Source organism: Isoptericola variabilis (assembly GCF_050311655.1).
In the GTDB taxonomy this organism is placed as follows: domain Bacteria; phylum Actinomycetota; class Actinomycetes; order Actinomycetales; family Cellulomonadaceae; genus Isoptericola; species Isoptericola variabilis.
This window is the reverse complement of sequence record NZ_JBNOZM010000007.1, coordinates 195,225-251,251: the sequence shown is the minus strand read 5'-3', so window position 1 is coordinate 251,251 and position 56,027 is coordinate 195,225. Positions and strand designations below refer to the sequence as shown.

Below are 56,027 nucleotides of genomic sequence, written 5' to 3'. Positions count from 1 at the left end.
GCCAGCAGCTCCTCCCGGTCCGCCTCGCTCAGCGCGCCGCGGGCGGAGCGCAGCCCGCTCACGGCGGCGGCGGCGGAGCTCAGGGGGCGGCGCAGGTCGTGGCTCAGCGCGGACAGCAGGGCGCTGCGCACGCGGTCGGACTCGGCGAGCTGGTCCACCTCGCTCGCCACCTCGGCCAGGTCGCTGCGCTCCAGCGCGGCCTGCAGCTGGACCGCGATGACGTTGAGGAGGCGGCGCTCGGAGGCCGCGAGGTCGCCGCCGGACAGCTCGAGGACGGCGCGGTCGCCGACGTCGATCGTCGTGCGCGGGCCCGCCGGGTCGTCCTCGCCGTCCGCGGCGAGCACCACCCCGCCGGCGACCAGGCGCGCCCCGGAGAGGCCGAACGCCTCCCGCGCCCGGGCCACCAGCGCCTGCACGGCGTCCTGCCCGCGCAGCACGCTGCCGGCGACCGTCGCCAGCACCTCCGACTCCGCGGCGGCCCGGTGGGCGGCGCGCGTCGTGCGGGCGGCGCGGTCCACGACGACGCTCACCAGCACGGCCGTGACGACGTACAGGACGAGGGCGACCACGTGCAGCGGCTCGCCCACGGTGATGGTGTGGATGGGCTCCACGAAGAAGAAGTCGAGCGTAACTCCGGACAGGATCGCGGCGTAGACGGCGGGCCCCGCCCCGCCGACCAGCGCCACCACGACGACGAGCAGCTGGTACGACAGCACGTCGGAGACGATCGACTCCTCGCTGCGGACCGACACGAGCGCCCACGTGAGCAGGGGCCCGCCCAGTATCGCGAGCAGGAAGCCGGCCACGCGGCGCTTCGCCGACAGCGCGCCGCCCATGCGGGGCAGGCGGGCGCGCCCGCCCGCGGCGGCGTGGTTGACGATGTGGACGTCGATGTTGCCGGCCTCGCGCGTCACGGTCGCGCCGATCCCGGGCCCGCTGAGCGCGGCGGCGAGGCGGCCGCGGCGGGAGACGCCGATGACGAGCTGCGTCGCGTTGACGCCGCGCGCGAACTCCACGAGCGCCGTCGGGACGTCGTCGCCCACCACCTGGTGGTAGGTGCCGCCGAGCTCCTCGACGAGCATCCGCTGCCGCGCGAGCGCGCCGGGGGTCGCGCCGCGCAGGCCGTCCTGGCTGGTGACGTGCACGGCGAGGAGGTCGCCGCCCGCCGACCGCGCCGCGATGCGCGCCCCGCGCCGCAGCAGCGTCTCGCCCTCGGGGCCGCCCGTGAGCGTCACGACGACCCGCTCGCGCGCCTCCCACGTGGAGTCGATGCCGTGCTCCGTGCGGTAGTGCTGCAGCGCCGCGTCGACCTCGTCGGCCAGCCACAGCAGGGCGAGCTCGCGCAGCGCGGTGAGGTTGCCGAGCCGGAAGTAGTTCGACAGCGCCGCGTCCACGCGTTCGGCCGGGTAGACGACGCCGGAGGACAGCCGGTCGCGCAGCGCCTGCGGCGCGAGGTCCACGACCTCGATCTGGTCGGCGGCGCGCAGCACGGCGTCGGGGATGGTCTCCTGCTGCACCACCCCGGTGATCTTCTGCACGACGTCGTTGAGCGACTCGATGTGCTGGATGTTGACGGTCGAGAGGACGTCGATGCCGGCGTCGAGCAGGGCGTCGACGTCCTCCCACCGCTTCGCGTGCCGCAGGCCGGGCGCGTTGGTGTGCGCGAGCTCGTCGACCAGCGCGACGTCGGGCCGCCGCGCGAGGACGGCGTCGAGGTCCAGGTCGGTGAGCTCGACGCCGCGGTGGACGACGGCCGCGCGGGGCACGACCTCCAGCCCCCGCGCCATCGTGGCCGTCGCGGCGCGCCCGTGCGTCTCCACGAGCGCGACCACGACGTCCCTGCCGTCGTCGCGCAGCCGCTTGCCCTCCTCGAGCATGGCGTAGGTCTTCCCCACACCCGGCGCCGCGCCGAGGAGGACGCGCAACCTGCCGCGACCCATGCTCACCTCCCGAGCTCGGCCGTGCTCTCGTCGAGGGCCACGTTGAGCTCCAGGACGTCGACCACGGGCTCCCCGAGGTACCCCAGGGCGCGACCCTCAGTGTGCCTCGCGACGAGGTCCGCGACCTCCCGTTCCGGCAGGCCGCGGGCGGCGGCGACCCGCGCGACCTGCAGGTCGGCGTACTCCGGGCTGATGTGCGGGTCCAGCCCCGACCCTGACGCGGTGACGGCGTCCGCCGGGACGTCGGCGGGGTCGACGCCCTCGAGCGCGGCCACGGCCGCGCGACGCTCCTCGATCGCGGCGACGAGGTCGGGGTTTTCCGGGCCCAGGTTCGAGCCGGACGACGCGGTGCCGTCCCAGCCGTCGCCGGCGGCCGACGGCCGCGGCTGGAAGTACTGCGGCAGGGGCGTGCCGTCGGCGTCGGCGAAGCCCTGGCCGATCAGCGCCGACCCGACGACCTCCCCCTCGCCGTCGTGCACGAGCGAGCCGTCGGCCTGCGCGGGCAGCAGGAGCTGCCCGACGCCGGTGATCGCCGCCGTGTAGCCGACGCCGAGCAGCAGGGTGAGGACGATCATCGCCCGGACCGCGACCCCGAGGGTGCGGCCGGTGCTGCGGGTGGTGGCGTTCATGGGTGTTCCTTCTTCCTGCTCTGCTCAGAAGCCGGGGACGAGGCGCACGACGAGGTCGATGAGCCAGATGCCGACGAACGGCGCGACGATGCCGCCGAGGCCGAAGACCAGGAGGTTGCGCCCGAGGGTCTTCGAGGCGTCCATGGGCCGGTACCGCACGCCGCGCAGGGACAGCGGGATGAGCAGCACGATGATGATCGCGTTGAACACGATGGCCGAGACGACGGCCGACGACGGCGAGCTCAGGCCCATGATGTTGAGGGCCTCCAGGCCCGGGAACACGCCCATGAACATCGCCGGGATGATGGCGAAGTACTTCGCGATGTCGTTGGCGATCGAGAACGTCGTCAGCGCGCCGCGGGTGATGAGCAGCTGCTTGCCGATGCGGACCACGTCGATGAGCTTGGTCGGGTCGGAGTCGAGGTCGACCATGTTGCCGGCCTCCTTCGCGGCCGACGTGCCCGAGTTCATCGCGACGCCCACGTCCGCCTGCGCGAGGGCGGGGGCGTCGTTGGTGCCGTCGCCGGTCATCGCGACGAGGCTGCCGCCCGCCTGCTCGCGCCGGATGAGCTCCAGCTTGTCCTCCGGAGTGGCCTCGGCGAGGTAGTCGTCCACCCCGGCCTCGGCGGCGATGGCCGCGGCGGTGAGCGGGTTGTCGCCGGTCACCATGACGGTGCGGATGCCCATGGAGCGCAGCTCGGCGAACCGGTCCGCGATGCCCTCCTTGACGACGTCCTTGAGGTGCACGACGCCGAGCACACGGCCTGGCTCGCCCGGCGCCCGGACCGCCACGACCAGCGGCGTGCCGCCGGACCGCGCCACCCGCTCGACGGCGTCCTCCACCTCCGCGACGACCGGGGCGGCCGGGGCGCCGCCGTCGCCCAGCCAGGCCATGACCGCGCTGCCGGCGCCCTTGCGGATCTGCGTGCCGTCGGGCTCGTCGAGGCCCGACATGCGGGTCTGCGCCGTGAACGGCACGACCTCGCCGGGTGCGGTGTCGCCCACCTCGGCCCCGACCCGGGCGGCGAGCGCGACGATCGACGCGCCCTCCGGCGTCGGGTCCGCGAGGGAGGACAGGGCGGCGGCGCGCACCAGGTCGCGCGCGTCGACGCCGGACAGCGGCAGGAACTCGCTCGCCTGCCGGTTGCCGTAGGTGATGGTGCCGGTCTTGTCGAGGAGCAGCGTCGTGACGTCGCCGGCGGCCTCGACGGCGCGGCCGGACATCGCGAGCACGTTGCGCTGCACGAGGCGGTCCATCCCGGCGATGCCGATGGCGGACAGCAGCGCGCCGATCGTCGTCGGGATGAGGCACACGAGGAGGGCGACCAGCACCGCCACGCTCACCGGGCTCGCCGCGTACGAGGCGATCGGGTTGAGGGTGAGCGCCACGACCACGAACACGATGGACAGCGACGCGAGCAGGATGCTCAGCGCGATCTCGTTCGGCGTCTTCTGCCGGCTGGCGCCCTCGACGAGCGCGATCATCCGGTCGACGAACGTCTCGCCGGGCTTCGAGGTGATGCGCACGACGATCCGGTCGGACAGCACCCGCGTGCCGCCGGTGACGGCGGACCGGTCGCCGCCGGACTCCCGGATCACGGGCGCGGACTCGCCGGTGATGGCGGACTCGTCCACGGACGCGATGCCGCGCACGATCTCGCCGTCGCCCGGCACCAGGTCGCCGGCGGCGACCACGACGACGTCGCCGAGGGCCAGGTCGGCCGAGGACACGTCCTCGAGCGCGGCGCGGCGGGCCTCGGGGTCGGCCGCGTCGTCGTACCCGACGACGCGGTGCGCGACGGTGGCCGTGCGGGTCTGGCGCAGCGTGTCCGCCTGCGCCTTGCCGCGGCCCTCCGCGACCGACTCGGCGAGGTTCGCGAACACCACGGTGAGCCAGAGGAACAGCGCGATGACGGCGGTGAAGGAGCCCGGCACGACCGTGCCGCCGGACTCGGCGGGCCCGCCGAGGAACGGCTCGACGACGGCGAGCACGGTGGTCAGCGCGGCGCCCACCCACACGACGAACATCACGGGGTTGCGCCACATCTGGCGCGGGTCGAGCTTGCGGAACGCGCCGGGCAGGGCGTCCCGCACCTGGGCCCAGGAGAAGGCCCCGCCCGGGGTGCGGGACGTCGACGGGGACGGGGACGACGGGGTGTCGATCAGGGTGGTCATGGCTTACACGAGCCCTTCCGCCAGGGGACCCAGCGCGAGAACGGGGAAGTAGGTGAGTGCGGTGAGGACGACGACGACCCCGACGAGCAGCCCGACGAACTGCGGGCGGTGCGTGGGCAGGGTCCCCGCCGTTGCCGGGACCTTGTCCTGGCGGGCGAGCGACCCGGCGAGGGCGAGCACGAGCACGATCGGCACGAAGCGCCCGAGCAGGATCGCGACGCCGAGCGCCGTGTTCATCCAGGGGGTGTTCGCCGTGATGCCGGCGAAGGCCGAGCCGTTGTTGTTGGCCGCGGAGGTGAAGGCGTAGAGGACCTCGGACATGCCGTGCACGCCCGGGTTCCAGATCGACGTCGAGACGACGCTCTCGCGGACCGCGGGGATCGCGAAGCTGAGCGCGGTGCCCGCGAGCACCAGGGTGGGCGTCACGAGGATGTACAGGCTCGCGAGCTTGATCTCGCGGGGCCCGATCTTCTTGCCCAGGTACTCGGGCGTGCGGCCCACCAGCAGGCCGGCGACGAACACCGCGATGACGGCCAGCACGAGCATCCCGTAGAGGCCCGACCCGACGCCGCCGGGCGCGACCTCGCCGAGCATCATGTTCAGCATCGGCAGCATGCCGCCGAGCGCCGTGTACGAGTCGTGCATCGAGTTCACGGCGCCGGTCGACGTCGTCGTGCTCGTCGTGGCGAAGAGCGTGGACCCGACGATGCCGAAGCGCGCCTCCTTGCCCTCCATCGCGCCGCCGGCGAGCTGGGGCGCGGTGCCGTTGCCGACGCTCTCGAAGGCCGTGAGCGCCGCGAACGACGCCACGAAGATCACGCCCATCGCCGCGAGGATCGCGTACCCCTGCCGCAGGTCGCCCACCATCCGCCCGAACGTGCGGGGCAGGGAGAAGGGGATGGCCAGCATGAGCAGCACCTCGACGACGTTGGTCCACGCCGTGGGGTTCTCGAACGGGTGGGCCGAGTTCGCGTTGAAGAACCCGCCGCCGTTGGTGCCGAGCAGCTTGATGACCTCCTGCGAGGCCACCGGCCCGCCGGGGATGCTCTGCGTCCCGCCGGCCACGGTCGTGACGTCGGTGAAGCCGTCGACGTTCTGCACGACACCGCCGATCATCAGGACGACCGCGCCGACCACCGAGAGCGGCAGCAGGATGCGCAGGCAGCCCCGGACCAGGTCGACCCAGAAGTTGCCGATCGTGCCCGTGCGGCGGTGCGCGAACCCGCGCACCAGCGCCACGGCCACGGCCATGCCGACCGCCGCGGAGACGAAGTTCTGCACCGCGAGCCCGGCGAGCTGCACCGTGTAGCCGACGGTCTGCTCGGGCGAGTACGACTGCCAGTTCGTGTTCCCGACGAACGACGCGGCCGTGTTGAACGACAGGTCCGGCGCGACGGCGGGCAGCCCCAGCGAGTACGGCAGCCACTGCTGCGTGCGCTGCAGCGCGTAGAGGAGCAGCAGCCCGACGAGCGAGAAGGTCAGGACGCCGCGCAGGTAGGCCTGCCACGTCTGCCCGGACCGCGGGTCGACGCCGAGGACCCGGTACAGGCCCCGCTCGAGCCGCCAGTCGCGGGGCGTGGTGTACACCGTGGCCATGTAGTCCCCGAACGACCGGTGCACGGCCGCGAGGACGAGGGCGACGGTCCCGAGCGCGAGGACCGCCCCGACCCAGCCCATCAGAACTTCTCCGGCTTCACGAGGGCCACCACGAGGTAGACCAGCGCGGCCACGCCGAGCGCGGCGGCGAGGAGCTCGACGACGATCACAGCTTCTCCACCGCCTTCCCGATCCCGGCGACCAGCGCGAACAGGGCGATCACGCCCAGCACGTAGACGACGTCAAGCACCAGCACGTCCCCACTTCGATTCCGACGGCCGGCCTCCGGAAGAGGGGCGGGCCGGGCGCCCTTCCCGGGTGCCGACGTCGATGCAACACCCGCCGGAAGCCCTCCAGGCCCGTCCTCACGGGATCCATACGGCGCCCGGGCGCACCCTGACGGAAGCCATACGGGCGGGCCTCCCGGGCCCGTTGACGCCGGGCCGGTGCCGGGCGGTTGATGGAGGTGTGAGGACGACGACGCAGGGCTCGGCCCTGGTGCTGTGGGCGGCGCTGGTGGTGCCGCTGGCGGCCTGCGCCGTGCTCGCCGGTTTCCGGGACGGCGTGGCCAACACGAACGCCGCGCTCGGGCTCGTGCTCGTGGTCGTCGCGTTCGCCGCGTCCGGTCGCCGGCTGGCGGGTGTCCTCGCCGCGCTGTCGTGCGGCGTGTGGTTCGACTTCTTCCTCACCGTGCCGTACCAGCGGCTCACCATCGATGACCCGGCCGACGTCGAGACGGCGGTGCTGCTCCTCGTCGTCGGGATCGCCGTCACCGAGATCGCCCTGTGGGGCCGGCGCCAGCAGGCGCGGGCCAGCGAGCGTGCCGGCTACCTCGACGGCATCGTCACCGCGGCCCGCGCCGTCGCGGACGGCGCGGGCGGCGGCGACCTGGTCGGCGCCGTCGGGCGCCGGATCGTCGACGTCCTGGGGATCGACGCCTGCCGGTTCGACCCGGGCACCGCCCCGAGCCCTCCGGCCCGGCCGCGCCTGCACGGCGACGGCACCGTGACCCGCGGCGGAAGCCTCGTTGACGTGGCGCGCGACGGGCTGCCTGTGGACGACGTGACCGAGCTGCTCGTCGAGCACGGCGGGGTGGTGCACGGCCGGTACGTGCTCACGTCGTCGACGCGGGTCTGCCGGCCGGACCTCGACCGCCGGCGGGTCGCGGCGACGCTCGCCGGGCAGGTGGGCGCGGCCCTGACCGCCGAGCGCCCGGCCACCTGAGCCGCGCACGAAATTCCGGCGGGGGTCGAGGTGCGGCCGTGCCAGGGTGGCCGCATGGACTCCGTCGACGACGACACCCGAGCCGCGTGGGCCGTCGCCTCGCGCAAGTACACCGACGAGTACGACGAGCACCTGGAGCAGGCCCGCACCGCCCGGCTGCTGCCCGCGGAGGTCGCCGCGATCGGGGAGCTGGTCCGGGGCGCCGACGTCGTGCACCCGATGAGCGGCCACGACCTGGACGACGTCGCCCTGGCGCGGCTGGGCGCACGGTCCGTGCACGGTCTGGACTACAGCCCGGCTCCGGTGGAGAGCGCGCAGCGCCGGGCCGACGAGCTGGGCCTGCCCTGCCGGTACACCCGCGCGACGCTGCCCGACAGCGGGCTCGACGACGCCTGCGCCGACCTCGTCTACACCGGCAAGGGCGCGCTCATCTGGGTCGCGGACCTGCCCGCGTTCCTCGCCGAGGTGCGCCGACTGCTGCGGCCCGGCGGCCGGTTCTACGTCTACGAGGCGCACCCGCTGGTGCCGCTGTGGGCGTGGGACGCCGACGAGATCCGGGTGCGCCCGGACCGCGGGTACTTCGCGGCGTCGCACGTCAACGACACGTTCCCCGGTCACGGCGCGGTGGAGCGGCAGCGCACCCTCGCCGAGACCGTCATGGACTGCCTGCGTGCCGGGTTCGAGATCGAGCACCTCGAGGAGCACCCTGAGCCCTTCTGGCGCCCCGACGGGTTCGACGCCGCCGCCTGGGACGGGCGCGTCCCCAACGCGTTCAGCCTGCTGGCGCGCCTCGCCTGAGCTTCGTCGTGCACGGCGTGCGCCCGCCCCCGCGGAGGGACGGGCGCTCGCCGGGGCGGAGCAGCGGCTCAGGAGGCGGCCGGCTCCTCGTGGTCGGTCGGGGTGTGGACGATGTCGTAGTACACGTCCGTGTTCCCCTCCTCCGGGAACACGCGGTAGGTGAACTCCTCGTCGGTCAGCGTGACGATGTCGGAGTCGCGCTCGAACTGCACCTCGCCGGCGTCGTCCTTCGCGACGATGTGGCGGGTCGTGCCCTCCTCGTCGACCGTCCAGTCGCCCTGCATCTTCGGGCTGTCGTCCAGGTTGTACATCGTGAACGTGCCGTCGGCCTCGAAGTACGCCCAGCCCACGAAGGCGCTGACGTTCTCGTCGTCGAGCGGGACGTCCTCGCCGTCGGCGTCGGTCGCGCCGGTGGTCTCCCACGCGGTCGACGCGAGCACGTCCGACGGCGTCTGCGCGTCCTGCGCCGCCTCCTGGTCCGCGGCCTCCTGCGACGCGGTGGTGCCCGCGCCCGCGGCCGCGTCGGCCTCGCCCGTGCTGCAGGCGGTGAGCGCCCCCAGCGCGATCAGCGCCGAGACGGCGATCGTGGCGGGCTTCGTCGACTTCGTGAGCTTCATGGGGCAGTCCTTCTCTCGTGCCCGGGACGGCGGTGCGTGCCCGGTGCGTCGGTGCGTCGGATCCATCGTGGTTCCGGGCACCGGACGGCCACATCGCCTGCCGGGCTCGCCGGGAGTCAGCCGAACGGATGAGGCGGCGCCACGTCCCGCGCCGCGAGCGCCGTCGGGTCGGGAGCGGCGCTCGCCTCCGCGGGGCGGGGGTGGCGCAGGGCGTAGAGGGTGAACGGGTCGAGCGCGTCCTCGGCGCCGGCATCGCCGTCGGGCACGACCAGGTGCCAGCGCGCCGTGTCGACCGGGCCGCGGGCGAGCCACCCGCCGGCTGCGTCCGCCCCGAAGATCTCCGCGAGCGGCACCGCGTCCCGGGAGCCGAACCGTGCGCGGGCCGCCGCGGTGGCGGCGGCGTCACCCTGCAGGGCCGCGAGCCAGGCGCGCGTTGCGGCGCGCAGCCGCGCCGCGGCGGCCTCCGGGAGGCGCGCGTCGACGAGCAGCCGGGTCGGCGCGGTGCCCTCGTCCGTGTCGACGCGCAGCGACGACGAGCCGCTGTGCACCACGTACCCGGTGGCCACGGCGCGGGCGTGCACGCCGCGCACCGTGTCGTCGCGCCGGGCCCGCCCGCGGCGGACGTGCAGGATCGACCATCCGACCGCGCCGACCGCGACCGCCAGCGCCACGTAGCCGCTCCACGGCATGAGTCCGACCAGGGGGCCCGCGGCCGCCTGGAAGTACCACGGCGTGTCGTCGGGCATCGGATGCCTGTCCAGCTGCACGAGCGCGGCGACGGCGACGCCGCCGAGCCAGAGGCCGCCGAGCGCGACCAGGCCGGCCGCACCCAGGTAGGTGCGCGGCACGGTCACGGTGCGGACGAAGTCGTCCAGGTCGCGCCAGGGCGGGGGCGCCGGGAACGGCGTGCCGGCGGTGGTGTCAGCGGCGCGCCGCCAGACCTCGTGCGGGTCGCCCGGCCAGACGTCGGTCGAAGGGTGGCGCATGGTCCCTCCCGGTCTCGAGGTCAGAGCCGCATTCTGCCCAGAGAATGCCCATGGCTGTCTATAGAAGGCCATGAATTCGTCAAGTCGCCTGGGGTTCGAGGTTCACGGGCCGGCGGAGGTCGGCGTGAACCGCAGCAGCGCCCCCGGCGGTAGCTGTCCCAGCAGCCACAGGTGCGTCGACGCCACGGCCGCGACGACCGGGTAGCCGCCGGTGAGCGGGTGGTCGACGCCGAACAGCACCGGCAGGCCGTCCGGCGGCACCTGCAGCGCGCCGGTCACGCAGCCCTCGCTGGGCAGCTCGCGGCCCTGCGCGCCGGCCGTGCGGGTCAGGGGTGCGCCCTCCAGCCGGAGCCCCACCCGGTCCGAGCGGTCGGTCACCCGCCACTGCTGGTCGAGCAGCGCGGCGACGGCGTCGGTGGTGAACCAGTCGTCGTGCGGGCCGAGCACGACGGGGAGCGTCGTGACCTCGCCCGGCGCGGGCAGCGCCGCGCCGTCCGGCGCCCCGACGTCGTCCACCGCCACCGCCCCGATGTTGTGAGCCCACCCACGACGCAGCCGGGAGGCGGGGGCGAGGGGGGCAGGGCCCAGGTGGGCGAGGGTGTCGGTGGCGCGCGAGCGGAGCACGGGCCGCACGTCGACGCCGCCGCGGACGGCGACGTACGTGCGCCGGCCGCGGGCCGGGGCGCCCAGCGCGAGCTCGTCGCCGGCGCGCAGGCGGAACGCCCGCGCCAGGGGTGCGCGGCGGGCGTCGTCCGGGTCGCCGCCGCGGTGCACGACGGCGCTCGCGTCGGCACCGGCCAGCGCGACGACGGCGTCGGCGCGGGCGCGCAGCCGCAGCCCGCCGCCCACGGCCTCGACGGCGGCCGCCCCGACGGGGTTGCCCACCGCGCGGTTCGCGGCCCGCAGGCTGCGCGGGTCCGCCGCCCCGGACCCGGACACGCCGAGGTGCGCCTGCCCCGGGCGGCCGAGGTCCTGCACCAGCGCCTGCAGCCCGGGCGTGACGACCTCCACCGCCGCGCCCGACATCCCCGTCCCCCCGGTGCCCGGCGTCGTCGGCGCGGCAGTCTCGGTTCGCGGCGGCAGTTCCGACTGCCGCGCCGAACGCGAAGTGCCGCCGCGAGCGGCCTCGGCTCCCCGGGCCGACGCACGCACGGCGGTGAACCGGACGCGGTCGCCGGGGGCCCACGGGGTGGGCGGGTCGCGGTCGGCGTCCCAGGTGACGACGTCGGTCCGACCCACCAGCTGCCAGCCGCCCGGGCTGGAGCGCGGGTAGACGCCGGAGTACGGCCCCGCCAGCGCCACGGAGCCGGCGGGCACGCGGGTGCGCGGCGTCTCCCGCCGCGGCACGACCAGCCCGGCGTCGTCCCCGGTGAGGTACGCGAACCCCGGCGCGAAGCCGACGAACCCCACCACCCACGACGCCCCGGCGTGCCGCCGCACCACCTCCTGAGGGCTGCACCCGAGCAGCCGCGCGACGTCGGCCAGGTCCTCGCCGTCGTACACGGTGGGGAGCTCGACGAGCCGCCCGCCGGCGTCGTCCCCGGTCGGTCCCACGACCATGTCCGCACTGCCCGCCCGCGCGCGCAGCTCGTCCGCGAGGCGGGCCGCCGGCAGCCGCCACGGGTCGAAGGGGACCAACAGCGTGCGCGCGCCGGGCACGGGCTGCCCGACGCCCGCCACGGGGTCGTCGCGCAGCGAGGCGTCCAGCGCGAGCGCGTGCGCGAGGCCGTCGACCTCGACGAGCAGGGCGTCGTCGCGCGCGGGCAGGACGCGCACAGGGAGGGCGCGCACGGGCGGGACCCGCTCCGGCCCGCCCACTCTCAGGCTCCCGGCGTCGCGGGGGCGAACGCGGCGAGGGCGACGCCCGCGTCGTCGAACGCCGCCCGCACCCGGCGGGCCATCGCGACCGCGCCGGGGGTGTCGCCGTGCACGCACACGGAGTCGGCGGGCACTCGCACCACGCTGCCGTCGACGGCCTCGACCACGCCCTCGGTGACGAGCCGCAGCATCCGGCGGGCCACGACGTCCGGGTCGTGCAGGACGGCGCCCGGCTCGCTGCGCGGCACCAGCGTGCCGGCGGGCGTGTAGGCGCGGTCGGCGAACGCCTCCGCCGCGGTGGGCAGGCCCGCGGCCTCGGCGGCGGCGAGCGCGAGCGTGCCGGGCAGACCGAGCAGCACGAGCGACGGGTCGACGGCGGCGACGGCGGCGGCGACGTCGTCCGCCACGCGGCGGTCCACGGCCGCCCGGTTGTACAGCGCGCCGTGCGGCTTCACGTAGGTGACGCGAGTGCCTTCGGCGGCGGCCAGCGCCTGCAGCGCGCCGACCTGGTAGACGACGTCGGCCCGCAGCTCGGCCGACGGGACGTCGATGTCGCGGCGACCGAAGCCCGCCAGGTCGCGGTAGCCGACGTGCGCCCCGACGGCCACGCCGCGGGCGGCGGCCAGGGCCACCGTGCGGCGGATGGAGGCCGGGTCGCCGGCGTGGAAGCCGCACGCCACGTTGGCCGACGACACGACGTCGAGCATCGCCTCGTCGTCGCCGAGCGTCCAGCGGCCGAACCCCTCGCCGAGGTCGCTGTTGAGGTCGACGGTGGTCATGCGCCCAGTCTGCCGCGCGACGTCCCCGGTGGGCGGGGCGTATCAGGGCGCCGTGACGGTTGCTCCGGTCATGGTGCGCGGATGAGCGTCGCGTGAACTCTCGTCGCAGGGGTGGCAGGAGCGTGGCGCGTGACGCACAGTGAAGGGACGGTCCTGTCGCCCGTGTCACACGACGACCCCGAGGTGTGGCAGGATCCGAGCGCCTGAGCAGTGCCGATGGGGGAGGTTCGTCGTCGTGAGGTCTCCGAGGGACACCGGACGGGGCGTGCGTGTCGGCAGGCTGCTCGCGACGGCGACGGCGACGTGCGTGGTCGCCGCGGGGTTCCTCGCGGCCCCCGTCGCCGGGCTCCCCTGGAACGCCGACGCCCTCCAGACCCTCGCCGCCGACCAGCGCACGCCCGACGTCGGCGCCGGCAGCCGCGTGGGCGAGGGCGTCTCCGTCGGCGTCGTGGGTGCGCCGGCGTCGACCGGCCCGACGACGTTGCAGGAGGTGCTGGGCGTCCTCGAGCGTGCGGAGCTCGCCGGCCAGGAGGCGGGCCGGAAGGTGACGCCCGCGGTGGACCAGGCCGCCGCCGAGCTCGGCATGCTGCTCAGCACCTACCTGGCGCAGCAGGCGGCCAGGTCGTCCGACCGTCCGTTCGCAGCCGCCGACGCCGAGGTGCCCTCGCCGGTGCTGCCGGCGCCCGCGACGCCCGAGACGACGACGCCCGACACGACGCCCGACGTCGTGCCCCCGGCGACCGACGGGCCGCCGGCCATGACCGTCGCGCACCAGGTCGCGACCGACCCTGCTCCTGCCGACGAGCCCGCACCCCCGGCCACGGGCGAGCGGCCCGGCGCGGGGCAGCCGGACGCCGAGCAGCCGGACGCCGAGCAGCCGGACCAGGAGCCCGCGGACGAGGCCGGGCACGACGGCGACGAGGTGACGTTCGACGACGTCGTCGTCGCCGCCACGCGTCTGGCCACGCTCCTGGACCCGGCGACGACGACGCTCCAGGCGGGCATCCTGCCCGCGGGGATGGACGGCACCTTCGCCGCGCGCGCCACGCTCACGGCGAGCCTGCGCGAGGTCGTGGACCGGTACGGCACGAGCACGGCGGGCTACGCCAACGGGCGCATCCCGGCGTCCGCGCTGTGCCCGCTCGACTTCGCCCCCGGCCACATGCTGCGCTGCGACGCCGCCGAGCAGCTCTCCGCGCTGAGCAAGGAGTACGAGAAGGAGTTCGGGGTGCCCATCCCGATGACCGACTCGTACCGCTCGCTGGAGCTGCAGATCCGCGTCAAGGCCACCAAGGGGTGGCTCGCGGCGACGCCTGGCACGTCGAACCACGGCTGGGGCCTCGCCGTCGACCTGGGCTACCCGATCTCCACCTTCACGTCCGCCGAGCACGCGTGGATGCGGGTGCACGCGCCGGACTACGGCTGGGACAACCCGTCGTGGGCGCGCTCCACCGGCTCGAAGCCCGAGCCGTGGCACTTCGAGTTCTTCGCCGCCGGCCCGATCCCCGACCGGGCGTGGACGTCCGACGACGTCGCGGGGGGCGGCGGCCCCACGGCCGCGGCCGAGCAGGCCGGCAAGGGTCCCCACGACACGACGAGCGGCTCGAAGGGCGGCTCGAAGGCCACCGGCGGCAAGGACGGCAAGGGGACCAAGGGCGACACGGCGAAGGGCAGGACCTCCGACAAGGGCTCGAAGCCGTCCGGCTCGACGTCCGGCGGCGGGGCGAAGGACCCGGGCACGGGCGGCGGATCGTCCGACCGGCCCGCCACGCCCGCCAAGGTCACCGTGCCGGACGTCTCCGGCCAGACCCTCGCCACGGCGAAGAAGAAGCTCCAGGCGCTCGGGCTGAAGGTCACGACCGTGACGCGCGCGGACGACGACGTCCCCGAGGGCTCGGTCGTGACCACCAATGGCGCGGGCACGAAGGTCCGGGCCGGCTCCACGGTCACGCTCGTCGTCTCGGGCGGCCCCGAGGCCGAGCCGTCGCCGGAGCGGGTGGCGGTGCCGGTCGTGGCCGGCAAGTCCGGCGACGCGGCGAAGCAGGCGCTGCGCGACCGCGGGCTCACCGTGACCGTGGTCGAGAAGCACAGCACGGAGCGGCCGGCGGGCGTCGCCCTGGGGACCGATCCCGACGCCTCGACCGAGGTGGCCGCGGGCTCGTCCGTGACCCTCTACGTCTCGAGCGGCCCCGAGCAGGTGACGGTGCCCGACGTCACCGGCTGGTCGGTGGCCGACGCCCGGGCGGAGCTCGAGGGCCTCGGGTTCGTGGTCGAGACGTCGGGCGACGTCGGGGCGGACGACCTGGTCGTCGAGACGCAGGGCGCCGGCGACAAGGTCGCCAAGGGCTCGACCGTCCGGATCACCGGGGGTGCGGCGGAACCCCTCCCGGACGTCGCCGGGCTGACCGTCGCCGCGGCCCGGGAGGAGCTCGAGTCGCGCGGGTTCGCGGCCGCGACCCCCGACGGCGTCGAGGACGACGCCGAGGCCACGGGGACCCTGGTCGCGGGCGCCGAGGTGGCGGCGGGAAAGCTCGTCCTGCGGGGGAGCAAGGTCACCCTCGTCGTGACGGGTACGGGCGAGTGACGTCGTCCACGCCGCCCGCCGAGACCCCCGGCGAGCGGCGGACGCGCGAGGCGCTGGAGTCGTCCGGCATCGCGTTCGAGATCGTCCGCCACGGCCCGGTGCGCTCGCTCGCGGAGGCCGCCGCCGCGCGCGGCGTCACGCCGTCGCAGGTGATCAAGACGATCGTGGTGCGCCGCGGGGACGGCGACTTCCTGTTCGTGCTGGTGCCGGGCGACCGCACCATCGCGTGGCCGCGGCTGCGGACGCTGCTCGGGGTGTCCCGGCTGTCGATGCCGGACAAGGAGGTGGCGCGCGACGTCACCGGCTACGAGCGCGGCACCATCACGCCGTTCGGCTCGCTCACGCCCTGGCCCGTGGTCGCGGACTCGCGGCTCGTGGACGCGGGACCGGTGTCGATCGGGGGCGGCGGCCACGGCGTCTCCGCGACGGTCGACGGCGGTGACCTCGCTCGCATCCTCGACGCCCGGGTCGCGGACGTCACCGACCTGGACGACCCTGGACCGGCGGGCCCCGCCCGCGCGGCGCCGGCCGGGCCGGCGTCGACCCGCCAGGATTGAACGGACGCTGGACGAATCCGTCTGACGGGGGAACACTCGACGCGGGCCGTTCGCTGTACAGAGAGGACGCAGACGGCGTCCCCAGGCCGCACGGCCCCACGCACGGGAGCATCACGACCACATGGACATCGACAGCAGCAGCGACCCCCTGCCGAGCTCGGGGATCGCGTCCCGGACCACTGACGAGGCGACCGTCCTCACCCTGTGGGGCGAGGTCGACGCGGCGCTGCGCGAGGCGGCGAGCGACGCGATGGCGGCGCTCGCGGCGCGGGGCTCCACGCACCCCGTCGTGCTGGACACCCGGGACGTCACGTTCATCGACTCGTCCGGGGTCGCGTTCATCCTGCAGGTGTACATGCTGGGGCAGGAGACGGGGACGCCCGTGAGCCTCTACCAGCCGTCCGAGGCGGTCGCGGAGGTGCTCGACATGGTCGGCATGGGCGGCCGCATCCCCCTCGCGGAGGCGGAGCCCGCCGGTCGGGCCGGCTGAGCGGGTGACGGGCCCGACCGGCAGCGACGTCGGCGGCGGCAGCGGTGTCGACGGCGCCGCGGTGCGGGCCGCGCGCCTCGCCGCCACCGGCCTGCGCGGGCCGGGCCTGCCCGACGCGAGCGCCGTCGTCGACGCCCTCCTCGCGGTGCAGGGGCAGGAGCTGCAGCCCGCGCTGTGGGGGCTCTCGCGCCGGGTGGCGCCGTCGTCCCGCCCGGGCCGCTCCGCCCTCAACGCGGCGCTCGCCGACGGTGACCTGCTGCGCACCCACGTGCTGCGTCCCACGTGGCACCTCGTGCGCCCGCGCGACGCGCGGTGGCTGCTCGAGCTCACCGCCCCGCGGGTCGAGAGGCTCATGGCGTCCACCGAGCGGTCGTGGGACCTCGGCGACCTGCGCCCGGGTACCGACGCCGTCGCCGCCGCCGTCGCGGACGGGCCGCGCACGCGCGCGGAGATCAAGGCCGAGCTGGTCGCCCGCGGGGCGCTCGACCCCGACGCGCCGGGCCTCGCGTTCACGCAGATGCTCATGCACGCGGAGCTGCGGCGCCTCGTGATCAGCGGCCCGCCGCCGGCGGGCAAGGAGCTGCAGCACCAGTCGTACGCGACGTTCGACGACCGCGTCCCCGCCGGCTACGGGCCGCTGGGCGAGCGGTTCGATCCCGAGGCCGCCGTCGTCGAGCTGTGGCGCCGCTACCTGCCCGGGCGCGGCTTCGCGACCCTCAACGACCTGCGCCTGTGGAGCGACGTCACCGTGCGGGACCTCGAGCCCGCGCTGGCCGCGCTGGTCGACGCGGGCGAGGCCGTCCGGGTGCCGGGAGCGGGCGACCTCGAGGGCCTGACGCTGGTGGCGACGGCGGCCACGGCGGAGGCATGGGCGGACGGCGGCGCAGGGCTCGGGGGCGGCCCGGAGGGCGGTCCCGACCGGCCGGTCGCCGACCTGCTGCAGGCGTACGACGAGCTCCTCATGTCCTACCGCGAGACGCGGCACGTCGTGCTCGACCCTGCGCTCCCGCCCCCCGACCGGGCGGGGGCGTACGTGCACTCGCTGGCGGTGGACGGCGTCGTCGCGGGCCGCTGGCGCTGGCCGGCCGGGCGCACCGCGCTGGACGTGCAGTGGCTGCGCGACCCCACGCCGGCCGAGCGCGCCGCCCTGGACGCCGCCGTCGCGGACCTCGACACGTACCTGCACTGAACCTGGACTGAGCCGCCACGCCGTCCGCGCTGATGGCAGGGTGGTCCCGTGCATCGCAACTGGGCCGGGAACCTCACCTACTCCGCGCGCTCCGTCGTGCGCCCCACGTCGCTGGAGGAGCTCGCCGACGTGCTCACCGCCGGCGGCCGGGTGCGCGCGCTGGGGTCGCGCCACTCGTTCAACGACGTCGCCGACACGGACGGCGTGCACGTCCAGGTGGACGGGCTCGACGACGGGCGTCCGGCCGTGGAGCCGCTCACGGCCGAGGACGGGGCCGAGGGCGAGGTCGTCTCCGTGAACGCGGGCCTGCGCTACGGCGAGGTGGCCCGAGCCCTGCACGCCACCGGCCGCGCGCTGGGCAACCTGGCGTCGCTGCCGCACATCTCCGTGGCGGGCGCGGTCGCCACGGCCACGCACGGCTCCGGCGACACGAACCAGAGCCTCGCGAGCGCCGTCGAGGGCCTGGAGATCATGACGCCGGGCGGCGAGCTGCGGCGCATCACGCGCGCGAGCGACCCGGACGTCTTCCCCGGCACGGTCGTGGCGCTCGGGGCGCTGGGCGTCGTGACGCGGGTCGAGCTCCGCACCGTCCCGGCGTACGTGGTGCGGCAGGACGTCGCGGCGGACGTCCCGTGGGACACGTTCGTCGCGAGCTTCGACGCCATCACCTCCGCGGCCTACTCGGTGAGCGCCTTCACCAGCTGGGACGAGCCGGCGGTACGGCACGTGTGGTTCAAGTCCGTGGCCCGCGCGGACCGGCCCGCGGTCCGCGGGCTGGCCCCCGACTTCCTGCGCTGGTCGGACGTGCCGGTGCACCCGCTGCCGGGCGTCGACCCGTCGGCGTGCACCGAGCAGCTCGGCGTGGACGGCCCGTGGCACGAGCGGCTGAGCCACTTCCGGCTGGAGTTCACGCCGTCGAACGGCGACGAGGTCCAGTCGGAGTACCTGCTGCCGCGCCGCCACGCCGCCGCGGCGATCGAGGCGATGCGCCGCCTCGGCCCGACGGTCGCGCCGCTGCTGCAGACCAGCGAGATCCGCACCGTCGCCGCCGACGACCTGTGGCTCAGCCCCTTCGACGAGCCGTCCGTGGCGTTCCACTTCACGTGGCTGCCGCGCGAGGACGACGTGCGGGCCGTGCTGCCCGCCGTCGAGCAGGCGCTGGTGCCGCTCGGGGCGCGGCCGCACTGGGGCAAGGTCAGCACGCTCGACGCCGCGACGACGACGGCGCTGTTCCCGCGGTTCGACGACTTCCGGCGGCTGGCCGCGCGGTTCGACCCCGACGGGCGCCTGCACGGCGGGCTGGTGGGCCGGCTGCTCGCGGGCTGACGGTCGGCGCGGCGTGCTGCCCGCCACGCCGCGAGGTGGCCGCGGGCCGCGCGGTCGGGCAGCATCGTTGCGTGAGACACGTTTGACGCGACGCCCCTCACCGTGGAGGTTCGACGCCTGTGAGCACTACGACCACTGACACCTCGCCACCCCGGGAGCAGTTCACCGGGCAGGTCGGCTTCATCCTGTCCGCGATCGGCTCCGCCGTCGGGCTGGGCAACATCTGGCGCTTCCCGGGCGTCGCGTACGAGAACGGCGGTGGCGCCTTCCTCGTTCCGTACGTGATCGCCCTGCTGACCGCGGGCATCCCGATCCTCTTCCTCGACTACGCGCTGGGGCACCGCTTCCGCGGCGGCCCGCCCACCGTGTTCCGCCGCGTCAAGAAGTGGCTGGAGACCCTGGGCTGGTTCCAGGTGATGATCTGCTTCGTCATCGCGATCTACTACGCGGCGATCATCGGCTGGGCGCTGAGCTTCTTCGTCTACTCCTTCACGCTGAAGTGGGGCGACGACACCGCCGGCTTCTTCACGGGCGACTACCTGCAGCTGTCCGACGTCGCGAACGGCGGGGCGTGGTTCACGCTCGACTTCGTGCCGGCGGTGCTCATCCCGCTGCTGCTGGTGTGGGTCGCGACGATCGCGGTCCTCGTGGGTGGCGTGGCGAAGGGCATCGAGAAGGCGAACGTCGTCTTCCTGCCGCTGCTGGTGATCGCGTTCGCCGTGCTGGTGGTGCGGGCGGTCTTCCTGGACGGCGCCACCGACGGGCTGAACGCCCTGTTCACGCCCGACTGGAGCGCGCTCGGCGACATGAACGTGTGGATCGCCGCCTACGGGCAGATCTTCTTCTCGCTCTCCGTCGCGTTCGGCATCATGATCACGTACTCGTCGTACCGGAAGCGCAAGGCGAACCTCACGTCGCCGGGGCTGGTCGTGGCGTTCTCCAACTCGGGCTTCGAGATGCTGGCGGGCATCGGCGTGTTCGCCGCCCTCGGCTTCCTCGCGCACGAGCAGGGCGTCGCCGTCGGCGACCTCGAGGGCATCAGCGGGCCGATCCTGTCGTTCGTGACGTTCCCCGCCGTCGTCTCGCAGATGCCGGCCGGCCAGCTGTTCGGGGCGCTGTTCTTCTTCTCGCTGGCGATGGCCGGGTTCACGTCGCTCATCTCGATCCTGCAGGTGGTCGCGGCCGGCTTCCAGGAGAAGTTCGGCCTCACGCGCCGCAAGGCCGTGCTGTGGATCGGCGTCGTCGCGGCCGTGCTGTCCGTCGTCGGCTTCTCGACGACGACGGGCCTCATCGCCCTGGACACGATCGACAACTGGTCCAACAACGTCGGCATCGTGGCGTCCGCGGTGCTCATGTGCGTGTTCCTCGTCTGGCTGCTGCGCACCAGCCCGGAGCTGCGCTACCACCTCAACGCCGTCTCGACCTTCCAGGTGGGCCGCTGGTGGTACGTGTGCGTCGGGGCGATCGTGCCGGCCGTGCTCGCGTACATGCTGGTCTCGCGCATCGTCGACCTCGTGCAGAACGGGTACGAGGGCTACGACGAGACCTACCTGCTCTACGCGGGCTGGGGCACGCTGGTGGTGCTCGTCGTCGGCGCCGTCCTGCTGACGCTGCCGCGCTGGCGGCGCAGCCCGGACGACTTCGTCGCCTGGCCCGCCTACCCGCCGGTCACGGCGTCGACGACGAAGGGGGCGGCCCGATGAACGGCTCCGCGATCCTGCTCATGGTGCTGTCGCTGGCGGTCGTCTGGGGCGGCCTGCTGGTGAGCATCCTCGCCCTGCGCGCGCGCCCCGAGCGGGCCGACTACCCGCCGGGCGGCGGCGACGACCACCGCGAGGACGACGCGATCACCGAGCGCGACACCTGATCCCTCGCGCGCGTCCCTCGACCGGACAGCGAAGCCGGACCCGCCCGACAGGGGCGGGTCCGGCTTCGTCGTCCTCGGGTCAGTCGTCGTCGCGGTTCTCGCGGACCTTCTCCACGCCCTCCTTGAGCAGGAAGAGGGGCAGGATGAACGCCGCCAGCATGCCCGCCAGCCACACGATGACGGGCCCGATGATCCACCCGGCGACGCCGCCGACGTCGATCCCGTCCGTGAAGATCACCGCGACCAGGAGCGCGACGAACGTGGACAGCAGGCCGACGCCGCCGACCAGGGCGGGCGCGTTGTTGCGGGCCACCTTGGTGAGGAACGGCGAGATGATCGCCTGCACGAGCGCGAAGATCACGATGGTGAGCACGAAGCCCAGCGGCTCGGACCAGGAGATGGAGAACGTCTCGAGGTCGAAGGCCGCGAACACCCACGCGGCGACGAGCACGCCCACCGCCGCAGCCAGCAGGAAGACGGCCGTCCGGAGCAGGAACCTGATCATCCTCGGAGCATAGGGAGACGCTGGCCACACGGCACCTCGGGGGTTTGCCGGAAGGTATACCGAACGTGTAAGAGAGGGGGAGAACTTCAGAGAGGTGATTGATGCAGCTGTTGCCGTCCGACACGGAAAAGCTCCTCCTCAGCGTCGCGGGCATGGTGGCCCGCGACCGCCGGGAGCGAGGGGTCCTCCTGAACCACCCGGAGGCCGTGTCGTTGTTGTCCTGCTGGGTGATCGAACGCGCCCGGGAGGGCGCCCGGGTCGCCGACCTGATGAACGACGGCCGCACCGTGCTCGGCCGCCACGAGGTGATGGACGGGGTCCCCGAGATGATCCCCAACCTCCAGGTCGAGGCCACCTTCCCCGACGGGCGCAAGCTCGTGACGATCACGGAGCCGATCCAGTGATCCCCGGCGAGATCCGCACCCGTCCCGAGCCGCTCGAGCTGAACGCGGGCCGCGAGCGCCAGAGCGTCGTGATCCTCAACGGCGGCGACCGCCCCATCCAGATCGGCTCCCACCTGCACCTGCCCGACGCCAACCCGGCGCTGCGCTTCGACCGCGAGGCCACCCGCGGGTTCCGCCTCGACGTGCCCGCGGGCACGTCGGTGCGGCTGGAGCCCGGCGTGAGCCGCACCGTGCACCTCGTCGCCCTCGGCGGCCGGCGCTTCGTGCCCGGCCTGCAGATCCGCGACCTGTCGCGCGAGCCGGAGTCGGTGGAGCGCGAGCCGCGGCCCGTGGTGCCGTTCGGCACGCCCGGCGTGGACGTCCCGGAGCCGCAGAACGCGTCGGCCACGCCCATGCGCGTCGGCGAGGTCGAGGCGCACGACGGCGACCCGGCCGACGTCGAGCCGACCGACCCCGGCTCGAGCCCGCCCACCCACCCGACGAACCCGGCGGGCGGCGCGACCAGCGAGGAGGACCGGTGACCCAGATCGACCGGCGCGCGTACGCGCAGCTGTACGGCCCGACGACGGGCGACCAGGTGCGCCTCGCGGACACGGACCTGTGGATCGAGGTCGAGCAGGACCTCACCGCGGGCGGCGACGAGGCGACGTTCGGCGGCGGCAAGACCATCCGCGAGTCGATGGGCCAGGGCACCACCCTGCGCTCGGAGGGCGCTCCGGACCTCGTGATCACCAACGTCGTGGTCCTCGACCACTGGGGCATCGTGCGGGCCGACGTCGGCGTGCGCGACGGCCGCATCGTGGCGATCGGCAAGGCCGGCAACCCCGACGTCATGGACGGCGTGCATCCGGACCTGCGGATCGGGCCGAGCACGGACGTCGTCGCGGGCGAGGGCAAGATCCTCACCGCGGGCGCCGTGGACACCCACGTGCACTTCCTCAGCGAGATCGAGATGCGCGAGGCGCTCGTCACCGGCACGACGACGGTGGTGGGCGGCGGCACGGGCCCGACCGAGGGGTCCAAGGCCACCACGGTGACGCCGGGCGCCCGCTCGCTCGCGATGATGCACCGGGCCCTCGACGACCTGCCCCTCAACGTGCTGCTGTTCGGCAAGGGCAGCACGGTGTCGCAGGACGCGCTGGCCGAGGAGGCGCTCGCGGGCGCCGGCGGCTACAAGGTGCACGAGGACTGGGGCGCCACCCCGGCGGCGATCGACGCGGCGCTGCGCGCTGCGGACGAGTTCGGGCTCCAGGTGGCCCTGCACGCCGACAGCCTCAACGAGACCGGGTACGTGCAGCACACCCTGGAGGCGATCGGCGGCCGCGGCATCCACGTCTTCCACGCCGAGGGCGCGGGCGGCGGGCACGCGCCCGACATCATCGTCACGGCGGGGGAGCGCAACATCCTGCCGGCGTCGACGAACCCGACGCTGCCGTTCACCGTCAACACCGTGGACGAGCACCTCGACATGCTCCTGGTGGTGCACCACCTCAACCCGCGCGTGCCCGAGGACCTGGCGTTCGCGGAGTCGCGGATCCGCGCGTCGACGATGGCGGCCGAGGACATCCTGCAGGACATGGGTGCCCTGTCGATCACGTCGACGGACGCGCAGGCCATGGGCCGCATCGGCGAGCTGATCTGCCGCACCTGGCAGGTGGCGCACGTGATGAAGAACCGCTTCGGCACGCTGGGCTCCAGCCTGCCTGCGGACAACGAGCGCGCCCGCCGGTACGTCGCGAAGTACACGATCTGCCCGGCCGTCGCGCACGGCATCGACCACGAGGTCGGCTCCGTCGAGGCGGGCAAGCTGGCCGACCTGGTGCTGTGGGACCCGGCGTTCTTCGGCATCCGCCCGGCCGCCGTCATCAAGGGCGGCGCGATCGTCGCCGCGCCGCTGGGCGACCCGAACGGCGCCGTCCCGGCGCCGCAGCCGGTGTTCATGCGGCCGGCACTCGCGGCCCAGGCGTCGTCGGCGCCCGGGCTCGCGGTGACGTTCGTGGCGCAGGCGGCGCTCGACGACGGGCTGGAGGAGCGGCTGGGGCTGCGGCGCCGGCTGGAGGCGATCCGGCCCACCCGCGACGTCACCAAGCTCGACATGCCGAACAACACGGCGCTGCCCCGCATCGACGTCGACCCGGAGACGTTCGCCATCAGCATCGACGGGGAGCCCGTGCGGGCCCAGCCCGTGGACGTGGTACCGCTGGCGCAGCGGTACTCGATGTTCTAGATGACGGCCGGACAGGCCGGCCTCGGCGCGCTGCTGCTCGCCGACGGCCGGCTCCCGGTGGGCGGCCTCGTGTACTCGGCGGGCCTCGAGCCCGGCCTGGCGGACGGGATGACGCAGGCGGACGTGCCCCGGTACCTGCGCGCCCGGCTGCGCACGGTCGGGCTCGTGGACGCCGCCGCGGCGGTGCTCGCGCACCGCGCCGCCATGCCGGACGCCGGGTTCGGGCTGGACGACGTCCAGGAGGCGCTCGCGGCCCGGACCCCGAGCGCTCCCCTGCGCGACGTGCAGGGGGTGCTCGGGCGCGGCCTGGCGCGGCTCGGCGCGCGGTTGCGGCCGGACCACCCGGCCACGGTCGCGCTGCGCGCGCTGGGCCGGGCGCCGCTGCGGCCAGTCGCGCTCGGGTGCGTGGCCGCCGCCCTCGGCGTCGACGAGGAGGCGACCGCCCGCGCGAGCCTCTACGACGACGCGCAGGCCGTGGCGTCCGCGGCGCTCAAGCTCTCCCCGGGCGACCCGGCGGACGCGGCGGCCTGGGTGCTCGCCGCCGAGCCGGACGTCGCGGCCCTGGTGCGCGCGGCCCTCGCCGCCGGGCACCCCGACGACCTTCCCGCGACCACCGCCCCCCAGGCGGAGGGCTGGTCGCTCACCCATCAGCACAGAACCAGGAGAATCTTCGTTGCCTGAGAACCACACCCACACCCACGAGGACGTCCCCACGCGGGCGCTGCGCCTCGGCGTCGCCGGCCCGGTCGGCGTCGGCAAGTCCACGATCCTCGCCACGCTGTGCCGCGAGCTCGCGGACGAGCTGAGCATGGCCGTCGTCACCAACGACATCTACACGGACGAGGACGCGCGCTACCTGCGGTCGGCGGGCGTGCTGCCCGTCGAGCGGATCCACGCCGTCGAGACCGGCGCCTGCCCGCACACCGCCATCCGCGACGACGTCACGCCCAACCTGCTCGCGGTCGAGGACCTCGAGGAGCGCTTCGCGCCGCTCGACCTCGTCGTCGTCGAGAGCGGCGGCGACAACCTCACCGCCACGTTCAGCCCGGCGCTCGTGGACGCGCAGATCTTCGTGCTCGACGTCGCGGGCGGGGGCGACGTGGCGCGCAAGGGCGGCCCCGGCATCGAGCGGGCGGACCTGCTGGTCGTCAACAAGACCGACCTCGCGCCCTACGTCGGCGTGGACGCCGAGCAGATGGTCGCCGACGCGAGCGCGGCCCGCGACGGCCGCCCCGTGCTCGCGCTCAGCCAGCGCGACCCGGAGTCCGTGACGCGCCTGGGCGACTGGGCCCGCGAGGTGCTGCGCAGCTTCCGCGCCGGGCAGCACGTGGCGCAGGACCCGGGTCCGATGGCGCCGCACACCCACGCCGACGGCACCACGCACGCGCACGCGTGAGCACGTCGACCAGCACCGGCCGTGACGCGGCGGGCGGATCGACGGGCGGCGCGACGGGCACGGCCCGGGTCACCGTCGAGCTCGTCGACGGGCGCGCCCGCCTGGTCGAGCTCGTCGGCAGCGTGCACCTGCGCCCGCGGCCGGTGCTGGTCGACGGCCCGCTCGCCCGCGTGGCGCTGGTCGGCACGTTCGCCCTGCTGCTCGCGGGGGACGACGTGCGGGTGGAGCTGCGCGTGGGGGCGGGCGTCGTGCTCGAGCTCATCGAGCCGTCCGGCGTCGTCGCGTACGACGTGCGGGGCGGCGACGGCGCGTCCTGGGCCGTGCACGCCACGGTCGCCGAGGGCGGCGCGCTCGTGTGGAAGGGCGCGCCGTTCGTCGTGACGGCGGGCGCCGACGTCGAACGCCGCACCGCCGTCGAGCTCGCCGCCGGCGCACGGGCGCTGATCAGCGAGACGCTGGTGCTCGGCCGCGCGGACGAGCCCGGCGGCGGCCCCCTGCGGTCGGGGTTCCGGGCGCGGCTCGCCGGCCGGCCGCTGCTCGTCGAGGACCTCGACCTGCGCGACCCGTGGCTCACCGCCTCGCCCGGCGTCGTCGGCGCGCACCGCGTCGTCGCCTCCGTCATGCTGCTGGGCGCATCACCCGACGCCGCCGACGGCCCGGGGGAGACGCCCCTCGCCGGGCCGGGTGCGCTGGGCCGCGTGCTGGCCCCGCACGCGCACGAGGCCGACGCGGTCGTCGACGCGACGTGGGCGCGGTGGCGGCCGTTCGTCGCGGCCTGACGTCGGGTTACAGCGCGAGCAGCGCGACGCCCGCGACGACGACGACCGACCCGACGATCTTCACCGCCGGCCGCGGCTCCTTGAACAGCCACCAGGCGAGCAGCGTGCCCACGACGATGCTCGACTCGCGGGCCGGCGCCACCAGCGCGATCGGCGACGTCTGCATCGCGACCAGCACGAGGATGTACCCCAGCGGGGACAGCACGGCCACCAGCGCGATCTCCCGCACGTGCCGCCGGCTCATGCGGACCGCCTCCGCGCGGCGGCCGCGGTCGCGCAGGATCGGCGTCAGCGTGACCGACTGCCACACGGCGTTGCAGGCGAAGTACGCCACCGGGTCGAGGGCGAGCGTCGTGACGGCGTGCCCGTCCCACAGCGTGTACGCGGCGATGGCGGCGCCGGTCGCGAGGCCCCAGCGCACGCCCGCGACGCCGCGCGACGGGTCGACGCCGGACGCGCCCGAGCTGGCGGCCACCGCCACGCCCGCGATCACCACCAGGCCGCCCACCACGTTGACGGCGTCCACGTGCTCGCCGAGCACGACCAGCGCCACGAGCATGGTGAGCAGCGGCCCGGTGCCGCGCGCCGTCGGGTAGACGATCCCCAGGTCCGCCCGCGCGTACCCGGTGTTGAGGGCGATGCCGTACAGGTTGTGCAGCACGCCGGAGACGGCGCCCGCGAGCAGCAGCGGGCCCAGGTCCGGCCAGCCGTCGCGCGCGAGGATCACCAGCCCCACCGGCACCCACAGCACCGCCGACGCCGTGGCGTAGAGCCAGACGAAGACGCGCGAGTCGCCGGTCACGCGCTTGGCCGCGACGTTCCAGATCGCGTGCAGCACCGCCGCCGTCAGCACGAGCGCGATGGAGGCGGGGGTCACCGGGCGACCGTACCCGCCCCGGTGCGGCGGCGACGTAGCGATGGGTCGCCGTCAGCGAGCGGGACGACGACCGATCGCTACGTCAGCGGGGGAGCTGCACCCGCTCGTCCGCGAGCGCGTCGACCAGCGGGTGGTCGTGGGAGACCAGGAGCACGCCGGTGCCGGCGGCGGCGAGCTCGCGCAGCACCTGCGCGACGGCGGCGGTGGTGGCGGCGTCGAGCATGGCGGTGGGCTCGTCGGCCACGAGGTATCGGGGCGCGGCGAGCAGCGCGCGCGCCAGGCAGGCGCGCTGGAGCTGGCCGTCGGAGACCTGCGCGGGCAGGCGGCCCAGCAGGTCCGGCGTCAGGCCGACCCGGAGCGCGGCGTCGGCGACCCGCGTCCGCCCGTCCCGGGTGCCGCGCGCCCGGCGCGGCAGCGGCTCCGCGACGATCGCGCCGAGCGGCCTGCGCGGGCTGGTCGCCGCGCGCGGCGACTGGTGCAGCAGCCCGACGACGCCGGTCATGCGGCCGCGCCGCGTCGGCACGGGGGTGCCGTCGACGAGGACCGTTCCCTCCTGCGCCGGCTGCAGGCCGACGAGGATGCGGCCCAGGGACGACTTGCCGGCCCCCGACGGCCCGGTGAGCCCGACGATCTCGCCGGGGGCGACGGCGAGGCGCACGCGGTCCAGCACGACACCGCCGGCCGGGCGCGGGGCGCCGACCGGGTACCAGCAGCTCACGCCGTCAGCGACCAGCGCCATCGGGCACCTCCTGGGCGACGCCGTGCGCGGTGCGGCCGGCGCCCCCGAGCCGGTCGGCGAACGACGTCGCGGGGTCGAGGTCGGTCAGCTCCGGCGGGGTGCCCGGGATCGGCACGAGCCCGCGCGACGGGAGCGCGTCGAGCAGCGCGGCCGTGTACTCGTGGCGCGGCGCGCGCAGGACGGCGTCGGCCGGTCCCTCCTCGACGATCCGCCCGGCGTACATGACGGCGAGCCGGTCCGCGACGCCCGACGTCTCCAGCGCCTGCAGGTCGTGCGTGACGAGCAGGACGGCGGTGCCGGCGTCGGCGACCTCGCGCAGCAGGCCCAGCACCTGCGCGGCGAGCGCGGGGTCGAGGCCGGCCGTGGGCTCGTCGGCGAGCAGCACGTCGGGGTCGCCCGCCAGCGCCGCGGCGAGGGCGGCGCGCTGCGCCATGCCGCCGGACAGCTCGTGCGGGTACCGGTCGGCGGCGGCCGGGTCGAGGCCGACCCGGCCCAGCAGGTCCGCGACCCCCGCCGTCGACCCGAGCGCGTCGAGCGTCTCGGCGAGCTGCGCGCCGACGGTGCGCACGGGCGTGAACGACGCCGCGGCGGACTGCAGCGACAGCCCCACGACCCGGCCGCGCACGGCCCGCCAGGCCGGCTCGGGGGCGCCGAGCAGCTCGTCGTCGTGGATCCGGACGGACCCGGTGGCCCGGGTGCCGGGCGGCAGCAGCCCGCACAGCGCGGAGGTGAGCACCGACTTGCCGCAGCCGGCCTCACCGACCAGCGCGGTGACCCGTCCGGCGCGCAGCGTGAGGTCGACGTCGGTGGCGGCGTGCACCCACCGCCCGCCCGCGGGCAGCCGCAGCGTCAGGCCGCGCACCTGCACGACGTCGCCGTCCGCCGCCCCTGACGTGCTGTGAGCGGGCGTTTGGCCCTCTTCTGGGCCGAAAACGGGGCCAAACGCCCGCTCACAGCGGGGGGACGGTCGGCGCGACGCGCGGGCGAGGCCGGACACGGCCAGCGTGGTGAGCACCAGCACGCCGGCGGGGAAGACGAGCGTCCACCAGGCGCCGGTGAGCACGTCACCGCGCGCGATCTCGAGCAGGGTGCCGAGGCTGGCCCGGTCGGGCGGCAGGCCCAGGCCGAGGAAGCTCAGCGTGGCCTCGTGCCAGACGGCGTGCGGCACCAGCATCACCAGCGCGACGAGCGCCTGCGGGGCCGCGGTGGGCACCAGGTGCTCGCGCGCGACCTGCCCGCGGCTCGCCCCGGCCAGGTACGCGGCGTCGACGTACGCCGACGACCGCACCGCCAGCATCTCGGCCCGCATGACGCGGGCCACCTGGGGCCAGTGCGTCACCGCGATCGACGCCATGATCGCCACCAGAGAGCCGGGGAAGAACGCCACCACCACGATGCCGAGCAGCAGGTGCGGCAGCGCGTTCACGCCGTCCGTCGTGCGCATCACCGCGGCGTCCACGAGCCCGCCGCGGGACGCGGCCACGGCCCCGACGGACGTGCCCACGGCGACCGCGACGACGGCGCAGCCGAGCGCGACGACCAGCGACACGCGCAGTCCCTGGGCGACGCGCACGAACAGGTCGTGCCCGGAGTGGTCCGTCCCGAACGGGTGGGCGAGGCTCGGCGGTCGCAGCGCGGCGCCGAAGTCGACCGACGTCGGGCCCGCGAGCACGGGCGCCAGCACGGCGTAGGCGACGAGGGCGCCCAGGAGGAGGGCGGGCAGGAGCCGGCGGGCGTCACGCATCGACGACCACCCGCGGGTCGATCAGCAGCTGCGCGACGTCGGCCAGGTACGAGCCGACCAGCACGGCCGCCGTCGTCACGACCGTCAGCGCCGCGAGCAGCGCCAGGTCCAGCGCCTGCGCGGAGGACACGACGGCGCCGGCGATGCCGGGCCAGCCGAAGACCTCCTCGACCAGCACGGCCCCGACCACCAGCTCGGGCACGCGCGCGCCCACCACCATGACGAGCGGGCCGAGCGAGACCGGCAGCACGTGCCGTGTCGTCACCGTGCGCGGGGGCAGGCCCCGGGCGCGGGCGCCGCGGACGGCGTCGGACGCCGCGGCCTGGGCGGCGGCGGTGCGCACGCCGAGCAGCATCCACGGCAGCATCGTCGCGGCGAGCACCAGCGCCGGGAGGGCGAGGTGTGCCGCGACGCCGGCCACCGTGGGCACGGCGCCGGGCTCGGCGACGCCCGCCACGGGCGCCACCCGCAGGGTGACGGCGAAGACCAGCACCGCGCCGAGCGCCACGACGAACGGCGGCACGGACTGGAGCAGGACGGCGAGCCCGCCGAGCGCGGCGTCGAGCCGGCCGCCGGGCCGCGTCCCGGCCAGCAGCCCGAGCGTCACGCCCAGCACGAGGGCGATCGCCAGCGCCGTCCCCGACAGGAGCAGCGTCCACCCCACCCGCTGCGCGAGCACGTCCGCGACCGGCATGGTGAGCACGCGCGACCAGCCGAGGTCGCCGTGCAGCAGGCCGCCCGCCCACGCGAGCCAGGCCCGCCACCACGGGGCGTCGAGGCCGAGCGTCGCGCTCAGCGCCGCCCGGTCGGCCGCCGTCGTGTCCTGGTAGCGGGCGCCGAGGTACGCGGCGAGCGGGTCGAGCGGCGAGTGCTCGGCCAGCACGAACACCAGCGCCGACACCCCGAGCAGCACCGGCACGCCGAACGCGACGGCGCGCACCGTGACGCGGCGCAGGTCGCCCGCGCGGCGCGCGAGGGCCCCGGCCCTCACCGCGGGCTCCGGCCGCTCACCGCCGCCAGCCCGCGACGTGCCACCACGGCCCCCACGACACGCCGTGCGCGTGCGGCTCCAGCACCAGCGGGCCGCGGTCCCAGCCATCCGTGCCTGGGGCGCCGTCGTCCTGCGTCACGTAGGTGTGCTCGACGAACGCGAGGAACACGTGCGTCGGGTGCTGCACGTACGTCTCCTGGACCGCGCGGTACGCGGCGGTGCGCTCGTCGGCGTCGAGGCTGGCGCGGGCGCGGTCGAGCTGCGCGTCGACGCCGGGGATCTCGACGTCGCCCGGGTTGTCGTAGGGCGAGGTGTCGGCGGAGCGGGTGTGCAGCACGTCGTACAGCTGGGTGTCGAGGTCGTACGGGCGCTCGCCGCCGCCCAGCAGGACCGCGGCGTCGGTGAGGTGCCGGTCCAGCTCCGGCCAGTCGCCGCCGCGCAGGGACACCTCGACCCCGATCGTCGCCATGTCGGCGGCGAACGCGGCCGCCATGTCGCGGCGCAGGCTGTCCGACGCCAGGTAGTAGAGGTCGAACGCGGCGCGCTCGTCGCCCTTGGCTCGGACGCCGTCGGCCCCGGGCCGCCAGCCCGCGTCGTCGAGCAGGCGCCCCGCGCGCCCCCGGTCGAACGGGAAGGTCGCGTCGGCGGCGAACGCGTCGCCGTAGACGGCGCTCACGGGCGTCGCGGCGGGGCTGCCGTGGCCGGCCAGCACGCCGTCGACGATCGTGTCCCGGTCGACGGCGAGGTTCATCGCCTCGCGCGCCGCGGGGTCGCCCGCGAACGCGTTCTCGACCGGCAGCGAGACGCCGCGCCAGTCGGCGGTGTGCACCGACTGCACGCGCAGCCCGGCCTGGTCCTCGAACGACGCGGCCAGCACCGGCGGCAGCACCGTGCCGTCGACGTCGCCCGCACGCACGCGCTGGGCGCGCGCGTTGTCGTCGGGCAGGTACAGGGTGACGAGCTCGGTGACCTGGGGCGCGCCGTCCCAGTAGTCGGGGTTGCCGGTGAAGACGGCCTGGCCGGCGTCGAGCCGCGTCAGACGGTACGGACCGGTGCCCACGGGCTGGGTGTTGAGCGCGGAGTCGCGGGCGGGGCCGCCGTCGAGCCGCTCCGACGGCACGATCCCCAGCGTGAGGCGCGACGCGAACGCCGAGTACGGGTGCTTCAGCGTGAACCGGACGCGGCGGTCGTCGGTCGCCGCGACCGACGCGATCATCCGGTACGCGCCCGCCACCTCGGACGCCGACGCCGGGTCGAGCACCGCCTCGTACGTCGCGACGACGTCCGCGGCGTCCAGCGCCGTGCCGTCGGAGAACGTCACGCCCTCGCGCAGCGTCACGTCCCACACGGTGCTGTCGTCGTTCACCGCGGGAGCCTCGGCGGCCAGCGCGGGCTCCAGCTCCGGCAGCCGGTCGTCGCCCGACGACGCCGGCCGCAGCAGCCCGTCGTACAGCGGGGAGACGCCCAGCTCGCCGTACCCGTTCACCGGGTTGTAGCCGCCCAGCGGCTGCGCGTCGGCGAGCACCACCCGCGTGCCGTCGGGCCCGTCGCCGCCCTCCGTCCCGCCGCCCGCCGACGTCGCGCAGCCCGACAGGCCGACGGCGAGGGCGGCGAGAGCCCCGAGGGCGGGCCGCGTGGCGGGCCTCGTGGCGGGCATGGTGCGGGACGACGGACGGGTGCGCGGCATGCATCACTCCTCGGCGGGTGGGCGACAGGGCCGCGGCGGCGCGGCCGGAAGGGGGTGCACCCGCTCGACCGGCGACGTCGCGGGTCCGGACCGCGCAGGAGGCGGGAGCCGGGGTGCGGTCCGAGTGTAAGGGTGGAGACATGCCCCGGGACGGGCCCCGCGAGTCGGGTTCGTCACCAGCCGGTTTGGAGAATAATTCCTCGGGCTGCATACTCATGCATCGACCCCTCGCACGATCCTCGGAGCCCACCATGCGCACCCGCCACACCCTCGCGGCGACCGTCGTCACCTCGGCCGTCGCCGCCCTCGCCCTCGCCGGCTGCACCACGGCCTCGCAGGACCTCGGCCAGACGCCGGGGGCGTCCGAGGACAGCAGCAGCTCCGCCGCCGTCGACCTCGACGCGATCCAGAAGGACGACGCCGTCGCCGCGCTCGTCCCGGACGCCGTCGCCGAGGACGGCACGCTGACGCTCGGCTCCAACCTCCAGTACGCGCCGGTGGAGTTCCTGGACGCGGACGGCACGACGCCCGTGGGCATCGACATCGACATCGCGACCGCGCTCGCCAAGACGATGGGCCTGGAGCTGAAGGTCGAGAACGCGGGCTTCGACTCGATCATCCCCGCGATCGGCAGCAAGTACGAGGCCGGCATGTCGGCGTTCTCGGTCACGCCCGAGCGTCTGAAGACGGTCAACATGGTCAGCTACTTCACCGCCGGCTCGCAGTACGCCGTGGCGAAGGGCAACCCGGAGGGCATCTCGCCCGACGACCTGTGCGGCGTCAGCGTCGGCGTGCAGACCGGCACCATCCAGCAGGACGAGCTGGCCGAGCTCAGCAAGACCTGCACCGACGAGGGCAAGGACGCCGTCGACGTGCTGCCGTACGACTCGCAGTCCGACGTCACGACCAACCTCGCGGGCGGCAAGCTGCAGGCCATGTACGCGGACTCGCCGATCATCGCCTACGCCGTCGAGCAGACCGGCGGCTCCGTCGAGGCGCTCGGCGAGATCACGGACGCCGCGCCGTACGGCGTCGTCGTCGCCAAGGACGACGAGGAGCTCGCGAAGGCCGTCCAGGCCGGGCTGCAGAAGCTCATGGACGACGGCGTGCTCGCCCAGGTCGCCGACACCTGGGGCTCCGGCGCGGCCGTGCTCGACACGGCCGAGCTGAACCCGGCAGGCTGACCCGCATGGAAGACCGACCGTCCGGCCAGCTGCCGGAGCCCCTGCACGCCCGGCCGGTGCCCCGGCCGGGGCGGTGGGTGTCGGCCGTGGTCGTCCTCGTCCTGGTGGCGATGGCGGTCAACGCGCTCGTCACCAACCCCAACTTCCGCTGGGACACCGTCTGGCTCTACCTGCGCGACGTCGTCGTGGTGCGGGGCGTGGGCTGGACGCTCGTCCTCACGTTCGGCTCGATGGCGATCGCCATCGTCCTGGCCGTGCTGCTGGCGGTGATGCGGCGCAGCGACAACCCCGTGATGCGGTCGGTCTCCTGGTTCTGGATCTGGTTCTTCCGCGGCACCCCGATCTACACGCAGCTCGTGTTCTGGGGCCTGCTGTCGGTGCTGTACCCGCGGCTGTCGCTCGGCATCCCGTTCGGGCCGGAGTTCTGGACGTTCACCACGCAGGACGTCATCACGGCGTTCTGGGCGGCGCTGATCGGCCTGGCGTTCAACGAGTCCGCGTACCTGGCGGAGATCGTCCGCGCCGGCCTGTCGTCGGTGGACCCGGGCCAGACCGAGGCCGCGAAGGCGCTCGGCATGAAGGACGCCAAGATCCTGCGCCGCATCGTGCTGCCGCAGGCGATGCGCGTCATCGTGCCGCCCACGGGCAACGAGACCATCTCCATGCTCAAGACGACGTCGCTGGTGCTGGCGATCCCGTTCACGCTCGAGCTCACGTACGCGACGAACCAGATCGGCAGCCGCATCTTCCAGCCGATCCCGCTGCTCATCGTCGCCGCGCTCTGGTACCTGCTCATCACGTCGGTGCTCATGATCGGCCAGCACTACCTCGAGCGGTACTACGGCCGCGGGTTCGACGGCGGCCGCACCGGCCGCGGCGGGCACGGCGGGCGTGGCCCGCGGGCCGGTCGCAAGCCGCGCAAGCAGGACCTCATCGGCGCGTCCGGCACCACCAAGGACGACCCCTTCCTGGAGGTGACCCCATGACGGCGTCGGCCGAGAGCGTCGAGACCGCTGCGACCGCCGAGACCATGGTCGAGGTCCGCGACGTGCACAAGGTGTTCGGTCGTGGCCACGACGCCGTGCACGTGCTCAAGGGCGTCTCCCTCGACGTCCCGCGGGGCTCGGTGACCGTGGTGCTCGGCCCGTCCGGGTCGGGCAAGTCGACGCTGCTGCGCTGCGTGAACGAGCTCGAGGAGATCACCGCCGGGTCCATCCACGTCGGCGGCGACCTCATGGGCTACCGCCGCGACGACAAGGGCGTGCTGCACCGTCTGCACCCCAAGGTGATCGCGAAGCAGCGCTCCCGCATCGGGATGGTCTTCCAGCGCTTCCACCTGTTCCCGCACAAGACGGCGCTGGAGAACGTCATGGAGGCGCCCGTGCAGGTGCGCGGGCTGTCCAAGGCGCAGGCGCGGGAGCGGGCCCTCCAGCTCCTCGAGCGCGTGGGGCTGTCGGACCGCGTCGAGCACTACCCGGCGCAGCTGTCCGGCGGCCAGCAGCAGCGCGTCGCCATCGCGCGGGCGCTCGCCATGGACCCCGAGCTCATGCTCTTCGACGAGCCCACCTCCGCGCTCGACCCCGAGCTCGTGGGCGAGGTGCTCGCCGTCATGCAGGACCTCGCACGCTCCGGCATGACGATGATCGTCGTGACGCACGAGATCGGCTTCGCCCGCGAGGTCGCCGACCACGTCGTCTTCATGGACGACGGCGTCATCGTCGAGGAGGGCGCCCCCGCCGACGTGCTGGACAACCCGTCCGAGCCGCGGCTGCGGGACTTCCTCGCCCACGTGCTCTGAGGCCGCCCACGGCGCGGCAGGTCGTCAGAGCACCGAGCAGACGCCGCCCCAGTCGGTGTGGCCGATGGTGACCTTCTTCCAGATGTGCGCGGAGTAGCCGCCGGCCGACGTGCGGGTCTTGGAGATGGTGCGGGTGTCGCCGCTGTACCACCTGCTGTCGCCGCCGGTCAGCCAGGTGGTGCCGGTGGGGCAGCCGCTCACGCTGGACGAGACGCGGTAGATGCGCAGGAACCCGGTCACCGACCCGGACCCGCGGTACTTCCACGACGCGTAGATGCGCCCGTTGCTCTTCGAGAGGCACATCGTGCCCGGGCCGGAGGTGGACGCGCAGCGGTCGCCGGACGGCAGCGCCAGGGTGCTCGCCTCGGACGTCGCGGCCCGCGAGGCCGTGGACGCCCCGTCGGCGACGGCGGCCGCGGCGTCGTCGCAGTCCTCGAGCAGGTCGACGCGGTGCGTCGCCAGGTCGGCGGGTGCGCCCATCGCGAGGTTGTAGTCGCGGTCGACCTCCTCGGAGATCGTCACGTCCTCCAGCGTGCAGCCGCGGGCGGCGGAGTCGGCCTTCCAGTCGGTGGCCTCGGCGGCGGCGCGCTCCTGCGCGGCCCATGCCTCCCACTCGCTGGCCGGGCTGCCCGGCGCGGGCACGCCCGGCAGGTTCTCGGAGGTGGACGCCGCCTGCGACGGCGCGACCGCCGTGAGCGTCACTCCCAGCGCCAGGGCGGCGGCACCCAGACCTGCGGCGATGTTCCTTCTGACGGTCCTGCCTCGGCTCATGTCGCTCCTCGGTTGGGCTCCGGCGCGCTGTCGCGGCGTCGTCGTCGACTCTCGCGGTGACTACGGTGTAGCACTCGGGGGGTTGCCGGCAACTCCAGGGGTAGGACGGAAAGGTTTCATCGTGGAGGACGCCCGTGCCCGTGAGCTGCTGACGCAGATCTGGGTGGAGCAGCACGAGGTGGTCACCCGATTCGTGGCGCGTCGAGTGGAGGCGGGGCTGGTGGACGACGTCGTGTCGGAGACGTTCCTCGTCGCCTGGCGCCGCCTCGACGACGTGCCGGACGACCCGAAGCCGTGGCTCCTCGGGGTCGCCCGCAACGTGCTCGCGACCCACCTGCGCACCCACGGCCGCTGGCGCGCCCTGGGCGTCCGCCTCGAACGGGAGCCGGAGGCGGGCAAGGAGGGCACCGACGACCTCGCCGCCGACCGGACCGACCTGCGGCGCGCGTGGGAGATGCTCTCCGACGCGGACCGGGAGGTCATCGCCCTGGTCGCGTGGGACGGGCTGACCGCGGTCGAGGGCGCCAAGGTGCTCGGCGTCCGGCCGTCCACGTTCTCCGTCCGCCTGACGCGCGCCCGGAAGCGGCTGCTCGCCTATTCCGGGCTGAAGCAGGACACGGCCGCCGTGCTGCGCAACCTCCAGGAGACGCGATGAAGTCGCCCATGATGGCCGAGCTCGCCGACCTCGACCCCGCGCGCGACCTCCGCGCGCCCGGCCGCCCCGACGACGACGCGCTCCAGGCGATCCTCGGCACCGCCCGGCGGGCCACCCCGATGCGCCGCCGCGCGCGCCCCGCCGTCCTGGCGGGTGCCGCGGCCGCCGGCGTGGTGGCGGTGGCTGGGGCCGCCGCCGTGGTGTGGTGGCCGGCGCCGCAGGCCGCGTACGCGTCGTGGACCGCCGTGCCCGCCACCGTGACGCCGGCCGCGGCGGAGGCCGACGTCCAGCAGTGCGAGTCGGTGGCGCACGGCATCACCGAGGGCGAGGACGGCCCGCACGTCGAGGACGTGCCGATCAGCCCCGTCCTGGCCGAGCGGCGCGGCGACTACACATACGTCCTGCTCGCCGGCGACGGCGCGACCGGCGAGTGCCTGGTCACGACGCGGGCCTCCGGCGCGACCGACGTCGTCGGCGGCGACGCCGTGCTCGCGTCCGTCGCCGACGAGCCCGGGGCGCGCGACGTCACGACCGTGGGGGCCGGGACCGCGTCGTGGTCCGAGGGCGACACCGGCGACGGGGCGCTGACGTCCGCGTACGGGCGCGTGGGCGCCGACGTCGCGTCCGTGTCGGTCGTCACGACCGCGGGCGAGCGGGTCGAGGCCACCGTGCAGGACGGCTGGTGGGCGGTCTGGGCGCCCGGGGAGGCGTCGCTGCGCACCACCGCGGAGCTCACGTTCTCCGACGGCGCGACGGCGGAGGTCGCCGTCGCCCGCTGAGGTGCGGTGGTCGCCCGCCGGCTACTCGCCGTCCTCGCAGGCGACGCCGTTGCCGTTCGGGTCGAGCGCGCCGCGGTAGGCGGGCTGGCCGTTCTGGATGGGCGCGGCGCCGGCCTGGCGGGCGGCGTTGCAGTCCCAGTAGAACCAGGCCTGATCCTGCTGCTGTTGCTGCTGCTCGGCCTGCTGCTGCTCCTGGGCCTGCTGGTCCTCGAACGCCTTCTTCTGGTTCGCGAACTCGGCCTCCTGGGCCTCGGCGGCCTTCTCGCGCTCCTTCAGCGCCGCCTCGCGCTTCTGGAGGTCGTCCTTCTGGGTGCTGATGTCCTGGCGCGCCTGGTTCACCTCGTCCATGGCCTGGGCGGCGGCCGCCTCCTTGCGGTCCGCGTCCACGAGGGCCTGGGCGGCGTCCGAGCTGCGCATCATCGAGATGGAGACGCCGAGGATGCAGCCGAGCGCCAGGCAGGCGACGGCGACGCCGGCGATCAGCGGCCCGCCGCGCCTGCCGCGCGCGCGGGTGCCCGTGCGCGTGCGGGCGGTCGAGGCCTCGGCGGCCTCGGCGGCCCGGTCGGAGGCCTGGCGTGCCGCACGCCGGCCGCTGCTGGTGCGGATCCGGTCGCCGACCGTGCGCAGCGCCGCGGAGACGGTCGCGACCGCGCCGCGGTCCGCCTCGGCGTCGAGGGGGCTCGGCGGGGCGGCGGCGGGGATGGCCGCGGGTGGCGGGGGCGGGGGCGCGGAGAGGGTCGCGACGGGTGCGCCGTAGGTCGCCGGCGCCGGGGGGAGCGGCGGCATGCCCGCGACGGTCGTCACGGCGGCCGCGGGGGCGGCGGGCGCGACGGCGGTGGGCGCGACGGCGGCGGCCGCGGGGACGGGCGCCATGACGGTCGTCGCCTCGGCGGGGGACTCCGGGCGGGCCGGCCGGACGGACGCGGCGTCGTCCACCCAGTAGTCCCAGCCCTGCGGTGCGGGCGGCCAGGCCGGGTCGGGGACCCACCCCGCGTCGGGGCGGAACCCCGGGGGTACCCGCCACCCCGGGGGCGGGTTGAATCGCACAGCCATGACACTCCTCCGTCGTCGAGCGGGCCCCACTATGGCGGAAACTGCCCGTTCCGGTCCATGTGTCCGCCCTGGCGACGGCCCGCTCAGGCCCCCGGGAGGTGCTTGCGGTAGTGCGCGACGACGACCCCCGTGGACACCGCGCCCAGCGCCACCAGGACGACGAAGAGCTGCGCCGTCGTGAACGGCGGGGTGATCGCCGCCATGATCGCGGGGGTGAGGAAGCCGGCGTACGCGACGGCGTAGAAGACGCCCGTGAGGCCCGCGAGGTGGCGCGGTCCGGCGATGCGCTGCACCTCCAGGAGCCCTGAGGACAGGCCGATCCCCATGCCCGCGCCGCCCACGACGGCGGCGCCCACGCCCCACCACGGCGAGCCGGACGCGACCACGAGGCCGACGCACGCCACGGCGACCGTGAGCGCCGCCGCCGCGACGGCCAGCCCGCGGGCGGAGTCGACGGCGTCGAGCCGCTTGGCCGCGGGCTGGACGACGGCCGCGACGCCGAGCGCGACCACGGTGAGCAACGTGGCGTACGCCACGCCGAAGCCCTCCGTCCGGTCGCGCAGCAGGACGGGCGCGTAGCCGTAGGTGAGCGCCGCGACGACGAAGATCCAGGGCGCGACCACGGCGACCACCCGCGTGAACCTGCGGTGCCCGGCCGGCGGAACCCGTAGCCCGCGCCACCACGGCCCGGCCTCGCCGCCGAACGCGTTCGACTCCGGCGTCCGGAGCACGACCAGCAGGAACGGCGCCGTGACGACCAGGTGCACCACGAACGGCAGCACCTCCGGCCACGGACCCCACTGGGCGAGGGCGCCCGCGACGAGCGCGCCGACGCCGGAGCCGAGCGTGAACGCCAGCGACGCGCGGCGGGCGCCCGAGCCGGCGTCCGCCTGCCGGTCGTACGGCACCTGCGAGAGCTCCTTGATCCAGCTGGTGCCGACCGACGTGGCCGTCCCGACGGTGATCCCCGCGAGCAGGCGGCCCACGTAGATCGGGACGGGCCCCAGCGCGCCGAACGCCAGCACCGCGCTCGCGACCATGCCGATCACCGTGCCCGCGAGCATGACGGGACGGCGGCCGAACCGGTCGGACAGCGTGCCGGCGACGAGCAGCGCGGGAGCGAGGCCGAGCACGTACACGCCCAGGAACGCGTTGACCGTGGCGTCGCCGTAGCCCTGCACCTCCTCGTATATGAGGAGCACGGGCGTGAACTGGTTGCCCGCCCAGGAGGAGACGAACAGCGCGGCGAACGCGCCCAGCCACGGCCGCCTCACAGGACGCCCCGGTGCCGGCGGACGTGGTCGTGCAGCAGGTCGCAGTACGCGTCGGCGTCGCCCTGCTCGACGGCGGCGAGCATCGCCTCGTGCTCGGCGAGCGCGGCCGCGACCTCGTCCGCGCCGACGTGCAGGTGCTGGAACATGAGCCGCAGCTGCCGGTCGCGCAGCAGCCCCATGAACTGGATCGCGGTCTGGTTGCGCGACGCCCGCACGAGCACACCGTGGAACGCGGAGTCGGCGACGACGAACGCCTGGACGTCGTCCGCCGCGGCGGCCCGACGCTGGGTGTCGAGGTGCGTGCGCAGCTCGTCGACGACGGCGGCCGCGGGACGCCCGTGCGCCAGCGTGCGGCGGGCGGTGGAGCGCTCGACCGCCTCGCGCATCTCGAGCACGTCGCGCGCCTCGTCGGGGGCCATCGGCACGACGGCGGCCCCGCGCCGCGGCGCGACGGCGAGCAGCCGCTCGGCGTCGAGCCGCAGGAACGCCTCGTGCACGGGGGTGCGGCTGATGCCGAGCTCCGCCGCCACGTCGCCCTCGGACAGCAGCACCCCGCCGGCCGCCTCGCCCGACAGGATCTTCACCTTGGTGTGCTGGTACGCGCGTTCCGCGGCGCTCAGCGGCGCGGTCTGAGGCGACTGGGGGGTCGGCGGGGGCGTCGAGGAGGCGGTCACCCGGGGCAACTTACGCTTGCATCCAACTTGCATGCAAGACGGGACGGCCGCGTCCCCGGGGGGCGTCGGAGGTATCTACGCTGACCGCATGCTGGCGATCGTGCGCGCGACCCAGGCCGACGTCGTGGGCCTCCCCGGCAGTGACGGCCTCGACGAGGTGGGCCCGACGTCGGCGTCGGGCCTGACCGCGGTGTGGTGCGAGACGCTCGGCCCGCTCGAATCCCTGGCCACCCTCCTCGCCGTGGACGAGGGTTTCGACGAGGAGCGCGGCGAGCGGGCATGGATGCGCGTGGACGTCGACGGGGCCTCGCGCACCTGGGACTGGTCGGAGGTACCGGCGACGGACACCGAGCTGCTCGCCGCCACGCGGGCGCTGTGCCGAATTCTCGGCCGGCCGAAGAACCCGGGCGGCCTGCAGGAGCGGCTCGATCTCGCGATCGCCGACCAACAGCTCGTGGAGGCCCTCGGCGTCGAGTTCGACCTCCCGGAGCTCGGCGCCGCATCGGCACGTCGGGCCGTCGTCCTGCACCGTGGAGACCCTGCGGACGCGCGGCTCGCGGCACGGGTGGTGGCGCGCGAGATCGGCCCCGTCGATGTCACCGAGCTGGACGGCCTCTGGACGGTGCTGCGCACGGAGGACCCGCTCGACGCCGACCACCTGATGATCGGGCTGGCAGAGGGATCGTCGCGCCGGTCGATGACGCTCGGTCTGTGGCGGGGCACGGGCGACGCATGCGGGGCGTCGACCGTCAGGAGGTTCGAGCGCACCGAGGCGATCTGGGGCGCCGGCTGGTGGACTCCGGGTGGCCCCGACCTCGAGGCGCGGGCCGCCGGCGTCCGAGGCGTCGCCGCGGAGGCCGGTGTCGAGGTCGACCCCGAAGGGCTCCGCGAGCTGGTCGCCGCCGGTCATGACCGTGACCCACTCGCCGGGCTGGTCGCCCTCCTGGGGCTGCCCCGAGAATCGCTGGCCGTCCTCGACGACCGCACCGAGGCCCCCCTGCTCGAACGGGTGGAGCCGGCGTCGTGGTGGCGCGCGACCTGGGACTTCGCCCTGTCGGCGGAGTTCGTTCCCGACCTGTCCCGTGGGTGGCGCCTGACCGGCATCGTGGCCGTGCTGGTCGTCACGTTCGTGATCCTTGCGCTGACGGCCTTCTCCGTCGGTGTGCTCGCGACGGACGGCGCCGCCGCGGACCAGGAGGGCGTCAGGGTGGGGGACTGGATCTTCACCGGCGTCTGCGCGTTGCTGCTCGCGGTCTACCTCGGGTTGTCCGTGGTGATGATCAGACGGTTCCGCCGCGACCGCGAGCGGGCAGCGTAGCCGTCCCGGCCGGGGGTGTCGGTCGCCGCTGGTAGACCGGGGGCATGTTCCTCCTCGACGCGGACCGCAGCACCGACGCCGCCGGCGAGCCCACGGTCGTGTACTCGCCGAGCGACCTGGTCGTGGCCGCCGAGTGCGAGTTCCGGCTGCTGCGCCGGCTGGACGAGCTGCTCGGTCGCGTCCCGCGGACCGACGCCGAGCCCGATGCCATGCTCGAGCGGACGGCGGCCCTCGGCGACGCGCACGAGCGGCGCGTCCTCGACGAGTACGTGGCCCGCTTCGGGCGGTCGGACGGCGGGCCCGGCGGCGTCGTCGAGGTCGGGGCGCCGGCGCGGCTCACGCGGGACGGGCTGGAGGCCGCGCACGGCGCGACCCTCGCGGCGATCGAGTCCGGGGCGGACGTCGTCGCGCAGGCGTCGTTCTTCGACGGCGAGCTCCACGGCCGGGCCGACTTCCTGGTCCGAGACCCGCTGGGCGACCCCGACGTCGGGCCCGGGCGACCGGGGGAGCACGCCGCCGCGCCGCTGCCCCGGTACGCCGTCGTCGAGACCAAGCTGGCGCGGCGGGCCAAGGTGACCGCGTTGCTGCAGCTCGCCGCGTACGCCGACCAGCTCGCCGCCGCGCACGTCGACCCGACCGACGCCGTGCACCTCGTGCTCGGCACGCGCGTCACGAGCTCGCACCGGCTCTCCGAGCTGCTGCCGGTGTTCCGGCAGCGCCGGGACCGGCTGCGCGCCGTCGTCGCCGCCCACCGCGCGGACGCCGGGCCCCTCGCGTGGGGCGACGCGCGGTTCACCGCCTGCGGCCGGTGCCCGGCCTGCGCGGAGCAGGCCGCCGCGCACCGCGACGTCCTGCTCGTGGGCGGGGTCTACGAGCACCAGCGGGCGCAGCTCGTCGCCGGCGGCATCGCGACCATCGACGAGCTCGCGAAGGCCGAGCACCCGCCGGCGGGGATGCCCGCCCGCAGCTTCGAGCGCGTGCGCGACCAGGCGCGGCTGCAGCTCGGTGCCGGCCCCTGGGACGAGGCGTGGGACGGCGAGGTGGCCTACGACGACCACGGTGAGCCCGCCGTCATCCGCTGGCAGCTGCCCGACACGTCCGCCGTGCGCCGCCTCCCGCCGCCCAGCCCGGGCGACGTCTTCTTCGACTTCGAGGGCGACCCGCTGTGGTCCGACCCGCAGGGCGAGCAGTGGGGGCAGCAGACCGGCCTCGACTACCTGTTCGGGCTCGTGGAACGGCCCGACGCCGCCGGGGAGCCGCCGCCGTTCCGCGCGTTCTGGGCCCACGACCTGGCCCAGGAGCGCCGGGCGCTCGTCGACTTCGTCGACTACCTCACCGAGCGTCGGCGGCGGTACCCGGACCTGCACGTGTACCACTACGCGTCGTACGAGCGGGTGCACCTGCTGTCCATCGCGGCCCGCCACGGCGTCTACGAGGAGGAGGTGGACCAGCTGCTGCGCGACGGTGTGCTGGTGGACCTCTACGCCGTCGTGCGCTCGTCGCTGCGCATCTCCGACCGGTCCAAGTCGATCAAGAAGCTCGAGCCCCTGTACATGGGCGACGAGCTGCGGTCGGGCGATGTCACCACCGCGGCCGCGTCCATCGTCGCGTACGCCGAGTACACGGCCCTCCGCGACGCCGGTCGGGACGACGAGGCCGACGCCCTGCTGCGCGACATCGCCGACTACAACCGGTACGACTGCGTCTCCACCCTCCGGCTGCTCGACTGGCTGCGCGGGGCGGCCGACGTCGTCGACGCTCGGGCGGGGTCCCCGGCCGCGGCCGCACCCGGCGTCGTCGTCCGCACCGAGGAGGACGACGCCGCCGCGCCGGCGGAGACGCCGCGGCAGGCGGCGGTGCGGGAGGCCCGCGAGCGGCGGCTGGACCTCGAGGCCGCGGTGCGCGAGCGGGTCGGCGAGGACCGCGGTGCTCGCGACGACGAGGTGCAGGCCCTCGCGATGATCGGTGCGTCGCTGGGGTACTGGCGGCGGGAGAGCAAGCCGTTCTGGCACGAGCACTACTCGCGGCTCGAGCTGCCGCCGGACGAGTGGCAGGGCCGTCGGAACACGTTTCACGTGGAACGCGCGACCGTCGTCCAGGACTGGCTCGTCGAGGACGGCCGACGTGCGCCGGCGCGGGTGCTGGAGCTGGTCGGCCGGCTGTCGGAGGGCTCCGAGCTCGGGGTCGGGGCCGTGCCGTTCGTCCTCTACGACGACCCCGCGCCCGACGCGGTCACCGTCCCCGCGAACGCGGTGCGCGGCTTCCACGGCGGCGCGACCATCGTCGACGCGGTGCGCCGGGAGACGGAGGCTGGGGAGCGGGACGTCCTGCTCCTCCGAGAGCAGGTGCGCGTCGGCGCGGAGACCTTCGACGCGCTGCCGATGGCCCTCACGCCGTCGAGCGGCCCGCGCGCCGACCCGCAGGAGCAGGCGCTCGAGGACGTGGCGCGTCGCGCGCTGGCCGCCTGGGACGCCGACCGTGCGCTGCCGGACGGCCCGGCCGCCGACCTGCTGCGCCGCCGCCCGCCGCGCCTGGCCGCCGGCGGGCCGCTGCCCGACGTCACGGACGGCGACTTCACCGCCTCCGTCCTCGCGGCGACCCGCGACCTCGACCGGTCGTACCTCGCGGTGCAGGGGCCGCCCGGCACCGGCAAGACGCACGTCGGCTCGCACGTCATCGCGGCGCTGGTGGCCGAGGGCTGGCGCGTCGGCGTCGTCGCGCAGGCGCACGCCGCGGTCGAGAACATGCTGCGCGCCGTGGTCGAGAAGGCGGGCGTCCCCGCCGACCGGGTGGCCCGGAAGCGGCCCTCCGACGGCGCGGCACCCGCACCGACGTCTGCACCGTCGTCCGCCCTCTGCGCGGAGCTGTCGGGGGACGACCTCGCCGAGTTCTCCCGCCGCGGTCCCGGCGTCGTCGGCGGCACGGCCTGGGACTTCGCCCACCCCGGGCGCTGGCCGGAGGAGGACCTCGACCTGCTGGTCGTGGACGAGGCGGGTCAGTTCTCGCTCGCGTCCACGATCGCGGTCGCCCGGTCGGCGCGACGCCTGCTGCTCCTGGGCGACCCGCAGCAGCTGCCGCAGGTGAGCCGCGGGCGGCACCCGGAGCCCGTCGACCGGTCGGCGCTCGGCTGGCTCGCCGACGGCCGCGACGTGCTGCCGCCCGGCCTCGGGTACTTCCTGGCGCGGTCGTGGCGGATGCACCCCGCGCTCTGCGAGGCCGTGTCCCAGCTGGCGTACGAGGGCCGGCTGCAGGCCCACGAGTCCGCGGCCGCGCGGCGGCTCGACGGCGTGGCCCCCGGCGTCCACCACGTGACCGTGCGGCACGAGGGCCGCGGCGTCGCCTCGCCGGAGGAGGCGCGGGAGGTGGCGGCGCAGGCGGCCGCGATCGTCGGCCGGGCCTGGACGCCGGGCACCGGGCAGCCCGCACGCCCGCTGGAGCCGCGCGACGTCGTGGTGCTCGCCGCCTACAACGCCCAGGTGTGGGCGGTGCGCCGCGCGCTCGACGACGCCGGGCTCGAGGGCGTGCGGGTCGGCACGGTCGACCGGTTCCAGGGCACCGAGGCGCCCGTCGCGATCGTCACGCTCGCCGCGTCGTCGCCCCACGACGTCCCCCGCGGCACCGGGTTCCTGCTGTCCCGGCACCGCGTCAACGTCGCGATCTCGCGCGGGCAGTGGTGCGCGATCGTCGTGCGGTCGCCCGAGCTCACCGACTACCTGCCGCACACCCCCGAGGGCCTCGGGCGCCTCGGTGCCTTCCTCGGGCTGTGCGAGCGGGCGGTGAAGGCCCCGGCGTCGGGCGGCGGAGCCTGACGTCCGCGGAGCCGTCGTTCAGGCCTGGCCGGCGCGGACAGCGACGAGGGCGGCCTCGACCCGGTTGTGGGCCCCGAGGGTCCGCAGGATCGAGGTCATGTGCGTCTTGACCGTGGCCTCGGCCACGGCCAGCGCCGCACCGATCTCCGCGTTGGACCGGCCGGCGCCGACCAGGCGGAGCACCTCCTGCTCGCGGGGCGTCAGGCGGTCGAACAGGGCACGGGCCCTCTGGGCCTGACCGAACCCCGCGGCCTGGGCCCCGTCCAGGACCCTGCGGGCCACGGAGGGGGAGAAGAACGCCCCGCCGGAGGCGGCGGCGTGCACGGCCATGATCAGCTCGCGAGGGCTGCCGGCCTTCAGGACGAAGCCGTCGGCCCCGAGGGCGATCGCCTGGGCGACGTACTCGTCCTCGCCGAAGGTCGTGACGAACACGAACCGCCCGTCCAGGTGCTCCCGGCGGGCCTGCGCCAGGCATTCCAGACCGGACATGCCCGGCATCCGCACGTCGAGCAGCGCCACGTCGACACGGTGGGCCCGCAGCACGTCCAGGGCCTGGGCGCCGTCGTCAGCCTCCGCCACCACCCGCACGTCGGGGGCGGTGCCCAGCAGCCCGACGATCCCGGCACGCACCAGGGGTTCGTCGTCGGTCACCAGGACGCGCACCGCGGGGGTCTCCACGGCGCTCACCGTTCCGCACCGGTCAGCAGCTCGGTGGACGTCACCCGGTCGACCGTGAAGCAGACCCGGTAGGCGTCCCCGGCCTCGTCGGCGAGCCAGTCGGTCGCCACCGCGTAGTCGTGGCAGTCCGTCCCCGGCGGCGAGGCAGGCGCGGGCAGCAGCTCGTGGGCGGGAAGCAGGGCCCTGGCGTCGTCGCGGGGCATCCCCTCGACCAGGCGGGCGAAGTCCTCGGCAGGCAGGAGGGCCTGACGAGTCTCCGCCTGGGCGAAGATCTCCAGCCCACCGAGCACCACCACCGCGCACAGCCCCAGCCCGGCGCCGATGAGAAGCGTGCGCCGCCCGACCGCCACGACCGCCCGGTCCGGCGCCGGCGCCGTGTCGCGATGCCGGTACGGTGGAACCACAGCCTCCAGACGGAACGTGCCGTCCTGGGAGCGGGTGGCGAGCGACCCGTCGTGCGCCGTCAGGGCGCGCTCCAGGCTGTCCAGGCCGCTGGCCGCGCCGGCGGCGGACGGCGGCCGGGCGGCGGGCACGGGGTTGGTGACGACCACGCGGGCGCTGCCACCGCGGAGCGGCTCGACCGCCACCGTGACCGGAGAGCCGGGGGCATGCTTGGTCGCGTTGGTCAGGGCCTCGCGCACCACACGGACCACGCAGGACGTGTCCGCGCCGGCCCCGGGGTCGCCCTCGAGGGCGACGGTGGCACCGGCGGCACGGAACGCCTCCACCACTGCGGCCAGGCTGTGGTCCTGCGGTGCGAGCCCGGGCGCGTGGCCGCTGCGCAGCATCCGCACCGAGTGGCCCAGGCGCTCGACCGCCACGGTGAGCTGCTCCCGCGCCGCCTCCACGGTCGTGTGGGCGGCGGCGGGCAGGGAGCCGTCCAGCTCGAGCTTGCCGAGGTTGAGCGCGACCAGGCTCAGCGCGTGCCCGAGGTCGTCGTGCAGGGCGCCCGCCAGTGCAAGCCGCTCGGCGTCCCGGGCCCGGCGCTCCCGGTCCAGGTGCTGGAGGCGCTCCTGACGGGCGTGCTCGGCCGCTTGTACGCGCACCTGCGACCGCAGGCGCCAGGCCAGCCCGGTCAGCCACGGCAGGCCGACCGTGGCGAGCGCGAACACCATCTCCCGGGCGCCCTCGGCCCACGGGGCCACGCCGACGGTCGAGACGACGGCGGTTCCGGACGCTCCGAGGACGACGGCGAGGCCGAGCAGGCGCGCCCCGCGCGGGCTGGTGCCCAGCCCGAGGGCGCCCAGAGCCGCCAGCAGCGTCGTCCACGGCCCCGGCACGGGCAGCGCGAGCACGACGGCGACCAGGAGCGTGGCCAGCGCGTCCAGCACGGTGCGCCGGGTGGTGGTCATGCCGTCCATTCTCCGGGGGCGGTGCGGTCGGGCGGATCCACCCCTGGCACGAGGCCGGTGGCCTTCGTCCCCGACCTTGGTCGCAGAGCGATGTCGCCGCGGGGTGGATCCGCGGGCCGCCGCGCCTCCCTAGCCTCGACGGCATGGTTCACCGCTCGTCACCCGTCCTGCCCCGGGCCCTGCCCGCCGCGGGCCTCCTCGCCCTGGTCGCCGCGCTCGCCTGGCCGGTGCGTGCCGACGTCTACCGCGCCGTCGCGCCGGCTGTCGCAGGGGCCTCGACCCCGGCGGCGGTCGCGGCCGGCGTCGCGTCCTTCGGCCTGCTGGCCCTGGTCGCCCTGGCCGGGGTCCTCGCCGTCCGGTCCTTCCTGCGCGACCGCGCCGCGTTCTGGCGCCTGGCGTCCGGCGGGGTCGGGGTGATCGCCGCCTACCTGCTCAGCGAGGCGCTCAAGGTCCTCGTGACCGAGGAGCGACCCTGCCGGGTCTGGGACGTGCCGACCGCGCTCGTCTGCCCCGAGGTCGGGGACTGGTCGTGGCCCTCCAACCACTCCGTGCTGGCCGCCGCGCTCGCCACGGCGTGCATCGTCGCCGTGCCACGGGCCGCCTGGTTCGCGGTCCCGGCGGCGCTGCTGGTCGGTGTCTCCCGGCTGGCCGCGGGCGTGCACTACCTGCACGACGTCGCGGCAGGGCTCGCCCTGGGGGTGCTGGTCGTGTCGCTCGCCGTGGTCGGCCTGCGCCCGCTGGTCGCACGACTGCCTCGTGCCTGGACGCAGGAACGCGACCTCGTGCCGCGCTGACCGGCGGACGATCCTCGCGTCCGCAGCCGTCGGGTGCGGGGCGGCTAGAAGCCGCCGAAATCGCCGCCCCCGAAGTCGCCGCCGAAGTCGCCGAACCCGCCCATGTCACCGCCGGCGTCGTAGCCGGGGTCCGCGCCCGCGGCCTCGGTGTACCCGGCGTCGCCGCCGGCGTCCGCCCCGGCGTCACTCCCCGCGTCGTCTCCCGCGTCGGCGCCGGCCTCGCCGCCCTCGGCCCCGCCGTCCCCCGCGAAGTCCTGCGAGGGGTCGCCGAACGCCGGGCCGAAGAGGGCGTTCGCCACGGCCGAGCCGATGACGACGCCCGCGACGGTGCCCAGCAGGCTGGAGCCGACCATCGACCCGAAGCTCGGCCCGCGCGCGCCGTACCCTCCCTGTCCGCGGAAGCTCTGCTCCAGCGTGCCGGGGTTCCGCATCTCGGCGCGGGTGGCCATGCGGGCGAGGGACTGCGGGTCGTCGGAGGTGGCCCGCTCGTTCGCGGGCAGACCCGAGCCGACCTCCTCGAGCACGCGGCGGCGCTGCTCGGGAGTCAGGCGCGCGAACGCCTCGGCGTGCGCCTGCTCGACGGCGTCCGGCGGCGCGGTGCGCAGCAGGTACCGGTAGCGCTCGACGGCCACCTCGTCGGGGTCGCGGTGCGCGGCGGCGTCGCCTGCGCCGGGCCGGCCGGCGGGCTGCTGGCCGGGGCGCGGCGCGTAGCCGTGCTTGCCCGGCGCCTCACCGGTGCGCGGCCGGGCGTCGTCGGGCCGGCCGGGCACGCCGTGGTACGTGCGCTCGTCGTGCGTTCTGCCGAGGAGTCGGTCGAGGAATCCCATGACGGTCCAACGAGCGCCGGGGAGCAGGCGTTCCCGCGAACGGCGACGGCCCGCACCCCGACGAACGGGGTGCGGGCCGTGCGACTCACAGGTGTCTCACGCTGCCGGCGTCAGCCGGGCGGGCGGTGAGATCAGAGCGGGCGGACGTTCTCCGCCTGCGGGCCCTTCGGGCCCTGCGTGACGTCGAACTCCACGCGCTGCTCCTCGTCCAGGGACCGGTAGCCCTGGGTCTGGATGGCGGAGAAGTGGACGAACACGTCGGCCGAGCCGTCCTCGGGGGCGATGAAGCCGTAGCCCTTCTCGCTGTTGAACCACTTCACGGTTCCGGTGGCCATGCTTACTCCTTCAAGAGGTGTCGACGACCTCGACCGTCGAGATCGCGCATCACGGTGAATCGTCGTCAACTCTTGAGACCAAGGTCCGCCGGGGTGACCGCATCAGTCCTTCCGACGCGATCGCCGTGGCGCGGACGGAGACCGTCCGGATCGAGCGAGGCACTGCAACGGGGACAACGGTACGCGAGCGCGAGCACGGGCACCAGTGTTGCCGCACCGCTTGTCCACAGGGTGGTCACCGCAGTGGACGCGGGGTCGGAGGGGCCCGATACAAAGGAGTCATGACCACTTCCCCCGTCCCCTCCCTGCCCCTCTCCGACGGCGTCGCGATCCCCCAGGTCGGCCTCGGCGTCTTCCAGGTGCCCGACGACGGCACCCAGGCGAACGTCGAGCAGGCGCTCGAGCTCGGCTACCGGCACGTCGACACCGCCGCCGGCTACTACAACGAGGCGGGCGTCGGCGCCGCGCTGCGCGCGTCGGGCCTGCCGCGCGAGGACGTCTTCGTCACCACCAAGCTCCGCAACGGCGACCAGGGGTTCGAGCAGGCGCTGCGCGCGTTCGAGGACTCCCGGCGCGCGCTCGGCGTCGACCAGGTGGACCTCTACCTGATCCACTGGCCCGTCCCGAGCAAGGACCTGTACGTCGAGACGTGGCGCGCGTTCGAGAAGCTCCTCGCCGACGGCGCCGTGCGTGCGATCGGCGTGTCGAACTTCCTGGTGGAGCACCTCGACCGGCTCGTCGCGGAGACCGACGTCGTCCCCGCCGTGAACCAGATCGAGGTGCACCCCACGTTCCAGCAGGTCGCCGTGCAGCAGCGGTGCCGCGAGCTCGGCATCGCCGTCGAGGCGTACTCGCCGCTCGGCCGCGGCGCCGACCTGGACGCACCGGCCGTCGTGGCCGCGGCCACCGACCTCGGCGTCACGCCCGCGCAGGTCGTGCTGCGGTGGGCGGTGCAGCAGGGCCGGATCGTCATCCCGAAGTCGCTGTCGGCCGCGCGCCAGGCCACCAACCTGGACGTCTTCTCGTTCGAGCTGTCGGCCGAGCAGGTCGCGTCGATCGACGCGCTGGAGGCCGGCGTGGAGGGCCGGACCGGGGCCGACCCGGTCACCGCGTCGTTCACGCAGTTCCGCGCCTGACGCAGGGCCCCGCGGGGCCGAGTGTGATGCAGGTAACAGGTTCGTCACGATCTCCAGGGAGTGACCCGCGCGACACGCCGCCGACATACAGTCTCGCTACGTTCAGCGGCACTGAATGCGGTGTTGAGCCGCGAATGTCCTACCTCCAAAAGGGGAACAGCATGATCCGACGCACCACGGCCGCCAAGGGCTTGGCCCTCGCGGCAGTCCTCAGCCTCGGCCTCGCAGCCTGCGCCTCGTCCGACGGCGGGAGCGGCGACAGCACCGAGGGCGGTGGCGGCGGCTCGTCCGAGCCGCTGAAGATCGGCACGATCCTGCCGGTCACCGGCACCCTCGCCTTCCTCGGGCCGCCGGAGATCGCCGGCGTGGGGCTCGCCATCGACGACATCAACGCCGCCGGCGGCGTCCTCGGCAACGACGTGAGCGTCGAGTGGGGCGACTCCGGCGACAGCACCGACCTCAACGTCGCGAAGAGCACGGCGACCGACCTCATCAGCAAGGGCGTCTCCGTCGTGATCGGCGCCGCGTCGTCCGCCGTCACCCTCGGCGTGGTCGACCAGTTCGAGGAGGCCGGGGTCATGGAGATCTCGCCCGCGAACACGGCGCAGGACCTCTCCGGTTACGGCGAGTTCTTCGCGCGGACCGCCCCGCCGGACACGGTGCAGGGCGCGGCGCACGGCTCGCTCATCCTCGACGACGGCCACTGCAAGGTGGGCTTCCTCGTGCAGAACGAGGCGTACGGCACCGGCCTGCGCGACGTCATCGAGGACACCGTCACCAAGGGCGGCTGCGAGGTCGTCTACGGCGGCAAGGGCGCGGGCAACGAGTTCGCCCCTGGCGAGACCAACTTCGGCGCCCAGGTGACCGAGCTGCTCGCGCAGAAGCCCGACGCCATCTCGATCGTCGCGTTCGAGGAGACGGTCGCCATCGTCAACGAGCTCGTCTCGCAGGGGTGGGACTTCAACGGCACCACCTACTTCGTGGACGGCAACCTGTCGAACTACGGCGACAAGTTCGACAAGGGCACCCTCGAGGGCGTGCAGGGCACGCTGCCGGGCGCGCAGGCCGACGACGCCTTCCGCGAGCAGCTCACGACCTGGTACTCCGAGAACCAGAACGGCAAGCTCGAGGACTTCTCGTACTCCGCCGAGTCGTACGACGCCACGGTCCTCGCGGCCCTCGCGGCGATCAAGGGCAACGGCACCGACGGCGAGACCATCTCGAAGAACATCCGTGCCGTGTCGGGGGCCAACGGCGGCACCGAGGTGAAGACGTTCGAGGAGGGCGTCAAGGCGCTCGAGGCCGGCGACGACATCAACTACGTCGGCAAGTCCGGCATCGGGCCGCTCAACGAGTCGAACGACCCGACGTCCGCCTTCATCGGCATCTACAAGTACGGCGCCGACAACACCTACACCTACCAGCGCCAGATCGAGGGCAAGATCGAGGAGTGATCCCCGGTCGCTGACCTGGCATGAGGACGGCCCGGACGCTCGCGCAGAGCGTCCGGGCCGTCGTCGTGCCAGGGCGTGGCCCCGCTCGATTCCGCCCCGGTGTCACGGGACGCAGTCCGCGCAGCGGACGTCGCCGCCCGGCTCGCCGGAGGCGAGGTCGGCGATCCAGTCGACGAGCCGGACCCCGTTCACCTCGATCGTGTAGAACGCGTCCTGCTCGAAGAGCCCGTGACCCTCGCCGGGAGCCGTGAAGCTGTGCAACGGCACGCCCGAGGCCTCGATCGTCGCCTCGTTGGCGTCGACCTGCGCGAGCAGGTCCGGCGGGTCGCCGGCCAACCAGGCGGTGACCTCCGACGCCGCGTGCGGGTCGTAGGCGTAGTCGAAGCGGCCGAGCACCAGGCCGGGGTCGTGCCGACCCGCCTGCACCCAGAAGGCCGGGACGCCCCACTCGGTGGGCCCGAGGCCGTCGACCGCCCAGCCCGGGGCGGCGTCGTACGCACCCCAGCTCGCGTCGAGGACCTCCGCGTCGAAGTCCGGATGGTCGGGCCAGGCGCCGGACTGCGCCCCGAGCACGGTCACCCGCGCGTCGGGGAGCCGGTCGGCGACGAGGCCGCCGTAGATCGGCGCCGCGACCGAACCTGCCGTCTTGCCGATGACGACGACGTCCGTGGCGTCCGGGTACTGCGCGGCGAGGTGGTCGAGCGCTGCCCGGCCGTTCACCGCCCCCCGGTGCTCGACCGTCGGACCGTCCGCGTACTCCTGGGCGCGGGCGCCCAGGTGCGCGTCCCCGGTGCACGAGCTGACGTACACGAACGACCAGTCGGCGAACGGGTTGTCCCGGCGGGTCACGTCGAACAGCCCGTTCCGGTTCTCCGGCTCGGTGCCCTGGATGCTCCAGTCGTAGACGTCGCTCTCGCCGTGCTCTCCCGTGAAGGCGCAGGTCTTCGCGTCCCAGCACACGCCGCCGCCGTTGAGGAAGAGCACCACGCGCTGCGCGTCGGCCTGCCGCTCCCAGAACTGGAACGGGCTGCCGTCGGCACACCGGCAGTCGGCCGGTGCGGCGACCGTCTCCCACTCGAGCCCCGGCACGGGCGTGCAACCGGCGAGCGCCGGAGCGAGGACGACGGCGGCGGCAGCCGCTGCCCGGCGAGGGGCGCTCGGCCGACGGGAGGCGTCGCCGCGGTGACGGGTGGGAGCCATGCGTCCAGGCTCGGCGGCGCGTGCCCCACCGCACACCCCTCCCAGGTCAGGTCCGGGAACCCGACCCGGGACGGGTGTCCCCCGACGGGCCCCGGGCCTAGCCTGGGACGCTGTGGACAGTCCCGCCCCGGCCCTCCGGGGCGTCCTGCGCGGCCCGCTCCTCACGGACGCCGGCCTCGCCGTGCTGCTGCTGGCCGCCACGGCGGTGGCCGGTCCTCCGGCCACGGTGACGGCGGGTCCCACGGCCGGGGCGCCGGCCCTGTGGTGGGGCGCGACGACGGTCGGCGTCGTCGCCGTGGCGGTGCGCCGCCGCTGGCCCGTCGCGACGTTCGCCGCCGCGCTGCTCGCCGCCGTCTCCCGCATGGCCCTGGGCGCAGGCCCCGCACCCGCCGACCTGGCGGTGCTCCTCACGCTGTCCACGGTGAGCACCCGTCGCCCGCGCCGGGTGTCGCTCACGGTGCTCGCGGCGGCCCTGGCGGTCGTGACGGCCGTGACCCTCGCCGTGGCCGCCGGCGGCTCCCTGGGTGGTCCGCTCGCTGCCGGCGGCGAGACGCTCGGAGCGCCGGACGGCGGCACAGCGCCGACCGCCTGGGGCGGCGTCCTGGTGCTCGGGCCGCTGCTGGCCGCGACGTGGGCGGTGGGCTGGGGGACTCGGTCGCGGCGCGCCTACCTCGCCGAGCTCGAGGCCCGGGCGCGGGACCTCGAGCGCGAGCGGGACCAGCAGGCGGCGCTCGCGGTGGCCGCCGAGCGTGCCCGCATCACGCGCGAGATGCACGACGTCGTCGCGCACGCGCTGGCCGTCATCGTCATGCAGGCGCAGGGCGGGGCCGCGGCGTTCGAGAAGCGGCCCGCCGACACGCTCGCCGCGCTCGACACCATCGTCGCGACCGGCCGGGCGTCGCTGGCCGACATGCGCCAGGCGTTGGCGCCGGACGGGCGGCCCGACGAGGGGCCGGGTGCCGTGCCGGGGCTGGCCGGCCTGGCGGCCCTCGTCGAGGGCGTGCGGCGGGCGGGCACGCCCGTCGCGGTACAGGTCGACGGCGCGGTGCGGCCGCTGCCCGCCGCCGTCGACGCCGCGGCCTTCCGGATCCTGCAGGAAGCCCTCACCAACACGATGCGGCACGCGGGGCCCGGCGCCGCGGCCCAGGTGCTGGTGTCGTACGAGGCGGGGGCGCTGGTCCTCGAGGTGAGCGACGACGGTGGTGCACGTGCGGCGGGGGCCCGGGGCGACGTCGGCCGGATCGGGCAGGGGAGCGGCCACGGGGTGCGCGGCATGGCGGAGCGGGCCGCGCTGCTCGGCGGCGAGGCGGCCGCCGGCCCCGGGCCGGCCGGAGGGTACGTCGTGCGAGCGCGTCTCCCGCACGGCGGGGGAGCCGCGGGTGGGGGCGCGCTCGTCGGGCCGGGTGACGGTGCGGCCCGCGCCGGCGATGACGGGGAGGCGTCGTGATCCGGGTGCTCGTGGCGGACGACCAGGACCTCATCCGGACGGGACTGCGGATGATCCTCGAGAACGCCGAGGACATGGAGGTGGTCGGCGAGGCGGAGGACGGCGCCGCGGCGGCCGACCTCGCCGCCGCGACGCGGCCCGACGTCGTGCTGATGGACGTGCGGATGCCCGGCACGGACGGCCTGGCGGCCACCCGCCGCATCCGGGCGGAGCTGCCGGACGGGCCGCGCGTCCTGGTGCTCACCACGTTCGACCTCGACGAGTACGTGTACGCGGCCCTGCGGGCCGGGGCCGCCGGGTTCCTGCTCAAGGACGCCCTCGCCGCGGACCTGCTGTCCGCGGTCCGGGCCGTGGCGCGGGGCGACGCGATCGTCGCGCCGCCGATCACGCGGCGGCTGATCGAGCGCCACATCGGCGCGGAGAGCGACCCGCTGCCCCGCACGGTCGCGGAGCTCGACCGCCTCACCGGGCGGGAGCGCGAGGTGCTCGAGCTCGTCGCCCGGGGCCTGTCGAACATCGAGATCGCGGAGCGCCTGTACGTCACCGAGGGCACGGTGAAGGGGCACGTCAGCGCCGTCCTGGCGAAGCTCGGCCTGCGCGACCGCGTGCAGGCGGTGATCTTCTCCTACGAGTGCGGGCTGGTCCGCGCCGGCACGTGACGACCGGCGCGGACCAGCCCGCGGACCAGGCCGGCCTACTTCGTGTCCTCCGCGAGGGAGCCGAGGTACAGGGAGATGACCTTCGGGTCGGACTGCAGCTCGCGCCCGGTGCCGGTGTACGCGTCCTTGCCCTGGTCGAGCACGTAGCCGCGGTCGCAGATCTGCAGGCAGCGGCGGGCGTTCTGCTCCACCATGATGATCGACACGCCGGCCTTGTTGATCATCCGGGTGCGCAGGAACGTCTCGTCCTGACGCACCGGGGACAGGCCGGCCGAGGGCTCGTCGAGCAGCAGCACGGACGGGTTCATCATGAGCGCCCGGGCCATCGCCACCATCTGCCGCTCGCCGCCGGACATGGCGCCCGCCCGCTGGGTGCGGCGCTCGTGCAGCACGGGGAACAGGTCACGGATGAACGACCACCGCTCGTCGAAGACCTTCGGGCGCAGGTACACCCCCATCCGCATGTTCTCCTCGACCGACAGCGACGGGAAGACGTTGTTGGTCTGCGGCACGAACCCGACGCCGCGCGCCACGAGGGCGTTCGCCTTCATGCCGGTGATGTCGTCCCCGCCCAGGGTCACGGTGCCGGAGTGGATCTTCACCAGCCCGAACAGCGCCTTGAGCAGCGTGGACTTGCCGGCGCCGTTGGGGCCGATGATCCCCACCAGCTCGCCCTTGCCTACCTCGATCGAGCAGCCGTCGAGGATGTGCACCCCCGGGATGTAGCCCGCGACGAGGTTGTCGGCCCGCAGCAGCAGCTCCTTCCCCTCGGGGACGCCGCCCCGGTGGGCCGCGGTCGTCAGCGTGTCGGTCATCGCTTCTCCTCCTCGGCCTCGAGGCGGGCCAGGATCTCGGGGTCGAGCAGGGAGTCGTCGCCCAGGTCGGTGTCGTGGTGGGCGCCCAGGT

At 75.1% G+C, this 56,027-nt stretch carries 53 protein-coding genes (2 of these 53 cut by a window edge); 27 read left to right on the top strand and 26 right to left on the bottom strand.

The annotated features are described in order from the left end of the window. The 5 genes in view from ACQP60_RS16570 to ACQP60_RS16550 are tightly spaced (at most 24 nt apart) and all read right to left on the bottom strand, a layout consistent with a single transcriptional unit that may run on beyond the window. A protein-coding gene (locus tag ACQP60_RS16570; RefSeq protein WP_429734831.1) for an ATP-binding protein crosses the window boundary here: on the bottom strand, positions 1 to 1,940 show its 5' portion. 553 nt of this gene lie to the left of the window's left edge; 1,940 of the gene's 2,493 nt are visible here — the first part of the coding sequence; its start codon is at positions 1,938 to 1,940; its stop codon lies off the left edge, out of view. A 2-nt stretch (positions 1,941 to 1,942) separates the two neighbouring features. Then, entirely contained in the window at positions 1,943 to 2,569 is a 627-nt protein-coding gene (kdpC, locus tag ACQP60_RS16565; RefSeq protein WP_429734829.1) for a potassium-transporting ATPase subunit KdpC, read from the bottom strand. Between the two features lie 24 nt (positions 2,570 to 2,593). Beyond that, complete coding sequence (gene kdpB / locus ACQP60_RS16560) at positions 2,594 to 4,744, bottom strand: potassium-transporting ATPase subunit KdpB (protein WP_429734827.1); 2,151 nt, start codon at positions 4,742 to 4,744, stop codon at positions 2,594 to 2,596. Between the two features lie 3 nt (positions 4,745 to 4,747). After that, positions 4,748 to 6,421: a potassium-transporting ATPase subunit KdpA gene (gene kdpA / locus ACQP60_RS16555; protein WP_429734825.1), complete on the bottom strand. Its 1,674-nt coding sequence runs from the start codon at positions 6,419 to 6,421 to the stop codon at positions 4,748 to 4,750. Then, positions 6,421 to 6,510 (bottom strand): potassium-transporting ATPase subunit F, encoded by a 90-nt coding sequence (locus ACQP60_RS16550; RefSeq protein WP_429734823.1) that lies wholly within the window; start codon positions 6,508 to 6,510, stop codon positions 6,421 to 6,423. The genes kdpA and ACQP60_RS16550 overlap by 1 nt, the downstream gene beginning before the upstream one ends. A gap of 298 nt (positions 6,511 to 6,808) precedes the next feature. Here ACQP60_RS16550 and ACQP60_RS16545 point away from each other — a divergent pair, with 298 nt between their 5' ends. Both ACQP60_RS16545 and ACQP60_RS16540 read left to right on the top strand, forming a co-directional pair. Continuing rightward, entirely contained in the window at positions 6,809 to 7,564 is a 756-nt protein-coding gene (locus ACQP60_RS16545) for a DUF4118 domain-containing protein (protein ID WP_429734821.1), read from the top strand. 54 nt (positions 7,565 to 7,618) lie between these two features. After that, positions 7,619 to 8,362: a class I SAM-dependent methyltransferase gene (locus tag ACQP60_RS16540; RefSeq protein ID WP_429734819.1), complete on the top strand. Its 744-nt coding sequence runs from the start codon at positions 7,619 to 7,621 to the stop codon at positions 8,360 to 8,362. Between the two features lie 68 nt (positions 8,363 to 8,430). On the opposite strand, the gene ACQP60_RS16535 is transcribed toward ACQP60_RS16540, so the two are convergent. The 4 genes from ACQP60_RS16535 to ACQP60_RS16520 form a co-directional block, all read right to left on the bottom strand. Then, positions 8,431 to 8,979, bottom strand: a complete 549-nt coding sequence (locus ACQP60_RS16535) for a DUF4822 domain-containing protein (RefSeq protein WP_429734817.1) — start codon at positions 8,977 to 8,979, stop codon at positions 8,431 to 8,433. Positions 8,980 to 9,095: 116 nt separating this feature from the next. Next, on the bottom strand, positions 9,096 to 9,965 hold the full coding sequence (locus ACQP60_RS16530; protein WP_429734815.1) for a hypothetical protein: 870 nt from the start codon (positions 9,963 to 9,965) through the stop codon (positions 9,096 to 9,098). A 102-nt stretch (positions 9,966 to 10,067) separates the two neighbouring features. Then, positions 10,068 to 11,756: a 5-oxoprolinase subunit B/C family protein gene (locus ACQP60_RS16525; protein ID WP_429734813.1), complete on the bottom strand. Its 1,689-nt coding sequence runs from the start codon at positions 11,754 to 11,756 to the stop codon at positions 10,068 to 10,070. 29 nt (positions 11,757 to 11,785) lie between these two features. Beyond that, positions 11,786 to 12,562 carry a LamB/YcsF family protein gene (locus ACQP60_RS16520; RefSeq protein ID WP_429734811.1) on the bottom strand — a complete coding sequence of 259 codons (777 nt, stop codon included), beginning with the start codon at positions 12,560 to 12,562 and terminating at the stop codon, positions 11,786 to 11,788. Positions 12,563 to 12,797: 235 nt separating this feature from the next. Here ACQP60_RS16520 and ACQP60_RS16515 point away from each other — a divergent pair, with 235 nt between their 5' ends. The 7 genes from ACQP60_RS16515 (at position 12,798) to ACQP60_RS16485 (ending at position 20,575) form a co-directional block, all read left to right on the top strand. Beyond that, positions 12,798 to 15,146 (top strand): PASTA domain-containing protein, encoded by a 2,349-nt coding sequence (locus ACQP60_RS16515; protein WP_429734809.1) that lies wholly within the window; start codon positions 12,798 to 12,800, stop codon positions 15,144 to 15,146. After that, the gene (locus ACQP60_RS16510; protein ID WP_429734807.1) at positions 15,143 to 15,703 is read left to right on the top strand and encodes an aminoacyl-tRNA deacylase; all 561 of its coding nucleotides are present in this window, start codon (positions 15,143 to 15,145) and stop codon (positions 15,701 to 15,703) included. The genes ACQP60_RS16515 and ACQP60_RS16510 overlap by 4 nt, the downstream gene beginning before the upstream one ends. A gap of 121 nt (positions 15,704 to 15,824) precedes the next feature. After that, a complete protein-coding gene (locus ACQP60_RS16505; protein ID WP_429734805.1) occupies positions 15,825 to 16,193 on the top strand; it encodes an STAS domain-containing protein in 369 nt (122 codons plus the stop codon). Between the two features lie 4 nt (positions 16,194 to 16,197). Continuing rightward, positions 16,198 to 17,382: a winged helix DNA-binding domain-containing protein gene (locus ACQP60_RS16500; protein WP_429734803.1), complete on the top strand. Its 1,185-nt coding sequence runs from the start codon at positions 16,198 to 16,200 to the stop codon at positions 17,380 to 17,382. Positions 17,383 to 17,430: 48 nt separating this feature from the next. Next, positions 17,431 to 18,708, top strand: a complete 1,278-nt coding sequence (locus tag ACQP60_RS16495) for an FAD-binding protein (protein WP_429734801.1) — start codon at positions 17,431 to 17,433, stop codon at positions 18,706 to 18,708. 119 nt (positions 18,709 to 18,827) lie between these two features. Beyond that, positions 18,828 to 20,411, top strand: a complete 1,584-nt coding sequence (locus tag ACQP60_RS16490; protein WP_429734799.1) for a sodium-dependent transporter — start codon at positions 18,828 to 18,830, stop codon at positions 20,409 to 20,411. Beyond that, positions 20,408 to 20,575 (top strand): methionine/alanine import family NSS transporter small subunit, encoded by a 168-nt coding sequence (locus tag ACQP60_RS16485; protein WP_429734797.1) that lies wholly within the window; start codon positions 20,408 to 20,410, stop codon positions 20,573 to 20,575. The genes ACQP60_RS16490 and ACQP60_RS16485 overlap by 4 nt, the downstream gene beginning before the upstream one ends. A 79-nt stretch (positions 20,576 to 20,654) precedes the next feature. On the opposite strand, the gene ACQP60_RS16480 is transcribed toward ACQP60_RS16485, so the two are convergent. Beyond that, positions 20,655 to 21,080: a hypothetical protein gene (locus ACQP60_RS16480; RefSeq protein WP_429734795.1), complete on the bottom strand. Its 426-nt coding sequence runs from the start codon at positions 21,078 to 21,080 to the stop codon at positions 20,655 to 20,657. Positions 21,081 to 21,181: 101 nt separating this feature from the next. Between ACQP60_RS16480 and ACQP60_RS16475 the strand changes: the two genes are divergently transcribed. From ACQP60_RS16475 to ACQP60_RS16450, 6 genes are read left to right on the top strand one after another with little or no spacing between them, the layout of a single operon-like run. Beyond that, positions 21,182 to 21,484 (top strand): urease subunit gamma, encoded by a 303-nt coding sequence (locus ACQP60_RS16475; protein WP_429734793.1) that lies wholly within the window; start codon positions 21,182 to 21,184, stop codon positions 21,482 to 21,484. Further along, on the top strand, positions 21,481 to 22,005 hold the full coding sequence (gene ureB, locus ACQP60_RS16470; protein ID WP_429734791.1) for an urease subunit beta: 525 nt from the start codon (positions 21,481 to 21,483) through the stop codon (positions 22,003 to 22,005). Before ACQP60_RS16475 ends, ureB begins: the two co-directional genes overlap by 4 nt. Then, complete coding sequence (locus tag ACQP60_RS16465) at positions 22,002 to 23,711, top strand: urease subunit alpha (RefSeq protein WP_429734789.1); 1,710 nt, start codon at positions 22,002 to 22,004, stop codon at positions 23,709 to 23,711. Before ureB ends, ACQP60_RS16465 begins: the two co-directional genes overlap by 4 nt. After that, positions 23,712 to 24,392: an urease accessory protein UreF gene (locus ACQP60_RS16460; protein WP_429734787.1), complete on the top strand. Its 681-nt coding sequence runs from the start codon at positions 23,712 to 23,714 to the stop codon at positions 24,390 to 24,392. Continuing rightward, positions 24,385 to 25,107, top strand: coding sequence for an urease accessory protein UreG (ureG, locus tag ACQP60_RS16455; RefSeq protein WP_429734785.1), 723 nt, complete (start codon positions 24,385 to 24,387; stop codon positions 25,105 to 25,107). The genes ACQP60_RS16460 and ureG overlap by 8 nt, the downstream gene beginning before the upstream one ends. Further along, positions 25,104 to 25,886: an urease accessory protein UreD gene (locus ACQP60_RS16450; RefSeq protein ID WP_429734783.1), complete on the top strand. Its 783-nt coding sequence runs from the start codon at positions 25,104 to 25,106 to the stop codon at positions 25,884 to 25,886. Before ureG ends, ACQP60_RS16450 begins: the two co-directional genes overlap by 4 nt. Positions 25,887 to 25,893: 7 nt before the next feature. Here the strand turns inward: ACQP60_RS16450 and ACQP60_RS16445 are convergent, their stop codons facing one another. The 5 genes from ACQP60_RS16445 to ACQP60_RS16425 all read right to left on the bottom strand — a co-directional run bounded on the left by ACQP60_RS16445 (position 25,894) and on the right by ACQP60_RS16425 (position 31,924). Further along, entirely contained in the window at positions 25,894 to 26,763 is an 870-nt protein-coding gene (locus tag ACQP60_RS16445) for an EamA family transporter (protein ID WP_429734781.1), read from the bottom strand. Between the two features lie 82 nt (positions 26,764 to 26,845). Further along, positions 26,846 to 27,502 carry an ATP-binding cassette domain-containing protein gene (locus ACQP60_RS16440; RefSeq protein WP_429734779.1) on the bottom strand — a complete coding sequence of 219 codons (657 nt, stop codon included), beginning with the start codon at positions 27,500 to 27,502 and terminating at the stop codon, positions 26,846 to 26,848. Then, the gene (locus ACQP60_RS16435) at positions 27,486 to 29,246 is read right to left on the bottom strand and encodes a dipeptide/oligopeptide/nickel ABC transporter permease/ATP-binding protein (RefSeq protein ID WP_429734777.1); all 1,761 of its coding nucleotides are present in this window, start codon (positions 29,244 to 29,246) and stop codon (positions 27,486 to 27,488) included. The genes ACQP60_RS16440 and ACQP60_RS16435 overlap by 17 nt, the downstream gene beginning before the upstream one ends. After that, complete coding sequence (locus tag ACQP60_RS16430) at positions 29,239 to 30,237, bottom strand: ABC transporter permease (protein WP_429734775.1); 999 nt, start codon at positions 30,235 to 30,237, stop codon at positions 29,239 to 29,241. Before ACQP60_RS16430 ends, ACQP60_RS16435 begins: the two co-directional genes overlap by 8 nt. Before the next feature lie 16 nt (positions 30,238 to 30,253). Then, positions 30,254 to 31,924: an ABC transporter substrate-binding protein gene (locus ACQP60_RS16425; RefSeq protein ID WP_429734772.1), complete on the bottom strand. Its 1,671-nt coding sequence runs from the start codon at positions 31,922 to 31,924 to the stop codon at positions 30,254 to 30,256. 251 nt (positions 31,925 to 32,175) lie between these two features. Between ACQP60_RS16425 and ACQP60_RS16420 the strand changes: the two genes are divergently transcribed. From ACQP60_RS16420 to ACQP60_RS16410, 3 genes are read left to right on the top strand one after another with little or no spacing between them, the layout of a single operon-like run. After that, entirely contained in the window at positions 32,176 to 33,108 is a 933-nt protein-coding gene (locus tag ACQP60_RS16420; RefSeq protein WP_429734770.1) for an ABC transporter substrate-binding protein, read from the top strand. A gap of 5 nt (positions 33,109 to 33,113) precedes the next feature. Further along, entirely contained in the window at positions 33,114 to 34,094 is a 981-nt protein-coding gene (locus ACQP60_RS16415) for an amino acid ABC transporter permease (RefSeq protein WP_429734768.1), read from the top strand. Beyond that, the gene (locus ACQP60_RS16410; protein WP_429734766.1) at positions 34,091 to 34,906 is read left to right on the top strand and encodes an amino acid ABC transporter ATP-binding protein; all 816 of its coding nucleotides are present in this window, start codon (positions 34,091 to 34,093) and stop codon (positions 34,904 to 34,906) included. Before ACQP60_RS16415 ends, ACQP60_RS16410 begins: the two co-directional genes overlap by 4 nt. Before the next feature lie 24 nt (positions 34,907 to 34,930). Here ACQP60_RS16410 and ACQP60_RS16405 read toward each other — a convergent pair whose 3' ends face one another. Further along, positions 34,931 to 35,677 carry a hypothetical protein gene (locus tag ACQP60_RS16405; protein WP_429734764.1) on the bottom strand — a complete coding sequence of 249 codons (747 nt, stop codon included), beginning with the start codon at positions 35,675 to 35,677 and terminating at the stop codon, positions 34,931 to 34,933. Positions 35,678 to 35,798: 121 nt separating this feature from the next. Here ACQP60_RS16405 and ACQP60_RS16400 point away from each other — a divergent pair, with 121 nt between their 5' ends. Both ACQP60_RS16400 and ACQP60_RS16395 read left to right on the top strand, forming a co-directional pair. Then, positions 35,799 to 36,332, top strand: coding sequence for an RNA polymerase sigma factor (locus tag ACQP60_RS16400; protein ID WP_429734762.1), 534 nt, complete (start codon positions 35,799 to 35,801; stop codon positions 36,330 to 36,332). After that, positions 36,329 to 37,111 carry a hypothetical protein gene (locus ACQP60_RS16395; RefSeq protein WP_429734760.1) on the top strand — a complete coding sequence of 261 codons (783 nt, stop codon included), beginning with the start codon at positions 36,329 to 36,331 and terminating at the stop codon, positions 37,109 to 37,111. Before ACQP60_RS16400 ends, ACQP60_RS16395 begins: the two co-directional genes overlap by 4 nt. 21 nt (positions 37,112 to 37,132) lie before the next feature. Here ACQP60_RS16395 and ACQP60_RS16390 read toward each other — a convergent pair whose 3' ends face one another. The 3 genes from ACQP60_RS16390 to ACQP60_RS16380 form a co-directional block, all read right to left on the bottom strand. Next, positions 37,133 to 38,164, bottom strand: a complete 1,032-nt coding sequence (locus ACQP60_RS16390; RefSeq protein ID WP_429734757.1) for an excalibur calcium-binding domain-containing protein — start codon at positions 38,162 to 38,164, stop codon at positions 37,133 to 37,135. 83 nt (positions 38,165 to 38,247) lie between these two features. Then, entirely contained in the window at positions 38,248 to 39,438 is a 1,191-nt protein-coding gene (locus tag ACQP60_RS16385; RefSeq protein ID WP_429734755.1) for an MFS transporter, read from the bottom strand. Next, positions 39,435 to 40,112, bottom strand: a complete 678-nt coding sequence (locus tag ACQP60_RS16380) for a GntR family transcriptional regulator (RefSeq protein WP_429734753.1) — start codon at positions 40,110 to 40,112, stop codon at positions 39,435 to 39,437. Before ACQP60_RS16380 ends, ACQP60_RS16385 begins: the two co-directional genes overlap by 4 nt. Before the next feature lie 88 nt (positions 40,113 to 40,200). On the opposite strand from ACQP60_RS16380, the gene ACQP60_RS16375 reads away from it, so the two are divergent. Both ACQP60_RS16375 and ACQP60_RS16370 read left to right on the top strand, forming a co-directional pair. After that, positions 40,201 to 41,430 (top strand): hypothetical protein, encoded by a 1,230-nt coding sequence (locus ACQP60_RS16375; protein ID WP_429734751.1) that lies wholly within the window; start codon positions 40,201 to 40,203, stop codon positions 41,428 to 41,430. Between the two features lie 44 nt (positions 41,431 to 41,474). Further along, on the top strand, positions 41,475 to 45,239 hold the full coding sequence (locus tag ACQP60_RS16370) for a TM0106 family RecB-like putative nuclease (protein WP_429734748.1): 3,765 nt from the start codon (positions 41,475 to 41,477) through the stop codon (positions 45,237 to 45,239). Positions 45,240 to 45,257: 18 nt separating this feature from the next. Here the strand turns inward: ACQP60_RS16370 and ACQP60_RS16365 are convergent, their stop codons facing one another. Together ACQP60_RS16365 and ACQP60_RS16360 are read right to left on the bottom strand one after the other, a co-directional pair. Then, complete coding sequence (locus ACQP60_RS16365) at positions 45,258 to 45,917, bottom strand: response regulator (protein ID WP_429734746.1); 660 nt, start codon at positions 45,915 to 45,917, stop codon at positions 45,258 to 45,260. 5 nt (positions 45,918 to 45,922) lie between these two features. After that, positions 45,923 to 47,269 (bottom strand): sensor histidine kinase, encoded by a 1,347-nt coding sequence (locus ACQP60_RS16360; RefSeq protein ID WP_429734744.1) that lies wholly within the window; start codon positions 47,267 to 47,269, stop codon positions 45,923 to 45,925. A gap of 143 nt (positions 47,270 to 47,412) precedes the next feature. Between ACQP60_RS16360 and ACQP60_RS16355 the strand changes: the two genes are divergently transcribed. Continuing rightward, positions 47,413 to 48,063: a phosphatase PAP2 family protein gene (locus tag ACQP60_RS16355; RefSeq protein ID WP_429734742.1), complete on the top strand. Its 651-nt coding sequence runs from the start codon at positions 47,413 to 47,415 to the stop codon at positions 48,061 to 48,063. 44 nt (positions 48,064 to 48,107) lie between these two features. Here ACQP60_RS16355 and ACQP60_RS16350 read toward each other — a convergent pair whose 3' ends face one another. Continuing rightward, on the bottom strand, positions 48,108 to 48,890 hold the full coding sequence (locus ACQP60_RS16350) for a hypothetical protein (protein ID WP_429734740.1): 783 nt from the start codon (positions 48,888 to 48,890) through the stop codon (positions 48,108 to 48,110). A gap of 131 nt (positions 48,891 to 49,021) precedes the next feature. After that, positions 49,022 to 49,225, bottom strand: coding sequence for a transcription antiterminator/RNA stability regulator CspE (gene cspE, locus ACQP60_RS16345; RefSeq protein WP_429734737.1), 204 nt, complete (start codon positions 49,223 to 49,225; stop codon positions 49,022 to 49,024). 281 nt (positions 49,226 to 49,506) lie between these two features. On the opposite strand from cspE, the gene ACQP60_RS16340 reads away from it, so the two are divergent. Continuing rightward, positions 49,507 to 50,361, top strand: a complete 855-nt coding sequence (locus tag ACQP60_RS16340) for an aldo/keto reductase (protein WP_429734735.1) — start codon at positions 49,507 to 49,509, stop codon at positions 50,359 to 50,361. A gap of 161 nt (positions 50,362 to 50,522) precedes the next feature. Continuing rightward, positions 50,523 to 51,815 carry an ABC transporter substrate-binding protein gene (locus tag ACQP60_RS16335; RefSeq protein ID WP_429734733.1) on the top strand — a complete coding sequence of 431 codons (1,293 nt, stop codon included), beginning with the start codon at positions 50,523 to 50,525 and terminating at the stop codon, positions 51,813 to 51,815. 102 nt (positions 51,816 to 51,917) lie between these two features. Here ACQP60_RS16335 and ACQP60_RS16330 read toward each other — a convergent pair whose 3' ends face one another. Further along, positions 51,918 to 53,015, bottom strand: a complete 1,098-nt coding sequence (locus tag ACQP60_RS16330) for a pectin acetylesterase-family hydrolase (protein ID WP_429734731.1) — start codon at positions 53,013 to 53,015, stop codon at positions 51,918 to 51,920. Between the two features lie 112 nt (positions 53,016 to 53,127). Between ACQP60_RS16330 and ACQP60_RS16325 the strand changes: the two genes are divergently transcribed. Further along, positions 53,128 to 54,462 carry a sensor histidine kinase gene (locus ACQP60_RS16325; protein ID WP_429734729.1) on the top strand — a complete coding sequence of 445 codons (1,335 nt, stop codon included), beginning with the start codon at positions 53,128 to 53,130 and terminating at the stop codon, positions 54,460 to 54,462. Next, positions 54,459 to 55,121: a response regulator gene (locus ACQP60_RS16320; protein ID WP_429734727.1), complete on the top strand. Its 663-nt coding sequence runs from the start codon at positions 54,459 to 54,461 to the stop codon at positions 55,119 to 55,121. The genes ACQP60_RS16325 and ACQP60_RS16320 overlap by 4 nt, the downstream gene beginning before the upstream one ends. A gap of 35 nt (positions 55,122 to 55,156) precedes the next feature. Here the strand turns inward: ACQP60_RS16320 and ACQP60_RS16315 are convergent, their stop codons facing one another. After that, on the bottom strand, positions 55,157 to 55,936 hold the full coding sequence (locus ACQP60_RS16315) for an ABC transporter ATP-binding protein (protein WP_429734725.1): 780 nt from the start codon (positions 55,934 to 55,936) through the stop codon (positions 55,157 to 55,159). Further along, positions 55,933 to 56,027: the 3' portion of an ABC transporter ATP-binding protein gene (locus ACQP60_RS16310; RefSeq protein WP_429734722.1), read on the bottom strand. It continues 931 nt past the right edge of the window; 95 of the gene's 1,026 nt are visible here — the last part of the coding sequence; its start codon lies off the right edge, out of view — the gene reads right to left on this strand; it ends in the stop codon at positions 55,933 to 55,935. The genes ACQP60_RS16315 and ACQP60_RS16310 overlap by 4 nt, the downstream gene beginning before the upstream one ends.

Coding starts and splice junctions, on each gene's coding strand:
- kdpC (WP_429734829.1), bottom strand. CDS start 2,569: ATGAACGCCACCACCCGCAGCACCGGCCGCACCCTCGGGGTCGCGGTC.
- ACQP60_RS16475 (WP_429734793.1), top strand. CDS start 21,182: ATGCAGCTGTTGCCGTCCGACACGGAAAAGCTCCTCCTCAGCGTCGCG.
- ACQP60_RS16420 (WP_429734770.1), top strand. CDS start 32,176: ATGCGCACCCGCCACACCCTCGCGGCGACCGTCGTCACCTCGGCCGTC.
- ACQP60_RS16435 (WP_429734777.1), bottom strand. CDS start 29,246: ATGCGTGACGCCCGCCGGCTCCTGCCCGCCCTCCTCCTGGGCGCCCTC.
- ACQP60_RS16370 (WP_429734748.1), top strand. CDS start 41,475: ATGTTCCTCCTCGACGCGGACCGCAGCACCGACGCCGCCGGCGAGCCC.
- ACQP60_RS16410 (WP_429734766.1), top strand. CDS start 34,091: ATGACGGCGTCGGCCGAGAGCGTCGAGACCGCTGCGACCGCCGAGACC.
- ACQP60_RS16405 (WP_429734764.1), bottom strand. CDS start 35,677: ATGAGCCGAGGCAGGACCGTCAGAAGGAACATCGCCGCAGGTCTGGGT.
- ACQP60_RS16340 (WP_429734735.1), top strand. CDS start 49,507: ATGACCACTTCCCCCGTCCCCTCCCTGCCCCTCTCCGACGGCGTCGCG.
- ACQP60_RS16540 (WP_429734819.1), top strand. CDS start 7,619: ATGGACTCCGTCGACGACGACACCCGAGCCGCGTGGGCCGTCGCCTCG.
- ACQP60_RS16530 (WP_429734815.1), bottom strand. CDS start 9,965: ATGCGCCACCCTTCGACCGACGTCTGGCCGGGCGACCCGCACGAGGTC.
- ACQP60_RS16520 (WP_429734811.1), bottom strand. CDS start 12,562: ATGACCACCGTCGACCTCAACAGCGACCTCGGCGAGGGGTTCGGCCGC.
- ACQP60_RS16350 (WP_429734740.1), bottom strand. CDS start 48,890: ATGGGATTCCTCGACCGACTCCTCGGCAGAACGCACGACGAGCGCACG.
- kdpB (WP_429734827.1), bottom strand. CDS start 4,744: ATGACCACCCTGATCGACACCCCGTCGTCCCCGTCCCCGTCGACGTCC.
- ACQP60_RS16395 (WP_429734760.1), top strand. CDS start 36,329: ATGAAGTCGCCCATGATGGCCGAGCTCGCCGACCTCGACCCCGCGCGC.
- ACQP60_RS16480 (WP_429734795.1), bottom strand. CDS start 21,080: ATGATCAGGTTCCTGCTCCGGACGGCCGTCTTCCTGCTGGCTGCGGCG.
- ACQP60_RS16460 (WP_429734787.1), top strand. CDS start 23,712: ATGACGGCCGGACAGGCCGGCCTCGGCGCGCTGCTGCTCGCCGACGGC.
- ACQP60_RS16335 (WP_429734733.1), top strand. CDS start 50,523: ATGATCCGACGCACCACGGCCGCCAAGGGCTTGGCCCTCGCGGCAGTC.
- ACQP60_RS16355 (WP_429734742.1), top strand. CDS start 47,413: ATGGTTCACCGCTCGTCACCCGTCCTGCCCCGGGCCCTGCCCGCCGCG.
- ACQP60_RS16330 (WP_429734731.1), bottom strand. CDS start 53,015: ATGGCTCCCACCCGTCACCGCGGCGACGCCTCCCGTCGGCCGAGCGCC.
- ACQP60_RS16390 (WP_429734757.1), bottom strand. CDS start 38,164: ATGGCTGTGCGATTCAACCCGCCCCCGGGGTGGCGGGTACCCCCGGGG.
- cspE (WP_429734737.1), bottom strand. CDS start 49,225: ATGGCCACCGGAACCGTGAAGTGGTTCAACAGCGAGAAGGGCTACGGC.
- ACQP60_RS16315 (WP_429734725.1), bottom strand. CDS start 55,936: ATGACCGACACGCTGACGACCGCGGCCCACCGGGGCGGCGTCCCCGAG.
- ACQP60_RS16375 (WP_429734751.1), top strand. CDS start 40,201: ATGCTGGCGATCGTGCGCGCGACCCAGGCCGACGTCGTGGGCCTCCCC.
- ACQP60_RS16415 (WP_429734768.1), top strand. CDS start 33,114: ATGGAAGACCGACCGTCCGGCCAGCTGCCGGAGCCCCTGCACGCCCGG.
- kdpA (WP_429734825.1), bottom strand. CDS start 6,421: ATGGGCTGGGTCGGGGCGGTCCTCGCGCTCGGGACCGTCGCCCTCGTC.
- ACQP60_RS16485 (WP_429734797.1), top strand. CDS start 20,408: ATGAACGGCTCCGCGATCCTGCTCATGGTGCTGTCGCTGGCGGTCGTC.
- ACQP60_RS16425 (WP_429734772.1), bottom strand. CDS start 31,924: ATGCCGCGCACCCGTCCGTCGTCCCGCACCATGCCCGCCACGAGGCCC.
- ACQP60_RS16505 (WP_429734805.1), top strand. CDS start 15,825: ATGGACATCGACAGCAGCAGCGACCCCCTGCCGAGCTCGGGGATCGCG.
- ACQP60_RS16440 (WP_429734779.1), bottom strand. CDS start 27,502: ATGGCGCTGGTCGCTGACGGCGTGAGCTGCTGGTACCCGGTCGGCGCC.
- ACQP60_RS16360 (WP_429734744.1), bottom strand. CDS start 47,269: ATGACCACCACCCGGCGCACCGTGCTGGACGCGCTGGCCACGCTCCTG.
- ACQP60_RS16535 (WP_429734817.1), bottom strand. CDS start 8,979: ATGAAGCTCACGAAGTCGACGAAGCCCGCCACGATCGCCGTCTCGGCG.